Below are 55,458 nucleotides of genomic sequence, written 5' to 3' on the forward strand. Positions count from 1 at the left end.
ACTGCCGGGCGCCGGCGACGGCGTGACGGCGGGCCTCGCCCAGTACATCGAGCCGATGTCGCAGGCCGGCGTCGCCGCCGGCGTGGACGGCGTCTTCATGGAAGTGCACGAAGAGCCCAGCCGCGCGAAGAGCGACGCCGCCAACGCGCTGAGGCTGGACCTGCTCGAACCGCTCATGCGGCGCCTGGTTGCCCTTGATAAGATCGTCCGGCATGCCTGACCTGACACTCGCCCGCAAGGTCCTCCAGACTGAAGCGGCCGCGATCCTGGCGCTCGTTGATCGCCTCGACGACCGGTTCGCGCGGGCCGTGCTGATGCTGCGTGACTGCAAGGGCCGCGTCATCGTGACCGGCATGGGCAAGTCCGGCATCATCTGCCGCAAGATTGCCGCCACGCTCGCCAGCACCGGCACGCCGGCGTTCTTCCTGCATCCCGCCGAAGCGGTGCACGGCGACCTCGGCGTGATCCAGGCCGACGACGTGGTCGTGGCGATGTCGTACAGCGGGGAAACCGAGGAACTGACCCGCGTGCTCGAGACGCTCAAGCGCATCGGCGCGCCGCTGATCGCGATCACCGGCGACATCAAGTCGACGCTGGCGCAGGCGGCCGACGTGGCGCTCGATTGCCGGGTCTCGGAAGAGGCGTGCCCGATGAACCTGGTGCCGACGGCCAGCACCACCGCGGCGCTGGCCATGGGCGATGCGCTCGCCATGGCCGTGCTCGTCGAGAAGGGCTTCAAGCCGGAAGACTTCGCCAACCTGCACCCCGGCGGCAAGCTCGGCAAGAAGCTGATGCGCGTCGAGCAGCTGATGCACAGCGGTGACGCCCTGCCGGTGGTGCAGCTCCACACCGCGATGCGGGACGTGATCTACGAGATGTCGCGCAAGGGCCTGGGCATGACGTCGGTGGTCGAGAAAGACGGCACCCTCGCCGGCATCATCACCGACGGCGACCTGCGGCGGAAGATGTCGTCGGCGAACGTCCTCGAGCTCACCGCGCGCGACGTGATGAGCGTCAACCCCGTCACCATTCCGCACGACACCATGGCCGTCGAGGCCCTCGCCATGCTCGAACAGCGCAAGATCACCTCCATCGTCGTCATTGACGCCAACCGCCGCGTCGAAGGGGTCGTGCACCTGCACGACCTCTGGCGCACGGAAATGGTTTAATGGCGGCCATCTTCGTGTCCCCTCAACCCCGCTCCGCTGTCGCGGGGCCATCATCAGGACGAGAGTAGGCACTTGGGCCTCGGCGACTCACTCCCCTTACTCGTCGCGCTCGTCGCCCTGCTGGTCGGCCTGGCCGTCGGCAAGGGGTGGGAACGCTACAAGCTGCGCGACGGCCGCTGGATCGATCGCCGCCGCGCGCGCGATTCGCACCACTACGTGCTGGGCCTCAACTTCCTCGTCTCGAACCAGATCGACCTGGCCATTGAGGAACTGAGCCAGGCTACCCGCGTTGACAGCGACGCCCTCGAAATCCACCTGATTCTAGGCAACGTGCACCGCGAGCGCGGGCAGGTGGCGCGCGCCATCCAGATCCACCAGGCGCTGCTCCAGCGGCCCAAGCTGACCAAGGTGGAGCACGCCTACATCCTGTTGTGCCTGGGCCTCGACTTTAAGCGCGGCGGCTTCGTCGATCGCGCGCTCGAGGCCTTCAACGAAGTGGTCCGGATGGACCCCAACAACCAGTACGCCCTGCTCTACCTGCAGAAGCTCCACGAGGAGCAGCACCAGTGGGCGGATGCACACCGCATCCGCAAGCAACTGGTCGCCCTCAGCGGGCCCGACACGCAGCCGCGTAACCAGGCCATTCTCGCCTTCCTCGAGAACGCGCTCGGCAGCGAGGCGCTGGGCGTCGGCGATCGCGGCCGCGCCGCGCGGCACTTCGAGGAAGCCATCGAGCTGGACGCCGGCACGGTGCCAGCCTTCCTGAACCTGGGCGACGTGCGGCTGATGCAGGGCGACCTGGCGGGCGCGGAGACCGCCTGGGACGGGCTGATGACGCGCTCGCCGGAGCGGGCCTACCTCGCGTTCGGCCGCCTCGAGAAGCTCTACGAACAACTCGGCCAGCCGCGCAAGTTCGAGGAGCGGTGCCTGCGCCTGATTACCGCCAATCCGCAGGACTGGCGCGCCCGCCTCGCGCTCGGCGGCCACCTCGCCAAGCGCGGCCGCGACGCCGAGGCGTTCGAGTACCTGATTGCCGCGCTCGAGCACAATCCGCATGGCCTTACCGTGCACCAGGCGGTGTGGGGCGTGCTGCTCAAGCTGGATCTCAGCCGCACGCTCGTGCAGCGCTACATCGAGTCGGCGCGCTCGTCGGTGTTCTTCCTCGACCCGCACGTGTGCGTGAAGTGCCATTACCGCAGCACCGAGCTGTTGTGGCAATGCCCGCATTGCCACGAGTGGAATTCATTTGTCGAGGAACGCATCGCGCCGGCGCAGGAAGCCACCGTCGAGATGTGATTTGCCGGTGGCAGTTGTGTGGCAGTTGTAAATTACATTTGCCACATTCATCGCGCCGTCGTCCGCTTTCGGTTACACGATCGACCGCACCAGGAGACAGCGTCACGAGCGAACGTAACGACCTCCCACCTTGACGGTCCGTGGCAGGGCTCTTGCTACGCCGTCAGCGTGATGAAGCTGCGCGTTCTCCTTCCTGCTCTGCTCGGATCCGCGCTCTCGATTGCCGGCTGCGACAACACCAACTCGCCCACGTCGGCGACCACCACCGACACGACGACCACCACCACCATCGCGTCGCCGACGTTCACGGAGGAGTTCATCGGCACCGTCCCGGTGTCTGGCTCGGCGTTCTACTCCTTCTCCGTGACCACCTACGGCACGGTCACCGCCACGCTGACCAGCGTCAGCGGGACGTATGTCCCATCCTCCGTCACGCTGGGACTCGGACTGGGCGTCCCCAGCGGCGAGACCTGTGCGGTCACCAGCAGCATCAACACCACCAAAGGGTCGTCCGCCCAACTCTCGGCCACCTACCAGCCAGGCGTGTACTGCGTGATGGTGTCAGACGTCGGCAACCTGTTCTCGGCAGCCACAGTCGCCGTCACGATTGCATACCCATGACGCGGCCTGCTCTCGTTCTCCTGTGCGCTGCGCTCTTCTGTGCCGGATGCGGCGACGACCTTGAGACGCCGACGTCGGCGTCAAGCACGACGGCCACCACGCCCACCACCAGGCTGTTTGCTGGCGTGGTCCAGGTCAGGGGCAGCAGGTTCTACTCGTACACGGTGAGCACGCCCGGCACCGTCACTGCGATGTTCGCGAGCCTTGCCACCGGTACGGGCGCCGTCGCGCGCCACCAATTGGAGTTGGGAATTGGGATCCCGGCCGGCACCGGATGCGCGGTCCGGCAGGTCATCAACACAGCGCCCGCGCTCGTCCCCCAACTCACGCAGGAGGCAGTTGCCGGCACTTATTGCGTCAACATCGCCGACACCGAGGGACTTCCGGCATCGATGAACTTCGCAATCAGGATCGTGCACCCATGACCCGTCGTCTCGTCCCAGTAACGCTGCTGTTATGCGCCATGGCCGGTTGTAGCGACACCGTGACGTCACCGACCGCGGTGACGGCCGACGTCGAGGGCACGTTCACCAGCCAGCTGGTGCCGGGGGGCGCCGCGTCACGCGCGTTCGTCGTTGCGTCTCGCGGCGCCGTGAGCCTCACCTTGTCGTCAACGACACCCGCCGGCATCATCATCGGCCTCGGCGTTGGCATTCCGCAGGCCAATGGTGCGGGGTGCACGCTCAACACGAGTGTCGAGACGGCCGCCGGGGCGACGGCGCAGGTAACTGTCAACGCTGAGAGCGGGACCTACTGCGCCAAGGTCTACGACGTGGGGAACCTCACCACGTCGCCGGTGCCGTTTACGCTCTTGATTTCCCGGCCGTAAGCTTGACGATCAGCGCCTGAATCTGCGCGTCGGTCTCGTCGAAGGTGCCATCGGTCTTGATCACGAAGGTGGCTTTTTCCACCTTCTTCTCAATCGGCCACTGCGCCGCCAGGCGGCGGTCGGCGTCTTCCTTGCTCAGCTTGTTGCGCTCCATCACGCGCTGGAGTTGCATCGCCCGCGGGCACGCGACGACGATGACCGACTCAAACTGCTTCTCGCGGCCGGTCTCAAACAGCAACGGGATGTCGGCGACGGCGCACGGGGTCTTCTTGGGGAGCGCGGCGAAATACTTGTCGATGGCCTTCTGAACGGCCGGGTGGATGATGGCCTCGAGATCCTGGCGGGCCCGCTTGTCCTTGAAGATGATCTGCCCGACCCGGACGCGGTCCATGGTGCCGTCGCGGCGGATCACATCAGGGCCGAACCGCTGCCTGACCGCGGACAGCGCGGGCGTCCCGAGCGCCACCACCTCGCGGGCGAGCACATCGGCATCGACAATCGGTACACCGGCGGCGCGCAGCCGGTCGGACACGTAAGTCTTGCCGGTGGCAATCCCACCGGTGAGCGCAATCTTTCGGATCGCCATAATGCGTGTGGCGGCTAGCTCGGCCGCCCCCCATCCTTCCGCAGCTCCGCTGCAGTCACCGTGTTCCGCAGGACCATCGCGATGGTCAGCGGGCCTACTCCGCCGGGCACGGGTGTGAATGCGCCGGCGACCTCTTCCACCTCGGGATGCACATCGCCGACGAGCACGCTGCCCTTCTCGGCGAATTGGGCGCGCTTCCGGCTGCCTTCGGCAAAGCAGCGAAACACCTCGGCCTCGTCGGTCAGCGTGTTGATGCCCACATCAATGATAGTCGCTCCGGGCTTGACGTAGTCACGGGTCACGAAGGCCGGGCGGCCGATGGCCGCCACCAGGATGTCGGCGGTCCGGGCCACCGCCGGCAGGTCCACGGTCCGGGAATGGCACACCGTCACGGTCGCGTCCCGGTGCAGGAGCAACAACGCCATCGGCTTGCCGACGATGTCGCTGCGGCCAATGACCACGGCGTGGCGCCCCCTGAGGGGAATGCCTTCCCGCTCGATCAATTCGATGCAGCCGAGGGGGGTGCAGGCCACGAGGGTCGGCCGCTTCTGGACCAGCAGGCCCACGTTATAGGGGTGGAACCCGTCCACGTCCTTGGCGGGGTCAATGGTGTCGAACACCTGCTGCTCGCCATCCGCACCCATCCCCTCGGGGAGCGGCGACTGCACCAGGATCCCGTCAATGCTCTCGTCGTCATTCAACTTGCGGACGAGGGCGAGGGCGTCAGCGAGGGGCGCCGCGGCGTCGAGGCGGAACAGCTCGGCCCGGCAGCCCACGGCGGCCACGGTCTTCAACTTGTTGCGGACGTAGATCTCGGAGGCAGGATTCTGGCCGGCCAGCACCACGGCCAGTCCCGGGGACCGGCCATGGCGTTGGACAAACGCGGCGACACGCGGCGCAATTTCGTCACGAATACGTCCGGCGCAGGCAGCGCCGTCTAGCCGTCGTGCCGCCAGATCTAGCCCTTTTCTCCGGAGGCCTTGGTCAGGCCAAAGCCGACGGCCCATACCGCTGCCGCCACGACCAGGAACTGCAGGCCGAAGGTGTCGGCCTGTTCGGCGGTCACGCCAATCTCGGCCCATTTCGCCGTGGTCTCGTTGGTGATGCCGAATTCCGTCATGTAGCCGAGCACGGCGATGCATGCGGCATTGAAGATCAGCAACAGGCCCAGGGTGTTGACGAAGTTCGCCAGCGACTGCATGGGCGTCCGCTTGGCCGATTCCGAGGCATTCACCAGCGGACTGTGCGTGCGGCCGTAGAACCAGTAAATCACCATGCCGATGTCCAGCCACACCAGGAAGCGGACCCAGGTGAGGATCGGCAGGCTGAGCATCAGGTACGAGCACGACAGGATGCCCAGGACCGGGAAGATCGGGCCGAACGGCACCTTGAAGGAGCGCTTGGCGTCGGGCCGCTTCACGCGCAGCACCAGCACGGCGGCACAGACCACCACGAACGCGAACAACGTGCCGATGCTGGTCATCTCGCCGACGACCTGGATCTGCGTCAGGCCGGCGACAATTGCGACGATGACGCAGGTGATGATGGTCGTGATGTAGGGCGTGCCGAAGCGGGGGTGAACCTTGCTGACAGCCGGCGGCAGCAGGCGGTCGCGGCTCATCGCGAAGAAGATGCGGGGCTGGCTCATGAGCATCACCAGCATGACCGACGTGATGCCGGCGACGGCGCCGGCCGAGACGAGGCCTGCCGCCCAGTCTTGCCCGATGATGCTCAGGGCGTAGGCGACCGGCGCGTTCAGGAACCGCATGGACTCGGCCGCATCCACCATCGCCACACCAGGCAGCGCCTCGGCCAGGGCCCGGTAATGGACCACCGGGACGATGCCGGTCAGTACCGCGCCAACGGCCAGATACAGCACGGTGCAGACGACCAGCGACGCGATGATGCCAATCGGCAGGTCCCGCGTCGGGTTCTTGGCTTCTTCGGCGGTCGTCGAGACCGCGTCGAAGCCGATGTAGGCGAAGAACACCACGGCCGCCGCGGCCATGATGCCCGGCCAGCCATACGGCGCGTACGGCTGCCAGTTGGCCGGCTCGACGTAAGTCGCGCCCGCCGCCAGGAAGAACAGCACCGCGACCAGCTTGATGGCCACCATGACGGCATTGAAGCGCGCCGATTCACGAATGCCGACCACGAGCAGCACCATGATGAGCAGCACGATGATCACGGCCGGCAGGTTGATGATGCCCAGGGGGGGCGCCGCGGCAATCGCCAGGGGCAGCTCAATCCCGAAGCCCGCGAGCAGCCGCTGCATGTAGCCGCTCCAGCCGATGGCCACGGTCATCGAGCCGACGGCGTACTCGAGAATCAAGTCCCAGCCGATCATCCAGGCGACCAGCTCACCCAGCGTGGCGTAGGCGTAGGTGTAGGCGCTGCCGGCGATCGGAATCATCGAGGCGAATTCGGCGTAGCACAGGGCCGCGAACGCGCAGGCCAGGCCGGCGGCCAGGTACGACAGCGTAATGGCCGGTCCGGCCTGGTTAGCCGCCGCCGTTCCGGTCAGCACGAAGATGCCGGTGCCGATGATTGCGCCAATACCGAGCAGCGTGAGATCCCATGCTCCGAGGCTGCGCCTGAGCGCCTTGCCGCCGTGTTCGACGTCGCCGACGAGTTGCTCGATCGACTTCGTCTTGAACAGATTCGAATCCATTCCGCCTCCAAAAACGTGGTCGGACCCGTTCCCTTTACGGGGATTCGGGTGGCTGGCAAACCCCGAGATTATATGGGGAATCGCTCAGCTTTGCGCCGGTTACCTTAAAGCCTGAATGAATTCGCGGGCGCGTGCTTCCGGATCGCCCTTCAGCAGATCGCTGATCACCGCCACAGACGCGGCTCCGCTGGCAATGACCGCGGCCGCGCGGTCAAGCGTGATCCCACCGATGGCGACGACCGGGATGCCTCTGGCGGCCGCGGCGAGCGCCACCCGGCGCACGGTGTCGAGCCCCACGGCGTCGTAGCCAGTTGCCTTGGTGCCGGTGCCGAAGGCCGGCCCAATCGCAATGTACGACACTGGCTCGTCGAGCGCCGCCGTCCACTGGGATTCAGTGTGTGTGGAAAGACCAAGCCATGACGCCGGCCCCACCACCGTCCGCGCGTCCCGCGGTGTGAGGTCGTCCTGGCCGACGTGGAGGCCGTGCGCGCCGGAGATGGCGGCGATGTCGGCCCGGTCGTTGATGACCACGGTCGCGCCCGCGGCGTTCGCGTCGGCCACCACGGCATGGGCCAGGTCGAGAAAGGCGCCGCTCTCCCAGGTCTTGGCGCGCAACTGCACCAGCCTGACGCCGGCCGAGAAGAACGCGCGGGCCACGGCCACGGGCGCCTTCCCCGCCCGGGCGCACGCCTCGACGTCCACGATGGCGTAGAGGCGCGGCGGGCTAAGCGGTCTCGGCGAGCTTGGTGGCCTTGGGCTTGGCGGCAAAGCGCTCCATGAAGTGCGTGCTGAGCCGTCCGGCGATGAAGTCGGGATCGCTGAGGATCTTGAGGTGCAGCGGGATCGTGGTCCGGATGCCCTCGACCACCGACATCTCGAGCGTGCGCTTCATGCGCGCGATGGCCTCCTGCCGGTCGCGGCCATGCACGATGACCTTGGCCACCATCGAGTCGTAGTACGGCGAAATCAGGCACTCGGAGTGGGCGGCGGTGTCCACGCGCACGCCCGGGCCGCCGGGCACGCTGAAGGCGTGAATCATCCCGGGCGACGGCACGAAGGTCTCCGGGTCCTCGGCGTTGATGCGGCACTCCATGGCATGGCCGGTGAAGGTCACTTCGCTCTGCTTGAAGCCAAGCCGGGCGCCGGCGGCAATGCGAATCTGTTCCTTCACGATGTCGATGCCCGTCACCATTTCGGTGACCGGGTGCTCGACCTGCACGCGCGTGTTCACTTCCATGAAGAAGAAGTTGCCCTTCTCGTCCATCAGGAACTCGAAGGTGCCGGCGTTGGTGTACTGCACCGCACGGGCGGCGTCGACGACCACGGCGCCCATCTTGCGGCGGACCTTTTCTGACACCGCCACCGACGGCGATTCCTCGAGCAGCTTCTGGTGCCGCCGCTGGATCGAGCACTCGCGCTCGCCGAGGTGCACCACATTGCCGTGATGGTCGCCGAGAATCTGGAACTCGATGTGGCGCGGCGAATCCAGGTACTTCTCGATGTAGACATCGCCGACGCCGAACGCCGACTCGGCCTCTCGCTGGGCGGTCTTGAACGCGTGCGGCAGCTCGCCCGGGTTCTTGACGATGCGCATGCCGCGTCCGCCGCCGCCGGCCACCGCCTTGATGATCACCGGGTAGCCGATTTGCTGGGCGATCTTGATCGCCCGCTCTTCACTTTCCACCGGGCCGTCGCTGCCCGGCAGCATCGGCACGCCCGCCTTCTTCATGGCGCGGCGCGCCTTGGCCTTGTCGCCGAGCAGGCGAATGACGCTCGGGTCGGGGCCGATGAAGCGGATGTGGCAGGCCTCGCACACCTCGGCGAGGTAGGCGCTCTCGGAGAGAAAGCCGTAGCCGGGGTGCAGGGCGTCGGCGCCGGTGATTTCGGCGGCGCTGATGATCGCCGGCACGTTGAGGTAGCTGTCGCTGCTGCGGGCGGGGCCGATGCAGATGTCTTCATCCGCGAACCGCACGTGCAACGAGTTCTCATCCGCCTCGGAATAGACGGCGACGGTTTTAATGCCCAGCTCGCGGCACGCGAAAATCACGCGCAGCGCGATTTCTCCACGATTGGCGACGAGGATCTTCTTAAACATAGGTTAGGTAGTAGGACGAATCGCGAACAGGCGCTCGCCGTATTGCACGGCCTGGCCGTTCTCCACGTAGACGCTCGTGATCTCGCCGTCGTATTCGGAGTCGATCTCGTTCATCAGCTTCATGGCTTCGATGATGCAGAGCACCTGGCCCTTGCGGACCACGTCGCCCACCGAAGCGAACGCCTTGGCGCCCGGCTCGGCGGCGCGATAGAACGTGCCAACGATTGGCGACTTCACAATCGCCAACTCCCCGCCCGCTTCCTCGGCGGCGGCGGCCGTCGGCGGCGCGGGGGCCGCCACCGGCGCCATCACCGGCGCGGGGGCCGCAACATGCGGCACGGCGACCACGTGGTGGCTCGTCCCGCTCTTGATGCGGATCTTGACGCCGTCATGTTCCAGCTCGAACTCGCTCAGCTCGTTCGCCTTGATGAATTCGATGAGCTGCTTGATCTCGTCCAGTGTCATGTCAGGTCGCTCACATCAGCCGCGGCACGTCGGTCAGCCACTCGGCGCCGCCCGTCGTCACCACGACGTCATCTTCGATTCGCACGCCGCCCCAGCCCGGAATGTAGGCGCCGGGTTCCAGCGTGAAAACCATTCCTGCCTCGAGCGGCTCCACCGGGAGCCCGGCTCGCCGGCGTCCCACCCGAGGGCGTTCGTGCACCTCGAGGCCAAGGCCGTGACCGGTGCCGTGGCTGAAGGCCTCGCCCAGTCCCGCCCGCTCCAGCACCTGCCGGGCGGCGGCGTCTACTTCGCTGGCCGGGCGTCCAATGCGAACGGCCTCGAAGGCCGCCTGCTGCGCCGCTGCCACGTCGTTCAAAAGTCCTCGTGCCCTCTCCGAGGCCGGCCCGATCACGATCGTCCGTGACAGGTCCACAGCATACCCGTCGAGCATGCCGCCGAAATCCAGCACCACGAAGTCGCCCGCTTCGAGCCGACGGTCGCCGCTCCGGTAATGGGGAAAGGCTGAGTTCGGCCCGGACGCGACGATGGTATCAAACGCGGGCTTGTCGAACCCGACCCGCCGCAGTTCCACCTCGATGGCGGAGGCGACGTCGCGCTCGCGCATTCCCGCTAACGCATTTGGGATTATACACTTAGCGGCTTCCGAGAGTCTTCCGCCGGCGTCCCGGAGGCGCCCGGCCTCCCAGGAATCCTTCACCACCCGCAGGCTTTCGATCAGTCCGTCGGTCGCTTGCAGCCCCCCGGGGGCGGTCCGCGCCGCCAGGTCGGCATGTTGCCGGAACGTCATGTGGTCGCCCTCGAAGCCGACCCGGCCGGCGCCGTAGCGGCTGATCGAGGCGGCCAGGGCCTCCTCAAAACTGCCGGCCGCCGGCACCAGCGTCAGGTCCAGATTGCCGAGGTCGTCCCGTCGATCCGTGGCCGGGCCCAGGTAGCGCCCATCCACGAACAACCGCAATTCGTCCTGCCCCACGACCAGCGCGGCGGTCGAGGCGAACAGGCCGGTGAGGTAGGCGATGTTAGGGAGGGACGTGACGAGCAACGCGTCCAGGGAATGGGCGCGGAGGCTATCGCGCAGCCGGGCGTGCCGAGCCCGGTGTTGTTCGGCGGGGGCGACGTGCATCAGGCCCGGTCGTGCTGCCGGCGGTCGGCGACGATCGCCGTCAGCCAGTGGTCAAGTTCCAGGATGACGGCCGTCTGCCGTCGCGCGGCACGGTGCGCCCTGGCGGCCTTCTCCTCCGCGGCGCGCTGTTCCGTGCGTTCCGCTTCTTCCGCGGCGCGTTGTGCCGTGCGCGCTCGTTCTTCCGCGGCGCGTTGTTCCGCTCGTTCCCTGAGCTCCCGCTCGACTTCGGCGAAGGTGTCCTGCGCGTGATGGGCGAGGTCCACGGCCTCGATTTGGCTGGGGACCACGAATTCGGGTGGGGGCGGAGCCGCCGGACCCGGGAGCGGCTCGGTGTCGCCCAGTCGCTTCAGCAGGGCCTCGAAGTCGAAGAGGTCTTCGACCTTTACGGGCGACGGCGGCACCAGCACCGGCGCGGGCGCCACCTGTTGGGAGAGCCGTTCGACGGAATCTTCGAGGTCGGGGTCGAACTGGGCCAGTTGCAGAGCGCGCTGGTAATGCGCCAGCGCCTGGGCCATGTCCCCGCGCTGCTGATGGATTTCCGCGAGGCCGCGAATCGCCGGCAGGTTGGTGGGCGCCTGCTGCACGACGGTCGCGAGTTCCACCGCGGCGTCGTCCAACTGCCCCACTTCGAGCAGGGCCCGGCCCAGGGTTACGCGCGCGGAGAGGTAGCCGGGATGATGGGCGAGGCCAGCCCGGCAGATGCCAATGGCTTCATCGGCGGCACCGGCGCGACGGCACTCTTCCGCCAGCTGCGCAAAAGCAATCGACGCCGGGTCGGCTTGGACCCGGCGTCGAAGGTCGAGGATTCGTGGATTGTCGGCGGCCACGATCCGAGTTTACGGTGAAACTATGACGGACACCGATTTTGTCGCGGTTCGACCAAGGCTGTCTGTCACCGTCACGCTGGCCACAACCGTACCGCTGCCTCCGTAGGTGTGCGTCTGGCTCGAGCGCGTCACCGTTTCCTCCGTGCCGTCGCCGTAGTTGAACTTGTAGCTCACGATCGTGGCGCCGGTGCCGGGCAAGCTCGCGCTGGCGTCGAATGCGACCGTCTGGCCGGCGCGTGGTGTGGCGGGCAGGAAGGTCAGCACCGCCGTCGGCGCCGAGCCGGCCGCACCGACAACCAGCGATTGGGCCGCCTGGCCGACTGAGCCGATCTCGTCGGTGACCGTCAGTGCGATCTGATAGGTCCCGATGCCACTGAACCGATGCGCCACAGAGATTCCACTCGACGAGGTTCCATCCCCGAAATTCCATCCGTAGTTGACAATCTTCCGTCCGGTTCCGGCAGCCGGCTGAGACTCTTCAGCCGTGAAGAAGACGTCCTGGTTAACCCCGGCAGGCGTCGGTGAGATGCGCATCACCGCCGTCGGCGGGGCGGCGGCAGCCACGGCCAGCGCCTGGCTTGAGGTTCCCGTCAAGCCGCGCGCATCAGCAACCGACAGGACAACGTTGAACGTGCCGGCGGAACGATAGGTATGGGTTGTGTTGATACCGGCGCCACTGGTGCCGTCACCGAAGACCCACGAATAGGTGCACCGGGCGCCGCAGGCGACCCCTTCATCGGTGCTGGTTGAGGCATCAAAGTTCAACGCCACGTTGGTCGTGACCGGCGTGGGCGTCACGACGAAGGCCGCAACTGGGGCGCCGTTCGGGGGAAGGATGACCCCCGGAGGGATCACGTTGATGTCCACCTCATGGCTAACCTCGCCACGGAAGTCGCCGCCGACGGGACTGATCGCGATTGTGACCCTCGTGCCGGTGCCGACGGACTCCGCCGGCCGGGCCGGCGAGGTGTAGACGAATACGGCCGTGCCGTCGCTGCCGGTCCTGAGGCTCTTCGGTGCCAAAGTGCCAAAGTCGATCGCGACTCCATCGACGAACATTTGCGCGCGCAGATCCAATCCCGATATCGGCCTGCCGTCGGGACCCTTGACCGTCGCCGTGATCCTTGACGTCGAGTTGTCCTGCAGGATGCTGTCCGGCTGCGCCAGCAGGTTGATGGACGTGGCCATCGTGGACGGGCCCGCCAGGCTGGGCGGCTCCACGTCCTTGACGGTGCAGCCGGCGAGCAGCGTGAGGGCGAGGGCGCCCGTTGCGGTGACGAATGAAGTTCGCATGATGTCAGTACCTGTCGCTCTCGATTACGGCTCGTCGCCGAAGTCGCCGAACTGCACGTCAATCGTGCCGCTCACGGAGACGTCGTTGCCGGCCTGGTCGTGGCCGTAGAACGTGACCTCGGCAATCACTGAGATGAAGCGCAGGCCGCCGCCGTCAATCAGGTTCCGCAGGGGCGGCTCCGATTTCGACTGGTGGCGGACCAGGTCGAAGTTGATCGCCGCCGACGAGCCAATCGGGATGGTCGCCGTGGTGCCGCCGTCGAAGCCGAACGGCACGTCGATGCCCTCCCGGTTCTGGCCGTCGGTGCGGCGGAACCGGACGCGGTAGCGATTGATCGTGATGGAGTTGATGGCGCTGGGCGCAGTGGTGCTCAGCGCGTTCTTCATCGCAGCGCTGATGGTCGCCTGGCCGAGATCGTTGAAGATGGTTGGGCTCTTCACCGTGACACCGCCGACGATCACGTCAACGAGAGTCTGCACGTCTGAGAGTAGGCTCGAGGTGAAAGTGCTGGCAGTGGCGCTGCCGCGCGCCCCGGTGACGCTCTCCATGACGAGGAACGACGGGCCGCTGCCGGTGCGGGCCAGGTCGGCGCACGAGGCGGCCGACAGCACGCTGACGGCCACCGCCAGTGCTCCAGTCGCGTAACGAACAAGCTGAGGTGTTCTCATATGCCCTACTTCAGGATCTTGGGAGTGATGAAGATCAGGAGCTCGTCCTGAAGCTCCGACTTGTTGTCGTTCTTGAACAACCAGCCAAGTAGTGGAATTCGATGAAGGAAGGGCGTCCGGCTGTTGGTCGACGACTCGAGGCTGTTGTAGATGCCCGCGATGACAGTGGTGTCGCCGTCCGGTACCAGCACCGTGGTGACCGCGCGCTGCGTGTCGATGGCCGGGACTGGCTGGGCGGCGGAGGTTTCGGAGTAGTCAGGCTGCGCCTTCTCCACGAAGATGCGCATGATGATGGTGTTCGATGCCGTAATCTGCGGCGTCACCTTGAGGGTCAACGCGGCATCCTTGAAAGTCACAGTAACGGTGTTATTCGAGACCGTCTGGATGGGAATCTGCGAACCCTGGGTGATTTCCGCTTCGACGTTGTTCTGCGTCGACACCCGCGGGCTTGAGACAATCCGGAGCTTTCCAGAGTTCTCCAACGCCCGCAACTGCACGTTGAGGTCAAGTGCGCCGTTGATTGAACCGAGCACCAGCCCCAGTGCCGAAGGAGCCGCCGGGTTGGTCGCACCGGTTTGACCGGTCAGCACCCCGCTACTTGGGAACGCCAGGCCCGTGCTCGTCCCGACGGACGGGTCGACGCGGCCGCCGAACCCCCAGGAGATGCCAAGTTGCTGGGCAAAGTTCCGCGTGACCGTGATAATCCGCGCCTCGATCTCCACCTGCGGCTGCGGACGGTCGAGTGCCACGAGCAACTCGCTGGCGGCCTGCAGGCGGTCGGCGAGGTCACGGATGATGAGCGTGTTGGTGCGGCTGTCGATCTGGACGTCGCCACGCGACGACAGCGTGCTCTTGGTGATGATCGGCACCAGGTCGGCGGCCTTGGCGTAGCTCAGCGGCCGCGTGATGATGCGCAGTTCGCCGGCCAGCGCCGTCGCGTCCGCCAGCTTCTTGCGCTCCTCGTTTTCCTGCGCCAGCACGTTGAGCGGCACGATGCGGACGATGGTGCCGTCCACGCTGTAGCCGAGCTTGTTGGCGCGCAGGATGATGTCGAGCGCCTGGTCCCACGGCACGTCGCGCAGCGCCACGTCCACCGACCCCGTGATCGACGGGTCAATCACGATGTTCAGGCCGCTGATGTCGGCGAAGGTGCGCAGCACCGCGCGCAGGTCGGCGCCCTGGAAGTCGAGCGTCACGGGATCGCCCGTGAATGTGCGCTGGCCCTGCGAGTTAGTGGTGGGCTGCAGGGTGTTGTTCACGGCCGCGGGTGCGGCAGCCTGCGCCGGCGCCGCCGCTGACAACGCGGCCAGTGAAGGCTGTGACTGCGCCGTCGCAGGTTGAATCACGTCCGCGACCTCGCGGGTGATCACCTGCGCGGGGGGGCGTGGCACTTCATCGACGATCGCCACCGGTGCGGAAACCGGAGCCGGGGGCGCGGTGGGCGTGACCAATGCCGCGGACGCTTCGACCGCGCGATTGAAGAGCACGCGAATCTCCTCCCCCACCGTTTCGATCGTGTACGGAATCCTGCGCGCCAGGTCGATCACGACGCGCGTGATCAACGGGTCGCGGCTGTTGGTCGCCACGCGCACGCGCTCGATGCCGGCGGTGTTGACGTTGGTCACCGCCGCGGCGCGGCCGGCCGACACGCCCTGGAAGTCGAGCAGCACGCGCGGCGGCAGGTCGCGCGCCTCGTCAACCGAGGACGCCACCAGCGGTCCGTTGCCGGACAGCGTGATGGCATAGCCGTTCGGCAGTTCCCCCGCCTTGACGGCGCGCAACTCCGTGGCCGGTGCCCTGGTTGCCGCGACGCGCACCGACGCCTTGGGCTCGGTGAGAAGGGCGGCAACCGGGCGAACCAGCTGCAGCGACTTGGCACCCGCCACACCTGACGCACCCGATGCACCCGCATCCCGGTCCACCTCCACCAGGATCATGTTTCGCGAGCTGCGCACGCGATGCTTCGCCGCGCGATCGAGACTCACGCGGATGCGCGCCACCGGGGCGCCGTCGGGAGCGCTGGCGCCCTCGATGGTGACACCCGCCACCGGGGCGAGCATCGCCGCGATTGGCTTGCCGTTGAGGCCGCCGGCATTGACGTTCCGCAGGTCAACGAGGACCGTCAGCGGATCGGCTGGCTGGTGAGGTACGCCACCGGCTCGCTGGCTTCGATCAGCACCGTGCTGACCGCGCCGTCGAGCCGCGACGAGATGGAACGTAGGGCTGGGGTTTCGGCGCCGGTCCCGCTATAGGGGTTCGTGCCGCTGGCCGCCAACGTGACGGCCAGGGCTGCGGCCATTGGCGCAGCCATTACCAGTCGAGGAATGCGACCGTGCATCACTTGACCTCATCTCCACCGCGCAGGAACTTGCGCACTTCGCGCTGCTTGTCGAGCGACAGCGGATCGTTTACTTCTTGCAGAATTACCACCGCTTGCGCGGTTACCGTTCGCACCACACCGTCGAACAACTTGTCGCCGGCCCGAATCGTGTAGATCTTGCCGTCGGGTCCGGCCACCATCGCGAGCCAGGTCCCGCGGCTCTGGACGATGCCCTTGACCGAGATCGACGCGGTCTCGAGACCGGGGACGCCCTCGGGCCGCTTGGCCGAGGCATTGGGGCCGCGCAGCGCGTCGGTGCCGCGGTTGACCAGGTTCAGGAACGGGTCGCGGCGGCCCTCCGGGTTGTACTGGAAGTTCGGCGGCGGCGACGGCAGCTGCGGCTTGGGCGGCGCCTGCGCCGCGGCCGGCGGCGGGGCTGGAGCGGCGGGAGCAGCGGGAGCAGCGGGCGCTTGCGCGCGGGCCACGCCGGCGCCGGCACACACCAGCAGGGCGGCCACGATGGAGCGGCGGGCGATGCGCATCACGATTTCGCCGGCGCCTTCTTCGCCGGAGCCTTCTTGCCCTTGGCGGCGTCGGCCGCGCCCTGCTCGACCAGCACGAAGGTGGTCGCGGTGCAGGCGATGCTCATGGTCGCGCCGGGCGTCGGCGTTTCCTTCTGCGTCGCGGTGAGCCCGCCAATGTTGATGATGCGCGGGAACTTGCTGACGCGGTCGAGGAACAGCCCGAGGTTGTGGTAGTTGCCTTCGAGCTGCAGGCTGATCGGCCACTCGGCGTGCATCTCTTTCACGCTGATCGCCTGCGGGCGGAAGCCGAGGATGACGAGGTTCGACTGCACCGCCAGCGTCTGCACGCGCCGCAGCAGGTCGCCGGCATCGCGCTCGTCGGGCAGGATCGGCTTGAGGCTTTCGAGCCGCGCTTCGAGCTCGGTGACCTGGGCGCGGAACTCCGGGAGTTGGCGCGCCGTCGCCTGCCCCTTGCTGATGCGGCCGCGGATGGTGCTCAACTCGCGCGCCTGCGTGGAGATGATCGCCTGCCGCGGCATTTCATAGAAGTAGTAGAACGCGCCGGCGCCGGCGATCGAGATCGCCACGAACAGCCCGAGTTGCGCATGCCACGGCAATTTGCCGAGCGAGAAGCTAGCCACGCTTGCCTCCCCTGCCGCCCTTGGTGGCGCCGGCCGGCACCGGGTCGATGCCCGCCATCTGGAACGTGCCGCGAATAGTGAACTGGATCAGGTCGGGCGTCGTCTTGCCGTCGCCGGCGACCACCGCGCTGTCAACAATCTCCACCGGCCGCGCGAAGTAACGCGAGGCCTCGAGGTTGCCGACGAAGTCCGACAGCGAGGTCAGCGTCAGGCACCGGCCCTGGAGCGTCAGCGTGTAGCCGTCCTGTTTCAGGCTGGTGAGCCACGTCATGTCCGGCAGCGCGCGGCTGACCTGGTCGACCATGTGCACCGGGGCGTTCTGTCCCTTGCGCAGTTCGTCGATCAGGGCGACGCGCTGTTCCAGCTGCGCCTTGCGGGCCTCGAACGCCTGGACCTGCTTCAGGATCTCGGCGAGGCGGGTCTCTTCGCGCTTCGCCGCCGCCACTTCGCGGACCACCTGGGCTTCCTGCTGCCCAATCGCCCAGTAGCGCCAGCCCACGCCGACCAAGGTCAGCACGATCAGCAGGCTGCCGATGACGGTGATCTTCTGGCCCGCCTGGAAGCCCTTGCTGACGGCCTTGACGCTGCGGCGCTCGGAGAGGAGGTTGATCCGAATCATCGGTCCGTCACCTTCCGCAAGGCGAGGCCCAGGGCCACCGCCGCGACCGGCCCAAGGTCGTCGGCGCTGTCAATCCCGAGCTTCTTCGCGTCGAAACCGACCTGGCGGAACGGATCGAATCGCTCCACCTCGGTATTGAAGCGCTCGCGCAGCGACTCGGCGAAGCCTTCGACGCGCGAGGCGCCGCCGCACAGCATGATCCGGTCGATGCGATCACTCGACGCCGTCGCCTTGAAGAAGTCGAACGTCTTCTCGACTTCCAGCAGCACGTTGTCGGTCATGGCGCGGAGCACGGCGCGGGCGTCCTCGAAGGTGGCGCCCTCGACGTCCTGCCCTTTCTTCAGCTGCTCCGCTGCGTCGTAGGGCAGGTTCAGTTCCTTTTGCACCGCCTCGGTGAAGGCGTTGCCGCCCATCGAGACGTCGCGGGTGAACACCGACTGTGAGCCGGTCAGGATGTTGATATTGATGGCGCTGGCGCCGGCATTGAGGATGGCCACCACCGCAGTCGGCTCGAAGCCGTAGTTGGCCTCGAAGGCGTTCTGCAGGGCGAACACGTCGACGTCCACGATCACCGGGGTGCGGCCAGCCTGGGCGATGACGTTGGTATAGTCCGCGATCTTGTCTTTCTTCGCGGCCACCAGCAGCACTTCCATGCTGCCCTGGCTGTTCTGGCCGGTGCCCGGGTCGAGGATCTCGTAGTCGAGGTTCACGTCCTGGATGTCGAAGGGGATGTACTGCTCGGCTTCCCAGTAGATCGACTCCGACAGCTCCGACTCGGTCATCGCCGGCAGCGTGATCTTCTTGACGATCACCGAGTTGCCCGACAACGAGGCGACGACGTCCTTGGCCTTGAACCGCTTGTTGGCGAACAGGCGCCGCACCGCATCCGCGACCGCGCCGCCATCGATGATGGCGCCGTCGACAATGCTGTCGGGCGGCACCGGCTCGACGCCAATGGCCGAGACGCGATACCCCTTGCCTGCCGGCTTGAGCTCTATGGCCTTGACGGAACTCGACCCGATGTCGAGACCCACGAGGCTCTTTGGGCGACGAAACAGCACGTTACGTTGTCTCCAGACCCGACCAGAGGGGCAAACCGAATACCATCTGGCTCGAGCGTTGCCGATCCAACAAAATCGGCCCCAGAACGCCGGAAATGGCTATCCAAGGCGGCATTAGGGTATCCGGCCAACATACAGAACTGCAAGTGACTGACGATTTTTGCACTTGCGGTTCGGGGCTTAGACCCTTCCCTGCCACCCGGGCTTATCGGAACGTGGTCAGGGTGCCTACAGTGCGTACGGGCACCTAACGGTGCCGAGGGGCCCGTGCCTGTGCAATACTGTGCCGGTCATTCGCACCCACCCTCAGGCTCCTTAGGGCCCGTCCGCGCCCCTTGGCCGGCCTGATCCCTACGGATCGTTTGCGTTCGACCCGAAATAGCTGTATTATTTCGGTTTGCCGTCCTCCCCGTGGAGGCCGGAGGGAACGCGCCTCATTAGGAAAGATCGATGCTGACTTACGTACCATCCGTAAAGACCATGCCCACCAAGTGGCATGTGATTGATGCCAATGGCAAGGTCCTTGGCCGCATTGCCACCGACGCCGCGAAGTTACTGCAGGGCAAGCACAAAGCCATCTACACGCCGTTCCTCGACACGGGCGATCACGTCGTGATCCTCAATGTTGCCAAGGTCAAGCTGACCGGCCGCAAGGATGACCAGAAGGTCTACCAGCGCCACAGCGGCTACCCTGGCGGCCTCCGCACCGATCGTGCGAAGGTCGTGCGCGCGGAGAACCCCATTCGCATGGTCGAAGAAGCCGTGCGCGGCATGTTGCCGAAGTCGAAGCTCGGCGACGCCATGTATCGCAAATTGAATGTGTATGCCGGTGACAAGCACCCGCACGCCGCACAGAAACCCACCGCTTTCGAGGTCAAGTAACTTGGCAGCAACAGAGTTCTACGCAACCGGGCGTCGCAAGGAATCCACCGCCCGCGTGTTCCTTCGCCCCGGCACCGGCGCCATCAAGGTCAACAAGCGCGAGTTCGCCGAGTTCTTCCCGCGCGAGACGCTGCGCATCCTGGTGAAGTCCCCGCTCATCCTCACGGAAACCGCCGAACAGTTCGACATCCTGGCGACCGTGTCGGGCGGCGGCATGACCGGACAGGCCGGCGCCATTCGCCTGGGCATCTCCCGCGCGCTGTGCGATTTCAACATCGAACTGCGCTCGCGCCTCAAGAAAGACGGTTTGCTCACGCGCGATGCGCGCGCGAAGGAACGCAAGAAATACGGAATGGCTGGCGCCCGCAAGCGGTTCCAGTTCAGCAAGCGCTAATGGCTGCCATGGATGGAGGCAATTTGACCCCGCTCGCGATGAAGGACCTGCTCGAAGCAGGCGTGCACTTCGGACACCAGACCAAGCGTTGGAATCCCAAGATGAAGCCGTTCATCTTCGGGGAGCGCAGTGGCATCTACATTCTCGACCTCGGCAAGACCGTCAAGCACTATCGCGAGGCCGAGGACTTTGTGCGCCAGCTGGCAGCCGAAGGCAAGTCAATCCTCTTCGTGGGCACCAAGCGCCAGGCGCAGGACGTGGTCGCCGAAGAAGCGACCCGCTGCGGCATGTATTACGTCAACGAACGCTGGCTCGGCGGCCTGCTGACCAACTTCACCACGATTCAGCGCAGCCTCAACCGCCTGCGCGATCTCGAGGCGATGTCCACCGACGGCCGCTACGAGACGATGCCCAAGAAGGAAATCGCCAAGGCCGAGAAAGAGAAGCGCAAGCTCCTCAAGAACCTCGAAGGCATTCGCCACATGGGCCGCCTCCCCGACGCGCTGTTCGTCGTTGACACGCGCAAGGAACAGATCGCCGTCGACGAGGCCCGCAAGCTGAAGATTCCGGTGATCGGCATCGTCGACACCAACTGCGACCCGGACCAGATTGACTACGTCATCCCCGGCAACGACGACGCGCTGCGGTCGGTGAAGCTGTTCGTGTCACGCGTCGCCGACGCGGTGATCTCCGGTCGCGGCCAGCGTGAGTCGGCGATGGCCGAACAGGCGGCCACCGAAGCCGAAGCGGCGGCCGCGCACGAGGCCAGCCGCACCGTCCGCCCGGCGGACATTCGCAAGCCCCAGCGTCCCGCGGAGACGCCCGCGCCGACGACCTAATCGTCGTTCGCGCTTTCCCCTCGCGCCGGCTGCGATAACACGGGCCGGCGCGTTTTACGTACAGCGACCCCAAGGCTTTGAGGAGTTAGTGAAATGGCAGTGACAGCAGCACAGGTCAAGGAACTGCGCGACAAGACCGGCGCAGGCATGATGGATTGCAAGTCCGCGCTCGACGAGACGGGCGGCGACATCGACAAGGCGGTGGACGTCCTTCGCAAGAAGGGCCTCGCCCAGGCCGCCAAGCGCGCCGGCCGCCTCGCCAAGGACGGCGTCATCGGCCACTACATCCACATGGGCGGCAAGGTCGGCGTGCTGGTGGAAGTGAACTGCGAGACCGACTTCGTGGCGCGCACGCCGGACTTCCAGACCCTGGCCAAGGAAATTGCCATGCACATCGCCGCGGCCAGCCCGCTGGTGGTGCGCCGTGAGGACCTCGCCGCCGACGCCCTCGACAAGGAACGCGAGATCTACCGCGCCCAGTTCGCGGCCTCGGGCAAGCCCGCCAACGTGATCGACAAGATCGTCGAAGGCAAGCTTGACAGCTACTACTCGCAGGTCTGCCTGATGGACCAGCCGTCGGTGCGCGACCCGAACGTCACCATCAAGCAGATGGTGGCCGCCGCCACGGCCAAGACCGGCGAGAACGTCACGGTGACCCGCTTCGTGCGCTTCAAGCTCGGCGAAACGGCCGAAGGCTAAGGTGCCTAGGGTGCCTAAGGGGCCTGGGGTGCGAACCGCACTCTAGGCACATTAGGCACCTTAGGCCCCTTAGGCACCTTGTATAATCCTTCCGTGCCTTCCGACCCGTCGTCTCCCCCTCCCCACTACAAGCGCATCCTTTTGAAGTTGTCGGGCGAAGCCCTGATGGGCGACCAGCCCTACGGCATCGACCCGGCGATTGCCACGCGCATTGCCCAGGACATCGCCGAAATCCAGGGCCTGGGTGTGCAGACCGCCGTGGTCATCGGCGGCGGCAACATCTTCCGCGGGCTGGCGGCCAGCGCCCGGGGCATGGACCGTTCGACGGGCGACTACATGGGCATGCTGGCCACGGTGATCAACGCCCTGGCGCTGCAGGACGCCCTGGAACACAACGGCGTCCCGACGCGCGTGCTGACCGCCATTGAAATGCGCGCGGTCGCCGAGCCGTTCATTCGCCGCCGCGCGGTGCGCCACCTCGAGAAAGGCCGGGTCGTGGTGTTCGCCGCCGGCACCGGCAATCCGTATTTCACGACCGACACCGCGGCGGCGCTGCGCGCCATGGAAATGAAGGCCGAAGTCATTCTGAAGGGCACCAAGGTGGACGGCATTTATACCGCCGACCCCCACAAGGATCCCACCGCCACGCGCTATGACACGATTTCGTACCTGCAGGTGCTGCAGGCGCGCCTTCAGGTCATGGACGCGACCGCGATTTCTCTCTGCATGGACAACAAGCTGCCGATCCTGGTCTTCAACCTCAAGACGCCGGGCAACATCCGCCGTGTCGTGATGGGCGAGACGATCGGGACTCTCGTCACGGCATAGCCAACAAGGTATCGAAATCATGGATGTCAGCGACCTCAAGGGTTTGTTCGTGGAAGTGAAGAAGCGCATGGACACGCACATCGAATTCGCGCGCAAGGAACTGGCCGGCGTGAGAACCGGCCGCGCCTCGACCGGCATGCTCGAGGGCGTGCAGGTCGAAGCGTATGGATCGAAGGTGCCCCTTAACCAGGTGGCCACCCTGTCCATCCCCGAACCGGCGTTGATCGTGGCCCAGCCGTTCGACCCGTCGATCATGCCGGCGCTCGAGCGCGCGATTCGGCTCTCCGACCTCGGCCTGAATCCTGCCTCCGACGGCAAGGTGCTGCGCATCCCGATTCCGTCGCTCACCGATGAACGGCGCAAGGAGCTGTCGCGGCACGTGCACAAGATGGCCGAAGAGGGCCGCAATCACGTCCGCGTCGTGCGGCGCGACGCCAACGACAAGCTGAAGAAGATGCTCAAGGAGCATCAGATCTCCGAAGACGACGAGAAGCGCGCGCTCGAAGAGGTGCAGAAGCTGACCGACATCCACGTTAAGGCGATCGACGACCTGCAGGCCAAGAAGGACCAGGAGTTGCTTGGCCGATAGCTTCTTCACGCACCTCGAGTGCGGCAGCGGGTGCGGCGCGGGCCCCTTCGATCCGCGCGGCATCCATTTCCTCTGCCCGTCCTGCAAGCTGCCCTTGCTGGCCCGTTACGACCTGACGGCGGCACGGGCGTGGAAGAAAGAGTCGTTGACCGGCCGCGCGCCGACGATGTGGCGGTATCGCGAGATGATGCCGCTGCTCGCCGGCGACGAACCGGTTACGCTCGGCGAAGGTTTCACGCCGCTCATCCACGCCAAACGGCTCGGCGCCACGCTCGGCCTCGAGCGGTTGCTGATCAAGGACGAATCGCTCAACCCGACCAACACGTTCAAGGCCCGCGGCCTCTCGGCTGCAATTTCCCGGGCCCGCGCGCTCGGCGCCACGACGGTGTTCCTGCCCACGGCGGGGAACGCGGGGAATGCGGCGGCCGCCTACGCCGCCGCCGCCGGGATGAAGTGCGAAGTGTTCATCCCGAAAGACGCCAAGCAGCCATTCATTGACGAATGCCGCTTGGACGGCGCCAACGTCACGCTGGTCGCAGGCCTGATCACCGACGCCGGAAAGGTGGCGACCGAGACCGCCAAACCGCTCGGGTGGTACGAAGTCTCGACGTTCCGGGAACCCGGCCGGTGTGAAGGCAAGAAGACCATGGGCTACGAACTGGCCGAACAACTTGGCTGGACGCTGCCCGACTGGATCATTTATCCCACCGGCGGCGGCACCGGCATGGTCGGCATGTGGAAGGCCTTTGCGGAGCTCGAAGCCATCGGCTGGCTGACCTCGATGCGGCGCCCGAAGATGGTCTCGGTCCAGACCGACGGGTGCGCACCGATCATCCGCGCATTTCACAGCGGCGCCGAAACCGCCGGCACCTGGGACAACGCCCACACCGTTGCCGACGGCCTGCGCGTGCCGCGCGCCATCGCTGACTTCCTGGTGCTGCGCGCCATTCGCGAAAGCGGCGGCACCGCCGTCTCGGTGTCCGATGCCCAGATGGTCGAAGACATGATCGCGATCGGCAGCAATGAAGGCGTCTCGGCGGCCCCCGAGGGCGGAGCGGCCTTGAGCGCCATTCGCAAGCTGGCTGCCGATGGCACGATCCAGCCGCACGAAACCGTCGTGCTCTTCAACACCGGCGGCGCGCTGAAGTATCTCGACGTCCTGCGCTGAAGGTGTGGCGCCTCAAGGCGGATGCCACGGTTAATCGCCGAGGGAGACGCCCAGTGCCCTCGCGGTCCTGAGCAAGTCGTAGTCGAGAGGGACCGTCTTGGTGCGGCCCACCACGTCGGCGAGCGGAATCGGCACGATGTCGGGCGGGTTGTTGGCGACCATCTTGCCAAACACACCACGCCTCAGCAGCTCCACGGCGGCGCCGCCAAACCGCGTCGCCAGCACGCGGTCGAACGCCGTCGGGCCGCCGCCGCGCTGCAGGTGGCCGAGCACCACGCATCGCGCTTCGCGTCCGGTCATTTCCTCGAGCTGCGCCGCGACCGTGTTGCCGACACCGCCGAGCCGCTCCACGTAGCCGGCCCGCGCCGCCTCGCGCACCGTGAAGGTGCCGCCGACCGGCTTGGCGCCTTCCGCCACCACCACGATGCTGAACTTGGCGCCGAAGGATTCGCGCCGGCGAATGGTGGCCGCGACCTTCTCGAGGTCGTAGGGAATCTCCGGCATCAGGATCACGTCCGCGCCGCCGGCGATGCCGCCGTGCAGCGCGATCCAGCCGGCGTAGCGCCCCATCACTTCCACGACCATGATGCGCTTGTGCGCTTCGGCGGTGGTGTGGAGCCGATCGATGGCCAGCGCCGCGAAGTCCACGGCCGTGTCGAAGCCGAAGCAACTGGTCGTGCCGACAATGTCGTTGTCGATCGTCTTCGGCACGCCGACCACCGGAATGCCCTTCAGGTAGAACTGGTGCGCGATGCTGAGCGAGCCGTCACCGCCAATCACGACCAGGGCGTTGAGGCCCATCTTGTGGAAGGTGTCCACCACCTTGTCGGAGTAGTCCACCTTGCCCTCCGGTGTGTCCACCGGATACTCGAACGGGTTGCCATGATTGGTGGTACCGAGAATGGTTCCGCCAAGGCGCAGGATGCCGGTGACGTCCTTCGGCGTGAGCACGCGCGACCGCGAGGGATCGAGCAGGCCATCGAAACTGTCTTCGAGGCCCACGACCTCGATGCCGGTGTTATGAGCGGCCTTGACGACGGCGCGAATGACGGCGTTGAGGCCAGGGGCGTCTCCGCCCCCCGTGAGAACACCGATTTTCTTGACTAAGGGCACGTAGGAATCCTCGAATGTCAGAGCCGGGACGCGAGAATGCCTCACTTTCCGCTCTATTTTTGATATTATCGTTCAGTTGTTGACCTAACGGGCGGCTAGCTCAGCTGGGAGAGCGCAGCGTTCGCAACGCTGAGGTCGGGAGTTCGATCCTCCTGCCGTCCACCACCCTTCGCTCACAATCGCGCGAAGGGTGTCCCAACGTAGCGGCGAAGCCGCGAAGGTGGACCGCGAACGCTCGCTCCGAGCTTCGGGTGGCAAGCCCTGCGAATCTGCAGTTCGTACTGCAGGTCCAGTCCGTCCCGAACCCCAAAGCAACTTCTCCGCTCTCCATCGAGTCCTAATAGTATGGGTACCGTGAGGTTTCTTCTCGCGTCTCTTGCTCTCCTGGCCGGCTCTGCCGCACTGCTCGCGCAAGCGCCACAGGATGCCACGGCGCTCGCGACAAAGGTGCAACAGCGCTACAATGGCATCAAAGACTTCCAGGGCGACTTCGTTCAAACCTATGAGGGCGGCGTGCTCCGCACCAAGACCACCGAGCGCGGGACCGTGGCCATCAAGCGGCCGGGACGCATGCGATTCACCTACACCAAGCCTGAGCGCAAGGAGTTCGTGTCTGACGGCACGCGGCTGTACACCTACCTGGTGGCCGACAAGCAGGTGATCGTCAGTCCGGCGCCCGATTCGTCGGACGGGGATATTCCCTCCCTCTTCCTCACCGGCCAGTCGGACCTGGGTCGCGACTACGTGGCGACCTTCACGCCGTTGCCTGGCGCTGCACCGGGTTTGATCACGCTCAAGCTGGTGCCGAAGAAGCCGCACCCCGACTACGACTCGCTCGGCATCGGCATGGACCCGAAAACCCTGCAGATCCAGTTCCTGACCGCGTCCGACAAACAGGGCGGCCGCTCCTCGTTTGCCTTCAGCAACCTGAAGGAGAACCGGGGTTTGACCGATAAAGACTTTGAATTTCGCATCCCACGCGGCGTGGATGTGGTGACCAATGGTGCACGCTCCCAATAACCCGCCCGGCCGTCCGGCCCGCGCCGCCCTCCTGCTGGCCGTCGTGGTCACGCTGACCTCCTGCGCCAGCACCGGCTCCCTCAACGTCGCCCGCGGCGCGGAACGCACGCAGAACTACGACGTCGCCGTCGCCGAGTACAGCAAGCTGCTCCGCGACCATCCCGACAACCGCGAGGCCCAGCTGGGCCTCGAGCGGGCCAAGCTGCGCGCCTCGCAGGACCACTTCGCCACGGCGCGCCGCCTGGCGTCCACCGGCAGGCTCGAAGAGGCCATGGTCGAGTACCAACTCGCCTCGGAACTGAACCCCGGTAACGGCGACATCGAACGCGAACTGCAGGAGACGCGCACGCAGTTGCGCGCCAAGGTGGCGGTCCGCGAAGACGGCAAGACCCGGCTCGAATCGCTGATCGCCCAGAGCCTCGACGCCCCCCTGCCCGGCGCCACGCTGCCAACCGGCCTCAAGCTTCCAGACAGCCTGGTGTTTCGCGACGCCGGCTCGCGCGACGTCTACTCGGCCATCGGCAAGTTCACGAACCTGAGCGTCCTGTTCGATCCGGCGTTCCGCGATCAGCCGGTGTCGATCGACCTCCGCGGCGTCTCGCTCGAAGAGGCGCTGACCTCGGTGTCGACGACCACCCGCAACTTCTGGCGCTCGACGGCGGCCAACACCATCACGATCGTCCCCGACACGGCGGCGAAGCGCCGCGAGTACGAAGAGGAGATCGTGCGGACGTTCTACCTGAGCAACGCCGACCTCAAGGAGACCATCGACATCCTGCGCATTGTCGTGGACGCCCGCCGGCTGGCGGCGATGACCGCGACCAACGCGATCACGATCAAGGACACGCCCGAGCGCATCACCGCCGCCGGCAAGATCATCGCCGCCATCGACAAGGCGCGCCCGGAAGTCATCATCGACGTCGAACTGCTCGAGGTCAATCGCACCCACCTGCACGAGTACGGCCTGCAGGTGGCGTCGCCGACATCATCAGCGACCGGGCCGACCGGGCTCAGCGGCCAGGCCGACGTCAACAAGGATGGACTGTCGCTTCGCAGTCTCACCAGCCTGACCTCGGCTGACGTGCTGCTCACCAACCTGCCGTCGCTCTACTACCGCCTGCTCAAGAACGACAGTGCGACCCGGATCCTGGCCAATCCTCAGCTCCGCACGTCGGAAGGCATTCCGGCGCAGGCCCGCTTCGGCGAGCGCGTGCCGGTGCCGGTCACGACCTTCGCGCCGATCGCCGCGGGCGGCGTGCAGACGCAACCGATCACGTCCTTCAACTACGAACCGATCGGCGTCAACATCGACATCACGCCCCGCATGCACCATGACGATGCGGTGACGCTGGCGTTGAAGGTGGAGTTGAGCAGCATTTCGGGATCGGGCTTCGGCGGGCTGCCCACCTTCGGCAGCCGCTCGATCAACACCGTGATCCGGCTCAAGGACGGCGAAACCAACATGCTCGCAGGCCTGATCCGCGACGAGGAACGCACGTCGCTCGCGAGCATCCCCGGCCTTGGCGACATCCCGGTGATTGGCCGCCTGTTCGGCTACAACCGCAAGGAAACGCAGGAGACGGACATCATCCTGACGCTGACGCCGCGGATTGTCCGCGTGTTGAGCCTGACCGCGGAGGATCTGCAGCCGTTCCGGATGGGACGTGACGGCGGCGCGCCGATCACCGACGTGGCGCCGCTGCCAATTCCCCTGCCGGCGCCGGCGCGGCCTCCTGGCGGCGACGAGGCGGGCGCGACGCCCTCGCTGGCTCCTGCGTTCCCCACGACGACGGGCCCGGCCGTGCCCGTGAAGACGCCGGCGCCGATCAAGCCCAAGGGCTAGGTCAGACGCGCGCGACCGACGCGCCCAACTTCTGCAGCCGCTCCACCAGCCGGCTGTATCCCCGTTCCACCGTTTCCAACGGCTCGACCCTGCTCTGCCCATCCGCGGCCAGCGCCGCGGCAATCAACGCCATGCCTGACCGGATGTCGCGGCTGTCGAGGCTCTTGCCACGCAGCTTTCGCGGTCCGGTGACGATGATGCGGTGCGGGTCGCACAGGAACAGATCCGCGCCCATGCCGCTCATCTGCTCGAGGGCAAACAGGCGCAGTTCGTAGAGCCAATCGTGGACCAGCGTGGTCCCTTCGGCCTGGGTGGCGAGCACGGTGACGAGGCTGACGAGATCGCTGGGAAAACTGGGCCACAGCCCGGTGGTGATGCGGCCGGCACCGATCAGCCGCGAAGACTCGACCCGGAACACGTCGTTGTCCTGCACGCACTGGACGTTCATCTTGGCCAGCACCGAGGCCACCACTTCCATGTCCACGGGCCGCGTGCCGCCAATCTCGACGTGGCCGCCCGTGATCGCGCCGGTCACGGCCCAACTGCCCGCCTCGATGTAGTCGCCGTACAGCGTCTTCTCGGCGCCGGATCGCCGGCTGACGCCCTCGACGCGGATGGTGTGCGAGCCCTCGCCCGTCACGCCGACGCCCATCGCGCGAAGGAACTCGCACAGCTCCACCACGTGCGGCTCGCAGGCCGCATGGCGAATCTCGGAGACACCGGGCGCCGCCGCGGCGGCCAGCAGCGCCGTTTCGGTTCCGGTGACGGAGGCTTCGTCCAGGTAGATCGACGCGGGGTTCAAGCCCTTGGGCGCCTCGAGCCGGTGCCCGGAGCCGGGCACGACGTGCGCGCCCATGGCCGACAAGGCTTCGAGATGCGTCTTGATGGTGCGCCGGGCCGGAAAGTCGCCGCCCGGCGGCGCGACGTAGGCGCGGCCGCGCCGGGCCAGCAGCGGGCCCAACAGGAGCACGGATCCGCGCAGCCGGCCGACCAGCGCGCTGTCAGGCTCGTCCTTGCTCACCTCGACGCAGCGGATGCGCAGTGTCGTGCTGCCGATGCCTTCGACCTCCGCCCCGAGGTCGAGCAGGAGCCGCGCCATCACCTCGACGTCCGCGATGCGCGGCATGTTGCGCAACGTGCACCATTCGCTCGTCAACAGGCACGCCGCCATCAGCGGCAGGGCCGCGTTCTTGTTGCCTTCGACGTCGATACGGCCTTCGATGCGATGGCCGCCTTCAATCACTAGAGTGGACATCTATTGGAACCTGACCCAGTTTGCCCTGCGGGCCGTTCCGAAGGAACGGCCCCTCGTCCTTGGCTGAGGTACGCTCCTCAACGAAGGGATCCAGGCGACACGCACTATGAAAACTCGCCTAGACAGATGATCTCATCTCGCAAGGTGACGCCGAAGCGTTCTTTCACCGCCGCGCGGCAACGCTCGATGAGCGACTTGATGTCGGCCGCCGTGGCGGTGCCGTCGGTGATCACGAAGTTGGCGTGGATCGGCGAAACGCGGGCACCGCCCAGCACCGCGCCCTTCAGGCCGGCCCGGTCGACGAGCGCGCCGGCCGAGGGCGGGATGCCGTCCGGGATGTGATCGCGCGACGGCTTAGGATTCATGAAGATGCAGCCGGCGCTCGGCGCCGCCAGCGGCTGGGTCCGCTTGCGGAACGCCAGCGACTCCCGCGCCACCAGGCGCAGGGCCGCCGGGTCGGCGCCCGGCGTCACCCGAAACGCCGCCCACAACACGATCTCGCCGGTGTGCTTCAGACGGCTGAAGTCGTAGTCGAACTCCATGCGGTCCGCCGACACCTGCAGGAGGGTGCCGTCGGGACGCACCAGGCGGACGCTTTCCACCAGGTCGCCGATGTTGGTCTGTTTCCAGTGCGCGTTGCCGTAGATGGCGCCGCCCACCGTGCCCGGCGTGCCGGCCCAGGCCTCGAGGCCGGCGTAGCCCCGGTTGATGGTCCAGCGCACGAGACTGTTGATGGTGACGGCGGCGTCGGCGCGAACGAGGTGGTTGCCAAGCTTGCTCACCGAGCCGCCGCGCGGCCGGATCACCAGTCCGCGCACGCCGCGATCCGAGACGAGCACGTTCGAGCCGCCGCCCAGCATTGTCACCGGCTGCCCTGCCGCCTTCGCGGTCTTCAGGGCCAGGACGATTTCCTCGGCGTTGACCGGTTCGAACAGGACGTCGGCCGGACCGCCGACCCTGAAGGTCGTGAGCGGCGCGAGCGGCGCATCGATCGAGACGCGGGCGGCGCCAAACGCGGACGTCATGGCCGTCACCAGCGCACTCATGAGGCGTCCTTGAGGTCCGCGTATCGCAGTAACTGGCGTTCTCGCGCGATCAGCGCCGTGACGGCTTCCTGCCGCGAGCACAGGATGAACTCGATGAAGTCGCCGGGTGCGAGCTGCCCGGCCAACGGCAGGTCGGCGGAGATCACGTGACCAATCTTCGGGTATCCGCCGGCCGTCTGTCGATCGGCCATCAGCAGAATGGGCTCGCCGGCCCCAGGCACCTGGATCGCGCCCATCCCGACCGGCTCCGAGATCAGCTCGCCGGCGCGGACGCGAGCCAACGCCGGCCCCTCCAGGCGATAGCCCATGCGATTGGACCGTGGGGAGATCCGGAAACTCACGCCGACCACCGCCTTCAACGCATCGGCGCGGAACCACTCGTCCTGCGGTCCCGGCACGACGCGCAACTGCGCGCGGCCGCCCGTGGGGAGCGTCAAGCCTGCCGCCTTCCGCGACGGACGGGCCGAAGGCCGTGCCAGCACCGGCACGCGATCGCCCGTGATCAGCGCGCGGCCGTCGACGCCGCCCATGCGGCTCACCAGATGCGTCGCCCGGCTGCCCAGCACTGCCGCCGTCTGGATGCCGCCGGCCACGCCCACATAGGCACGCGCGCCTTGCACGATGCGCCCGAACTTCAGGCGTTGTCCGGGCCGGACTGGAAACGAAGCGGCCATCGGCACGGGCTGGCCATCGCAGGTCGCTTCGAAATGGGCGCCGGCAATGGCGAGCGTGGTCTCCGCGCCGATGATCATCTCCGGGCCGATCAGCGTGACTTCAAGCGTCGCCGCATCCACCTCGTTGCCGACCAACTGGTTGGCGAGCCGATGTGAGAACGCGTCCATCGGGCCGGCCACCGGCACGCCGAGCGCCTGGTGCCCATACCGTCCCACGTCCTGCACCGTGGTCAGCAGGCCGGGTCTGATGATGTCGAGCGAGCCGAGGCTCATGCGGCGCCGCCCGGTTGCGGCACGAATCGCACGAGGTCGCCCGCCGCCAGCAGGCTCGGCTGCGGGCGGTTCGCGTCGAACATCGCCGCCGGCGTGCGGCCGATCACTTGCCATCCCCCGGGGCTCGCGACCGGGTACACGCCCGTCTGTTCGCCGGCGATCCCGACCGAGCCGGCGGGCACACGCTCCCGGGGCACGCGGTGGCGCGGCGCGGCAATGCGCGAATCCACCCGGCCCATGTAGGCGAACCCGGGAACGAATCCGAGCATGTAGACGCGATACGTTCGCGCCGCATGCCACGCGATCACGTCAGCCGTTGAACACCCGGCAAATGCCGCGACGGCCTCCAGGTCGGGGCCGTATTCGCCGCCGTACGCCACGGGAATCTCGATCGGCGCCCGCGGCGTCACACCTTCGGTCGCGTCCAGCCCGCTGGCATCATCGGCGATGGCCCGTTCGAGGGCGCCGAGGTCGGTTTGCAGCGGGTCGAAATGCACCGCCACCGTGCAGTAGCCGGGCACCACATCGCGGATGCCACGGCCGCCCCGCTGGCGCAGGCGCGACGCCAACGCGATGGCCCGCTCATTCACCACCGGATCAATCACCGGCTCGAACTCGACGAGCAGCATCGAGTCCCCGCATTCGCGGATCTTCATTTCAGCGCGCTCACAAGCTTGCCGTGAATCCCGCCGAAGCCGCCGTTCGACATCACGACAATCACGTCACCCGGGCGGGCTTCCCGCGCGACCGCCTCGACGATGGCGTCCACCGTCGGCAGGTGGCGCGCGGCGACATTCCGGGCGCGCAGGTCCTCCACCAGCCTCGCCTCCGACAGCCGCTGCTCGGCGGGCAGGCTCGATCGGAAGATCGAGGCCAGCACGACCTCATCCGCTCCAGCGAACGCCCGCGCGAAGTCATCCTGGAACACGCGCCGGCAAGACGATGCCGACCGGGGCTCGAAGATGGCCCACAGGCGCCGGCCGGCGGCGGATCGGCGAAGCGCCTTGAGCGTTTCCTCAACCGCCGTCGGGTGGTGCGCGAAGTCGTCGTAGACGGTGATGCCGCGCACCTCGCCGACCACTTCGAGCCGGCGCTTCACGCCCGCGAACGCCGCGAGCCCTCGACGCAGAGCGTTGACGTCGAGGCCGAGGTCGGCGCCCACCGCAATCGCGGCGAGCGCGTTGCGCACGTTGTGCTCGCCCAGCATCGCCATCCGGAACCGGCCGTGAACGCGCGACCCCTGCAGCACGGTGAACGCGGTGTCGGCGCCGCTCTCGATGTCGATCGCCCGCCAATCGGCGGCTGCCGCCAACCCGAACGTCTGGACCCGGCTCCTGGCCAGCGGCGCCAGCGCCGCGGCGTCCGGGCTGTCGAGGCCGAGCAGCGTCAGCCCGCGGCGCGGGACCAGGTTCACCAGCCGCTTGAACGCCAGCCGGACCTCATCGAGATCGGCATAGATGTCGGCATGATCGAACTCGATGTTGTTGACGACGGCGACGTCGGGGAGGTACTTCAGGAACTTGGCGGTCTTGTCGAAGTAGGCGCTGTCGTATTCATCCCCTTCGATGACGAAGGCCTTGCCCTTGCCGATGCGATAGCTCGCTCCGTCCTTGCCGAAGTTCCGCGCGATGCCGCCGACCAGCACGGTGGGGTCGGCGCCGGCGGCGGTCAGCAGCCATCCGGTCAGCGATGTCGTGGTGGTCTTGCCATGGGTGCCGGCGATCACGATCGACTGGGCGTCCCATAGCCAGTGATCCCGGATGGTCTCGGGCAACGAGGCGTACCGCAGGTTCCGATCGAGCACGGCTTCGAGTTCGGCGTTGCCCCTCGAGATGGCGTTGCCGACCACGACCAGGTCCAACGCGCCGGCGACGTGCTCGGGGCGGTAACCTTCGAGCACTGTGATGCCCTCGGCCGCCAGGAAGTCGCTCATGGGCGGATAGACGTGCTCGTCGGAGCCGCTGACGTCGTTGCCGGCCTGCTTGAGCAACGCGGCCAGCGTCGCCATGGCCGTGCCGCACACACCAATCAGATGAATCCGAGCCACTAGGACACCGCCGCTTCTGTGATGACCACGGCCGGTGATCCATCACCGATCACCTGCGCGCGCACGCCGAACGGCAGCGTCCACGTGGCGCCGGCGGTGTGGCCGGATGGGAAGCCGAACAGCACCGGCCCGGCAAACCCGGCCGTGAAGTCGCGCAGCACGTCGCGAATGGCCGGGTCGCCGCCCGGCTCGTCGCATCCGGGGAACTCCCCGAACACCACCGCGCTCGCCCGCCCGAACAGGCCCGCCTGCGCGAGCTGCGTCAGCATGCGGTGAATGCGGTATGGCCGTTCGCCGATGTCTTCGAGGAACAGCGCGCACCCCTGCGGCGCGTCGAACGCCCATGGTGTGCCGAGAGACGAGACCAGCTGCGTCAGCGTGCCGCCGACCAGCCGGCCCACCGCGTGGCCGGCGTGCAGCACCTCGAGCGCCGCCGGGCGCATCTCCCCTGCCGGCTCGCTCGACATCACCACGCGCCTGAACGACGTCTCGTCGTAGGCAGACGGCCCTTTCGACAGCCGGCGATCGATCATCGGTCCGTGAATCGCCGTCAGTCCGTTCAGCAGGTAGAACGACAGGATCGCGGTGATGTCGCTGTAGCCGATCAGCGCCTTCCGGGATTTTCTCAGCAGCGCGGGATCGAGCAGCGGCAGCACCTGCGCGCTGCCATAGCCGCCGCGCATCGCGATCAGCGCGCTAATCGCGGGGTCGGCCCACGCCTGCGCGATCGCCTTGGCGCGGACCTGCGCCGAACCGGCCACGAATCGATCCTTCTCGAACAGCGACTCGTCGAAGACCGCCTCGAGGCCAAGGCGCGCGAGCTCGGCGACGCCCGCCTCGACTTCTTCGCGCGCAAACGAACTGGCCGGTGCGACGAGGGCGACGCGATCGCCCGGGGACAACTGGCGAAGCTTGATCACAGAAAGGCCGCCATTTCGGCGGCAATCAACTGGTGCTCTTCGCGGCCGAGCAACTGGCGCATCTCGCGGGCGCGGCTGGCCGGCTTTCGCCGCTCGCCCATCAGGAACCGTTCCTTCGCCCGCCGCAACCGCAGGAACGCATCGTCACACCGTGCCGGCGTGATGGCGCCGGATTCGACCGCCCTCACCAGGGCTTCGAGGGTCCGCGCCTGCAGGTCGACGTCGCCGCTGCAGACGAGGATGCCGTCACAGCCGGCGCGGATGGCTTCGACCGCAGCCTCGGGGACCGGGTAGCGCGCGCTCACCGCCTTCATCTCGAGATCGTCGCTGAGGATCACGCCTTCGAAGCCCAGTTCGTCCCGCAGCAGCGCTTGCACGACCTTGGGCGACAGCGTTGACGGCCGGTGCTCATCGAGCGACGGCACCAGCACGTGCGCGGTCATGATGAACGCGACCTTTTCAGCCACCGCCGCCCGGAACGGCTCGAACTCGATGGCCCGCAGGCGGTCGGGCGGATGCTCGACCAGCGGCAATTCGAGGTGCGAGTCGGTGTTGGTGTCGCCGTGGCCGGGGAAGTGCTTGCCGCACGCCGCGACCCCGGACTCCTGCAGCGCCTTGATGATCACGCGTCCCAGCCGCGCCACGTCTTCCGCGCGCCCGGCCAGGGCGCGGTCGCCGATGACCGGGTTCTTGGGGTTGGTGTGAATGTCCAGGACGGGCGCGTAGTCGAGCGTGATGCCGACGGCCGACAGCTCGCCGGCCAGCGCCTTCGCGAACCGTTCGGCGAGCGCCTCCCCCTCCTCCCGGCCGGCACGGCCCAAGGTCGCCATCGGCGGCCACGTCGTGAAGGGCTCCTTCAACCGGGCGACGCGGCCGCCTTCCTGGTCCACGCTCACCCACGCCGGCGCCGTCCGGCCCAGCGCTTCGCACTCGGCCGCCAGCTCCGCCACCTGCTCCGGCGCCTCGATGTTGCGGCTGAAGAAGATCAGGCCGCCGAGGTCGAACTCCTTCGCCAGCGATCGCATTTCGACCGGCATGGTGCGGCCGGGAATGCTGCCAATCAGAAATTGTCCGACGTCGCGACGCGTGGCTAGTGGCATAAGTCTGTAGGGCACCCCATAAAAGGGGTGCCCTACAAATTATAATTGCGCCGTGCGAATCTCAGCATCGGCGCCCACACGAATTGATCTGGCGGGCGGCACCATCGATATCTGGCCGTTGTACCTGTTTCACCCCGGCGCACAAACGCTCCATATCGCCATCAGCCTCAGGGCGCACGCGTGGATCGAGCCGCGACCGGACGGCCGCATCGAGCTGGTCTCGGAAGACACCGACCGCCAGGTGAACCTGTCGGCCGATCAGCTCCGGGACGATGAGACGCTGCCGCTGCTCGGCCGGCTGGTGCACCGGTTCGACGCGCACGGCCTGCGCCTGACCACGCGCGGGGAGTCGCCCGCCGGCGCCGGCATCGCCGGCTCCTCGGCGCTCAACATCGCCATTTGCGGCGCCCTGGCGCACTTCGGGCACCACGACCTCGACCCGGAAGCGCTGATGGAGATCGCCAAGGACGTGGAGGCCCAGGTCATCCACGTGCCCACCGGCCTGCAGGACTATCGGCCGGCCATGTATGGCGGCATCGCCGCCCTCGAGCTGAATGCGGGCCGTCCAACCAGGGTTCCCCTCGACGTCGATCCCCAGGCGCTGGAACAACGGTTGGTCCTCTGCTACACGGGCGAACCCCGCAACTCCGGCACCAACAACTGGGACATCACCAAGCGCCACATCGACGGCGACCGCCACGTGTTTGACTGTTTCGAGCGCATCCGCGACACCGCCGCCGAAATGCGGGCGGCCCTGGCCCGGGGCGACTGGGACGCGACCGCGCGCTGCCTGGCGACCGAGTGGGGCAACCGCAAGCGCCTGGCGCCAGGAGTGACGACGCCCGCGATCGAGAACTTGATCGCGCGCGCCACCGCGGCCGGCGCACTGGGCGCCAAGGTGTGCGGCGCCGGCGGCGGCGGATGCCTCGTGTGCATGGCGCCACCGGAGCAGGTGCCGGCCGTGCGCGAAGCCCTCGCTGACGGTGGGGCCCGGCTGCTGGACTTCCACATCGAGACCACCGGCTTGAGCGTCGTCGAAGAATGACCACTCCCCTGCCCGCGCCGCTGGATAACCACGCCATCGCGCGCGCCCTCCAGGAGATCGCCGACCTCCTGGAGCTAAAAGGCGAGAACCCGTTCAAGATTCGCGCCTACCGCAACGGCGCCGACGTCGTGGCCCATGCCGCCGAAGCCGCGGCCGGGCTCGACGAGGCCGGACTTCGCGCGTGGCCGGGCATCGGCAAGGATCTCGCCATCCGCATTCGTGAGATTGCGCTGACCGGCACTTGCGAAGTGCGGAGGGAACTGCTGAAGGAGTTCCCCGAGACTCTACTCGACGTCTTGCGCTTGCAGGGCGTGGGCCCCAAGACGGTGGCGCTCCTCTACCGCGAGCTGCACATCACGAGCCTCGAAGACCTCGGCCAGGCGGCGAGGGCCGGCCGCATCCGCGGCATCAAGGGCATGGGCGCCAAGAAAGAGGAACTGATCCTCAAGGCGCTGGACGAGCGCCAGCGGCATGCGGGCCGCCATCTCCTGGCCAGGGCCAGCGGCGTGGCGGAAGCCCTGGTGGCGTACCTGACCACGCACGCGCCGGCCGCGACCATCGTCACGGTGGGCAGCGTGCGGCGCGGCGCCGAGACCAGCGGCGACCTCGACATTCTCGCCACCGGGGCGGACACCGCCCTGGCGGATGCCTTTGTCGCCTACCCCGCCGTCGAGCGCGTACTGGGCCACGGCCCCACGAAGGCCAGCGTGCTGCTGCGTGGCGGATACCAGGCCGACCTTCGCATCGTGCTGCCGGATCAGCGCGGCGCGGCGCTGCAATACTTCACGGGATCAAAGGCGCACAACATCGCGCTCCGCGACCGCGCCCTCGAACGCGGCTGGAAGCTGAACGAGTACGGCCTCTTCGACGCGCATGAGACGGCGATTGCCGGCGCCACCGAGGAGGGCATCTACGAGGCGCTCGGCCTGGCGTGGATTCCGCCTGAGCTCCGCGAGAACCGCGGCGAGATCGAAGCCGCCGGCGACGCCACCCTGCCCAGCCTGATCACGGCCGCCGACCTGCGCGGCGATGTCCACATGCACACCACCGACTCGGACGGCCGCGAGAGCCTCGAGGCCATGGTCGCGGCCGCTCGCGCACGCGGTCTGCAGTACATCGCGATTACCGATCACACCCAGTCGCTGGCGATGACCAACGGCCTGGATGACGACCGCACCTTCGCGCAGGCTGAGCGGATCCGCGCCTACGCCAGGTCCTTGACCGGGTTCGCGGTGCTCGCCGGCATCGAGTGCGACATCCTGGCCGACGGCCGCATGGACCTGGCCGACGATTGCCTGGCCGCGCTCGACATCGTGGTGGCCTCGGTCCATTCCGCGCTCCAGCAGGACGAGGCGGAGATGACCGCGCGCGTCATCAAGGCCATCGAGCACCCGTCGGTGGACATCATCGGGCACCTCACCGGCCGCATGCTGTTGCGCCGCGAGCCGTCGCGCCTCAACATCGAGAAGGTGATCGACGCCGCGGCTGCCAACGGCGTCGCGCTCGAGATCAACTCGCAGCCGTACCGGCTGGACGTCTCCGACAGCCACGCCCGCCTGGCCCGCGATCGCGGCGTCAAGATCGCGATCAATTCCGACGCCCACGAGGTGGACGCGCTCGGCTACGTCCGCTGGGGCGTGCTGACGGCGCGCCGGGCCTGGCTCGGCAAGGATGACGTGATCAACACGCTGCCACTGGCGCAATTCCGCAAGGCCCTGCGGCGGAATCGAGGATAGAGAGCCCACGTTGGGGTCAGACCCCTCGCGGGCACGACTTGCTCGGGGTCAGACCCCGTATAATCCCTGCATGGATCCCGTCGCGGAAATCAAGAAGCTCTACTACGGCGCCACCAAGGCCACCATCCAGAGGGACGTCGAACGGGCCATCGACCTGCTCAAGACGCTGCCGACGGAAGAGGAGCGTGAGCGCGTCGCCGTGTATATGGATGGACTGTCGCAGATGCGGTCGGAGTGGTCCGCCTCCGCTCGCCCGAAGGCTGGCGAGCTTCGGCGAGAGCCCGCCGAAGCGGCCTCCGGCCGCGCAGGCGGCTCGCAGGCGGCGCGGGGCGGCGTCTCTACTTCCGAGGCGCGCTCAGGCGCTTCCGGGCCGCGAGGCGCAGCGCCTCCGCGATATTCCGGTCCGCCGAAAGCCTCTTCACGTCGCCCTCGGTAAGGCGCTGCATCAGGTTTATCGACATCGCGACCGGCGTCTTCGAGTTCTTGACCAGGCTGAGCACCACGCTGTAGTTCTTGGTCCACGCGCGGCTTGACGCGATGGTGCGGAGAATATCCTCGGAGACGTTCCCCATCTTGGCGAAGGCCTCGACCTCGGCATCGTTCACTTTCGGGCAGCTGAGCACCGCCGAGGCCACCATCCGGTTGGGGTCGCGAATCAGGACCGCCCGCATTTCCCGCGTGCCCTTCATGGCGCACTTCACCTTTTCCGGTACGCTCATCGAGGCCAGCCGCTGCGTGAAGGTCTGCGCCGTCTCGCCTTCCAACTGGTCGTAGCTCATGCCCGAGTCGTCGGTGTCGATGAGGGGCTCGTCGAAGTCGGGCGCGGGGGTGTCGGACAGCGTGATGCCCCGGTGGATGAAGAACTCGCGGAGCTCGGTCGGGACGTCCGAGCGCGCGATGAAACTGCCGATCAATTCGGCGGGCAGCGTCTTGAGGGTGGCCTCGGCGGTGTCGCGAATCTCGGTGTCGGCGTCTGACGAGAGGATCATCAGGATGCCGAGTTGCTCGAGGGGCCGCGGCGCCACCGCGCCCTGGGCGGCCAGCAACCGCACGTCGCGCGCCACTTCACCGCGCCGGAAGAAATCCAGCAGCGGCGTGCGTAGACCGGCTTCCATCAGTAGCGAACCAGAAAGTCCTCGTAGTCGTCGCGGCCGATCCGGACCGACAGCACCTCGCCAGGTGCGCCAAGGAGCCGGCCGGCCTGGCCGTTGATGCTGAACTGCACGGCCGAGGCGTTGTCGCCCAGCAGCAGCAGTTCTTCACCCAGTTCGAGCGGGACGCTCTCGCCTTGTTCGACCGTGCGCCCCAGCACTTCGCGGCCGTCGGCGACAATCCGCAACTGGCAGCGCGACGAGATGGTCAGGGTGACCACGACGGGCCGCGGCAACATCACCGAGGCTTCGGTGAAGCCGCCGGCCGGCAGCACTTCGGACTGAAACCTGGCGGGCAGCGGCGGCGCCGCTTCGACGACCGTCGCCACGTTGGTGGCACGAATCGATGGCCAGCCGAAATAAGTCACGCCCGCCAGCAGGGGCAGCACCGCGCCCACAATCGTCAGGACCTTCTGGAACGATCGCGACGGCTCCGGTGTCACCACGACGGCCGCCGAGACCGGCGACGGCAAGTCATCGGGATGCGCGGCCGTGAAGTCGCGCAGCATCTGTTCGGGATTGAGGCCGACCTCGCTGGCCACGGCGCGAACGATCGCGCGGCGGTAGATGCCTTCGGGCAAGGCCGAGACGCACCCGCCCTCCAACGCTTCGATGGTACGTACGGACAGCTTCGTCGTGTCGGCGAGCTGGCGACAAGACAGGCCTTTCGCCTCGCGGGCCTGCTTCAGTCGCTTGGCCGGATCGAGCGTGCGTTGCATGGCTGCAGCGGCGATGGACGGACGTTGGTTAATTGCCAGAACTGCCTATCTTTCAAGGGGGCAGACGGACATCTTAAGAAACCGGGTGTGCAGAGTCAAACCCCAAACGCATCACCATGACCCGTTTCTGCACAAACTCATCCATGCGAGCACCGGGGTCTGGAAGGAAGGCCCCGATCGCCGCCAAGCCGGCTGCGCCACTAGCTGCCACGAGAGGAATTGATGGCAGGTCCACTCCGCCGATGGCGAGGACCGGCCGACCGGCAGCCGCCGACACCACACCCGCCAATCCGTCCCAGCCAAGGCACACCGCCGACGGCTTCGACACCGTCGGCAACACCGTTCCGGCAATGAGGTAGTCGGCATCTGCCGCGGCCGATGCCGCGGCCTGACCGTGAATGGATCGGCCCACCAGGAAGCCGGCAGGCGACAGCCGCCGGGCGGCGGCCGTCGTGAAGGACCGCTCCTTCAGGTGAACGCCCGCGGCCCCGGTCACCAGCGCCACGTCGAGCCGATCGTTCACCAGGATCCGGCTGGACGTGTCCCGGGTATCAGCAACGACCAGCCGCACAAGGTCCGCGAGGGCCCTCGCCTCCAGGTCCGGCTCCCGCACCTGCACCAGGTCCACACCGGCGGCCGCGGCGGCACGAATCAGTGCCCTGAGCGCGTCGATCCAGTCCCCGGGTCCCACGCCGAGCGCGGCGCCCAGCCGGCGGCGGTCGGTCACCAGGCACAGGATCATGCCGGGTCGTCGTCTGCTGGCTTGGCCGGCCGCGCCCCGAACAGGTCAGAGAGCTCGACCAGGGCCGCGCCGAGGTTGACAATGCCGAGGCCGCTGATGGCGCCGCGGGCGTAGTTGCTGGTGAGCAGCGCCTTGATCGCCGGCGACCACTCGACAAAGTAGTTGCGTTCCCAGAAGGCGGACCACGGGATCAGCACCAGCAGGAGTCCTGTTTCGAGCAGGAGCGCCACGAAGAGGAGCCGCCTGAACAGAAATCAGCCCCGGGCCTGGACTTTAGAGAGCCGGTCGATGCGCCCGGACACGTCGCGGTAGCCGCCCGACTCGGATTCAAGCTCGACGAACACCGCCAGCGCGCGCGAGTGCTCCCCCACCGCTTCAAGCGTCTGGGCGAGGTCGTACAGCAGAGCGCGCCCGGCCTCGGCCGTGGGGGCCGGCGCCTCGGCGGCGCGCTCCAGCCACTCGATGGCGTTGGCGGTCTCCTTGCGATCCAGGTACAGCCGTCCGAGCATCGAGGCGGCATCGAACCGCTGTCGTGGCGAGCTCGACGCGCCCTCCAGCGCCTTAATGGCGTCTTCGATCATGCCCATCTCGTGATACGTCAGCGCCAATCGGTATTGTTCCGCGGCGGCCTCTTCCGACGACTGGCGGCTCGACTCGTCACGCAGGCCGCGGAACACCTGGTCCAGCGAGCGCGGCGGGGGCGGCGTCAACACCGGGGGCGGCAACGGCGCCGGCGCTTCCTCGAGCGCGTCGCTCAAGTCGATTTCGATCGCGCCGAAGTCGGTGAACGACGGTTCGGCCGCCTCGGCGGCCCTGGCTGCCGGCGGCTTGGCTCTGGGTGGCGCCGGCGGCGCCTCGACCCGCGGCGGCGGCGTGTCGAACGACATCCCCTCGTTCAAGTCCATCTTCTCGCTGGCGAGGAACGGGCTGTCGCCGCTCAAGCGATCGGCGATGATCGCGTCGGGATCGCTTTCCCCCAGCATCACCAGCGCGCGGCGGAAGCGATCGAGATTGGCGCGGTTCCACGGCTCACGCGCGACGAGGTCTTCGCTGATGATGCGCGCTTCCAGGCCGCGGCCGACTTCGAGGTAGGCATCGGCCAGCTGCGCCTGCGCCTCGTACATCGTGGCCTCGAGCCCGCCGTCCACGCAGATTTCGACCAGGCGCATGAGCGCCACCAGGTGGCTCGGCACGCGGATCGTGAACTCGTGCAGCGACACCGCGGCGGCGGCGTAGTCGCCGTCGGCAAGCGCGGCGTCGGCCACCGCGTCGATGCACTGATACCCGGCCTCCGGATTCGACTCGGCGAGCCGGCAGCCGACCACCACCGCGGCCTGCGCCTGGTTGCGATCGAGCGTCAGCGCCTGGATGATGGCGGCGCGGCCTTCGGCGAACCGGCCGGCGGTGAGTTCCATCTCGCCGAGCGTGATCCACAGCTTCGGGTCGCTCCCGGCCGTCTCCGCCGAGAGGTAGGTGCGGGCCTTGTCGAGGTCGCCGCGTGCCACGTAGGCCAGCGCGAGGCCGGCCCGGACGTCGAGGTCCGACGGGTCTGCCGCGGCCACCTCGCCCAGCACGTCGAGGGCGGCATCGCCCTGCCCGGTCCGCTCGAAGGCGGCGGCCACCTGCTTCAGTTCGGCGACGCCGCTTGCGACCTTGCGTGCCAGCTCGGGGGTGTTCCCCGACAGGTACGCGCCAAACAGCCTGGTGCGCGTGTCGTCATCCGAGCTGTCGAGGTCAAAGGCGGCCTGCAGGGCGGTCAGCGCCTCGGCGCCGCGGTCCTGCTTCTCGTAGCGCACCGCCACGTCGCGGAACTCGCGGAGGGCCGTGGCCGCGTCACCGGTCTCGGCCGCCAGTTGCGCCGCCTTCATGCGGGCTTCGAGGTCGTCCGGATCGAGGGTGCCAAGGCGAATGGCGATTTCGGCCGCGCCCTTGCGGTCGCCGCGCGCCTTACGGCGATCGGCCACCGCCTGGAAGTACTGCTTGGCGTCGGCGAGCGTGCCCTGGCGGGCGGCGAGGTCGCCCGACTGCAGCAAGGCATACTCGTCGTCCGGCTTGAGCTTGAGGACCTTCTTGAAGAGCGCCGCAGCCTTCGGGTAGAACCCCTCGGCGGCGAGGTGGTCGGCAATGCGGGTGAACTGCTGGAGACCCTTGTCTAGCTGGTTGGCGCGTACGTAGAGATCGCCAAGCGCATTGGCGCTGTTCCAATCACGGGGCTGGGCCTCGACGACCTTGACGTACTCCGCGATGGCCACATCGATGCGGCCCTGTCGCAGTGCTTTTTCCGCGCTCTTGAGCGCCCCTTCACGATCGAACGGCGGCACTTTGTACGGCCCTCACGCAATGGTATCAAACAGCGACGCCGGCCTGAATGTCCGCCGGTGCTGCGGCGAATAACCAAACCGGGCCACGGCCGACAAGTGCTCGGCCGTCGCGTACCCCTTATGTCGGTCGAAACCGTATCTCGGGTCAGCGGCGTGGAGCTCTTGCATCATTCGATCCCGGGTCACTTTGGCGACGATTGACGCCGCGGCAATGGCCGACGAGCGGCGATCGCCGCCAATGACGCCGCGCTGGGCCATCGGCAATGACGGAATTCGAAACGCATCTACCAAAACCGCATCTGGCAGGGGGGCCAGCGCGAGCACGGCCCTCCGCATGGCCTGCAGCGTGGCCTGATGAATGTTGATGCGGTCGATCTCGCCGGGCGTCACCGAGACCACGGCCCAGGCGACCGACTTCGCGACAATTTCTTCGTGCAACCGCTCGCGGTGCGCGGCGGTCAGCGCCTTCGAGTCGGCCAGGCCGTCGATGCGCCGATTCGGGTCGAGGATGACCGCGCCGGCCATCACCGGCCCGGCCAGGCATCCCCGCCCCACTTCGTCCACGCCCGCCACGCACACGAAACCATAGCGCCGAAGCGCGTTCTCGATGGTGCGGCGGGCGGAGACCTTGCGCACTACGACGTCTTCTTGACTTCCTTCATGCGGGCGGCCTTGCCCTTGAGGTCGCGCAGGAAGTACAGCTTGGCGCGGCGGACCTTGGCGGAGCGCAGCACTTCGATCTTGGAAATCGTCGGCGAGTGGAGCGGAAAGATGCGCTCCACGCCCTGGCTGAACGACACCTTGCGCACGGTGAACGTCGCGCGATTGCCGCCGCGGCGAATGCCGATGACCACACCCTCGAAAATCTGGATGCGTTCCTTGTCGCCTTCCTTCACGCGCACGTGCACGCGCACCGTGTCGCCGGCCTTCATGCGGGGCCGCTCGACCAGTTGCGCCTTCTCAACCATCTCCATCGCAGTCATCACTTGCTCCTTTTGCTCAACCACTCTTGTTCATCGGCATCGAGCGCCGCAGCCGCCAGCAGCTCCGGCCGCCGTTCGGCCGTCCGCGCCAGCGCCGCGTGGCGCCGCCACCGGCGAATCTCGCCGTGGTGCCCGGACAACAACACGGCGGGCACCTGCCGTCCTTCGAATTCCGCGGGTCTCGTGTAGTGCGGGTAATCGAGCAGCCCGCGCGTAAACGAATCCCCTTCCACCGACTGCTCGTCGCCGACCACGCCGGGGACCAGCCTCGCCATCGCGTCAACGACGGCGAGCGCCGGGATTTCGCCTCCCGACAGCACGTAGTCGCCGATCGACAGCTCTTCAGTCGCCAGCGCCTCGCGCACCCGCTCGTCGATGCCCTCGTAGCGCCCGCACAGCAGCACGACGTGGCCCAGCCCCACCAGCCGCCGGGCGCCGGCCTGCGTGAACGGCACGCCCGCCGGCGTCAGCACCACCACCGCATCCGGCGTTCCGCGGCGGTCGCGAATCGCGGCGAGCGCGGCGAAGAACGGCTCGGGCTTCATCACCATGCCCGGCCCGCCGCCAAACGGCACGTCATCGACGACGTGGTGCTTGTCCGTCGTGTAGTCCCGGAGATTGTGGACCTCGACGTCGATCAGTCCACTGCTGCGAGCCCGGCCCACCACGCCTTCCGCGAGGCCGGCTTCGACCATGCGCGGAAAGATCGTGATGACGTCGACCTTCACCGCCAATCCCCGTTCAGTTCCAGCAGCCCAGCGGGCGGCCGCACCGTAATTCGTCTCGCCGCGATGTCCACCGTGCAAATCGCGTCGGCCAGCGGGATCAGCAGTTCGCTCCGCTTGCCGGCCACCACCAGTCGCGGCTGCGCGGTGTTGCTGTGCACGTCCGTCACCCGGCCAACCGTTTCGCCGCCCTCGGTGACCACCTCGCACCCAATCAGGTCGCGGTGGAAGAACTCACCCTCTGGCAGCAGTTCCGCATCGACTTCGTCGGTGCGCAGCTCCTGGCCGGCCAGCAGCTCCGCATCGTTCATCGAGCCCACCCCGGCGAACAGGATCACCGGGCGGCCCTGGTGCAGCCGCATGGTGACGACTTCGAGCGTGGACGGCGTGCCGTCCTTCCGCCGGGTCCACAACCGGGCACCTTTCCGGAACCGCTCCTCCGGGAAGTCGGTCTCCGGGTTGACGATTACCTCGCCGCGATTCCCGTGCGTGCGCGCCACGACGCCCACCAGGATCGCGTCATCCCATTCCACAGGATCTAGCTGCGGCCGGTTTGATCGCGAATGTCGAGGCTGACGCGCTTGTCGTCGGCCTCGGCGGCGCTCGACAGCAACGTGCGCAGCGCCGCCGCGGTGCGGCCCTGCCGGCCGATGACGCGGCCGAGGTCGCCCGAGGCGACCTGCAGTTCATACACCGTCGCGCCGCGGCGCTCCGATTCGCGCACGCTCACGGCGTCGGGCTGGTCGGCCAGCGCCCGCGCCACGGCTTCGATGAGGCCCTTGAGGTCCGCCACGGCCGCACCTATGCCGTCGGGGCCACGGGCTGCGCCGTCACCGGCTCAACCACGGCGCCACGGTCGCGGGTCAGGTGCTTGGCCAGCAGCGTGCGGACCGAGTCCGACGGGCGGGCGCCCTGCTTGATCCAGTGGCTGACACGGTCCTTGTCGATTTCGACCACGGCCGGCTTGCTGCGGGGGTTGTAGAAGCCGAGCACCTCGATGTACTGGCCTTCCTTCTTCGAGCGGGCTTCCGAGACCACCACGCGGAAAAAGGGACGCTTCTTGGAACCGGTGCGACGCATACGAATCGACAGCATTGTGAACTCTCTAACAGCGGCACGACGAGGCCGCGCTTCTAGGTTAACGACTTACTTCATCAGACTGAACGGGCCTTTGCGCTTCTTCTTCTTCGGCGCCGCGGCGATGGGGTCGCCCGTCATCTGCCCCACCATCTTCAGCATCCGCTGCATTTCCACGAACTGCTTGAGCAGCCGGTTGACGTCTTCCACCGTCGTGCCGCTGCCCTTCGCCACGCGCTTGCGGCGGCTCCCATCGAGGATGTCCGCCTGCTTCCGCTCCGCCGGCGTCATCGAGTTGATGATCGCCTCGATGCGCGAGAGCTGCTTCTCGTCCGGCTTCTGGCCGGCCAGTTCCTTCATGCCGCCCATGCCGGGCAGCATGCCCATGATCTTCTCGAGCGGGCCCATCCGCTTCAGCATGCGCAGCTGATCGCGGAAGTCTTCCAGCGTAAATCCGCCCTTGCGGATCTTCGCTTCCAGCTTCTCGGCGTCGCCCCGGTCGATGACCTCTTCGGCCTTCTCGATCAGCGACAGCACGTCGCCCATGCCGAGCATGCGCGACACGAACCGGTCGGCGTGGAACGGCTCGAGGTCTTCGAGCTTCTCGCCGCTGCCGACAAACGCAATCGGCACACCGACCACCGACACCACCGAGAGCGCCGCGCCACCGCGCGCGTCGCCGTCGATCTTCGTCAGGACCACGCCGGTGACGCCGATCTGCGCGTTGAACTCGCCCGCGCTCTTGATCGCGTCCTGCCCGGTCATCGCATCCGCGACGTAGAGCAGGTCGGTCGGCCCCGACACGTCCTTGATCGCGACCAGCTCCTTCATGAGCTCGTCGTCGATGTGCAGCCGGCCCGCCGTGTCGACGATGACCACGTCGTTGCCGACCGCCCTGGCCTCGGCGAGCGCGCTCTTGGCGCGCGACACCGGGTCCATGTTCCCGACCGGGTCGTGCACCCGCACGCCGGCCTGCGCCGCGACGATGGCCAGCTGCTGGATGGCCGCCGGCCGCCGCACGTCGGTCGAGACGACAATCGGGTGGCGCCCCTGCTTCACCAGCCACTTGGCCAGCTTGCCCGTCGTCGTCGTCTTGCCCGAGCCCTGGAGCCCGAGCATCAAAATCACGCGCGGCCGGGCCGACGATTCCGTCAGGCCGCCCTTGGCATCCCCGAACAGGGCGAGCAGTTCATCCCGAACGATCTTGATGACCTGCTGGCTCGGTGTCAGGCTCTTGAGAACCGCCTGATCCATCGCCCGATCGCGCACGCGATCGACGAATGCCTTGACGACCTTGAAGTTGACGTCGGCCTCGAGCAACGCCATCCGGATTTCCCGGAGGACGTTCTCCACCGTCGCCTCGGTGAGACGTGTTTCTCCCTTGATGGACTGGAAGACGTCCTGGAGGCGATTGCTGAGCGCGTCGAACATGGGCCATCACGGCAGAGGCCAACCTCCGCCGCGCAAACCCTTATCCTACATGAACTTCAGAAGAACGGTCAAACCGACGTGAGGCGGTGGCCGAGCTTCTCCTTCTTGACCTTCAGGTACTTGCGGGTCGTGTCGGAGGCCGCAATCTCCAGCGGCAGCGTGGACGACACGGCGAGGCCGTACCCTTGCAGGCCCACGAACTTGCGGGGATTGTTGGTGAGCAGCCTCATGGTCCTGACCCCCAGATTCCTGAGGATCTGGGCGCCAATGCCGTAGTCGCGCTGGTCGGGTTTGAACCCCAGGCGCTCGTTGGCTTCCACCGTGTCGAGACCCTGATCCTGGAGGAAATAGGCCCGAATCTTGTTGGCGAGGCCAATGCCCCGCCCTTCCTGGTTGAGATACAGCAGCACGCCGCGGCCCTCGGCCGCAATGCGCCGCATGGCGGCATCGAGCTGGTCGCCGCAATCACACCGGGCCGAGTGGAAGACATCCCCGGTGAGGCACTTCGAGTGCACGCGGACCAGCACGTCGCGGCCGCTGGTGATGTCGCCGGCGACCAGGGCAATGTGGGTCATGCCGTCGATCAGGCTGTTGTAGGCGTGGATGCGGAAGGGCCCGTATTCGGTCGGCAGCTCCGCTTCCGCGACCTTCTCAACCAGGCCTTCGGTCTGCATCCGGTGCCGGATCAAATCGGCCACGGTGATCATGAGCAGCTTGTGCTTGCGCGCGAACTTCACCAGCTCGGGCACCCGCGCCATGGTGCCGTCGGCCTTGGCGATCTCGCAGATCACGCCGGCCGGCGTCAGCCCCGCCATGCGCGCCAGGTCCACGGCCGCTTCGGTCTGCCCCGCGCGCACCAGCACGCCGCCTTCGCGGGCGCGCAGCGGGAACACGTGGCCGGGACGCGCCAGGTCCGCCGCCTTGGTCGTGGGGTCGATGGCGGCCAGCACGGTGGTGGCGCGGTCGTGGGCCGAAATGCCGGTGGAGGTTCCGCGCTTGGCCTCGATGCCGATGCAGAAGGCGGTCTCGAACTGCGTCGAGTTCATCTGCTGCGGGACCTGCAGCGGGATGCTCAGCTCGTCGAGGCGGGCCGCGGTCATCGGCATGCAGATCAAGCCGCGGCCGTGGGTCATCATGAAGTTGATCACTTCGGGCGTGACGTGCTCGGCGGCGATCGTCAGGTCGCCTTCGTTCTCGCGGTCTTCGTCGTCGACGACAATGACCATCTCGCCGCGACGGATCGCGGCCACCGCCGACTCGACGGCCGCAAACGGCGTCTTCGACCTGGCCCCTTTGGCGATCTTGATCTGTCTCATGATTTCCTGAGTTCCATTGCCCGCACGACGTACTTCCCGATCATGTCGCACTCGAGGTTGACCTTGTCCCCGGCGCGCAGCGACTTCAGCGTGGTGTTCGCCCACGTGTAGGGCACCACCTGGACATCGAACTGGCGTTCGCCCAGTCCGGCCACCGTGAGGCTGATTCCGTCCACCGCGACCGAACCCTTGCGGATGAAGTAGGCCGCCAGCGCCGGCGGAAAGCCGATGGTCAGCCAATGCGATTCGGCCTCCGGACGCGCGTCTTCGATGGTGCCGACGCCGTCCACGTGCCCGAGCACGAAGTGGCCATCCATCCGGCCGTCGAAGCGCAGCGGCCGTTCGAGGTTCACGGCCTGACCGCGCTGCAGGGACCCGAAGGTGGTGACGCGGGCGGTTTCGGGCCCAACGTCGGCCAGCACGTGCTCGCCGTCGATCAGGATCACCGTGAGGCAGACGCCGTTCACGGCCAGGCTGTCGCCCAGTTTCATCTGCGAGGCCAGCGGGGTGTGAATCCGCACGCGATGCCCGTCGCCGGTGCCCTTCACCTCCGACAGCGTGCCGACCGCCTCAACGATGCCCGTAAACATCTGATTCCATCCAAGCGTCCGGCCCGAGTGTCTCAACACGCACTGGTATCAGCTGCGACAATGGGACCGGTATTCCGTCGAAGAACCTGGCGCCCTGCTCACCCAGTATGGTGGGCGCCACAATCACGTGCATGCGATCGACGATGCCGGCCTGCCAGGCGGCCGCGTGCATGGCCCCGCCACCCTCGAGCAGCAGGGTGGAGATGTCCCAGGCCAGCAGGGCGCGCACATCGGTGCGGAGATCCCCGGTGCCGTCCACGACCGTGGCGCCGGCCGCCTCGAGCGCGTGGACGCGATCGCGCTCACGCGCGGCTGCGATTGCCGTCGTCATTATTATGACCGGCCCGGCGTCGAGCGTCGAGAAGAGCCGGGCGGTGGGCGGGGTCCGGAGCCGGCGGTCGAACACGACGCGGGCCAGGGAACGCAACCGAAAGCAGTCCCGTGCAGTCAGGAGCGGATCGTCGGCCAGCACCGTGCCGGACCCGACGGCCACGGCATCGACCGCGCCGCGCAGGCGCTGCGTGCGCCGGTTGGCCTCGCCCGAGGTCAGCGGCGTGCGCACGCCGGGCGCAGCCGCGATCTTCGAGTCCAGGCTCGTGGCCGCCTTCACGATGACCATCGGGCGGCCCTCGGTCTGGACGATGGCGAAGGCGCGATTCAGGCGAGCCGCCTCATTCCCGAGCAGGCCGACGTCCACCTGGATGCCGTGCGCCCGCAACCGCTCAAAGCCCGTGCCGCTGACCAGCGGATTGGGATCCTGCATGGCCGCGACCACGCGGGCCACGCCGGCGTCAATGATCCGGCTCGTGCACGGTCCAGTCCGGCCATGATGGCAGCACGGCTCGAGCGTCACGTAGAGCGACGCGCCGCGCGCGCGCGCGCCGGCCTCTTCCAGCGCGAAGACCTCGGCGTGCGGGTCTCCAGCGCGGGGATGCCGGCCCTGCCCCACCACCACGCCGTCAGCGGTGACCACGACGGCGCCGACCATCGGGTTGGGCGTGGTCACGCCCTCGGCCCGGCGGGCGTGGAACAACGCACGGCGCATGTAGTCCGCGTCGCTCACCATTTCTCTTGGAAGATGGCGTCCACGTACTCGCGCGGCGAGAACGGCAGCAGGTCATCGACCGCCTCCCCGACACCGACGTAGCGAATGGGGAGCTTGAGGTCGTGGGCGATCGCGACGGCGATGCCGCCCTTGGCCGTGCCGTCGAGCTTGGTGAGCACGATGCCGGTGACGCCAGCCACGGCGGTGAACTCGCGCGCCTGCGCCAGGCCGTTCTGGCCGACGGTCGCGTCGAGGATGAGCAGGACCTCGTGCGGCGCGCCGGGGACTTCGCGGCTGGCGACGCGGCGGATCTTGTCGAGCTCGTTCATCAGGTTGGTGCGCGTATGCAGGCGTCCGGCGGTGTCCACCAGCACCACGTCGCGCTGGCGTGCCTTCGCGGCCGTGACGGCGTCGAACACCACGGCGGCCGGATCCGAGCCTTCGCGGGCGCGAACCATGTCCACGCCGGCCCGGTCGGCCCAGATCTGCAGCTGATCCACGGCCGCGGCGCGGAACGTGTCGGCCGCGCAAATCAGCGGCGACAGGCCGTCGCGCTTCATCTGGTTCGCGAGCTTGCCGATGGTGGTGGTCTTGCCGACGCCGTTGACGCCGACAATCAGCACCACGTGCGGCCTGGCGGTGGGCGGCGGCGTCGCCGGCGTCGCTTCGAACACCCGCAGCATTTCCTGCTTCACGAGGTCTCGCAGGCTCTCGCCGCGGCGCTGGCGCCGGCTGACCGCCGATACGATCTCGGTCGTGGCGGCGACGCCGACGTCGGCCATCAACAGCACCTCTTCGAGCGCCTCGGCGGTTTCCACGTCGACGTCGCGCGTGCGCGCGTCCGCGGAATCGGCCCTGCGGACGATGTCTTCGAACTTGCCCACGAGCTGCTGCGTGGTCCGCTGCAGCCCCTGCTTCAACTTGTCAAACAGTCCCATCTACACGTGTTCCAGCTTCTGCTTGCGGCCCATGAGGTTGCGAATGGCATCGCGCGGGTCGGTCCGCCCCGCGAGCACGTCCGACATTTCCTGGGCGATTGGGAGTTCGATGCCGACGCGCGCGCTCAACGCCAGCGCGGCCTCGGTGGTGCGGACGCCCTCGGCCACCATCTTGGTGCGCGCCAGGATGTCGGCGAGCGACTCGCCGCGCGCCAGGGCGATGCCGACCTGCCGATTGCGGCTGAGGTCGCCGGTGCAGGTGAGCACCAGGTCGCCCAGACCGGCGAGGCCGGACAAGGTGTCACGCTGCCCGCCGAGGCACACCGCCAGGCGCGAAATCTCGGCCAGCCCGCGCGTGATCAGCGCCGCCAGCGCGTTGTGCCCGAGGCCGAGCCCTTCCACCACGCCCGCGGCGATGGCGATGACATTCTTCAAGGCGCCGCCGATCTCCACTCCCACGACATCGCTGCTGCCGTAGAGCCGCAGCGCCTGCGAGCGGAAGTGCGCCTGGATCATCTCGACCGCGGCCGACGACTCGCCCGCCGCGACCATCGCCGTCGGCAACTCGCGCGCCAGTTCAATCGCGAAGCTCGGTCCCGACAGCACCACGATGCTGCACCCGGCCGGGAACTCCGCGCGCATCACTTCCGACAGGCGCAGCAAGGACCCTTCTTCAAGGCCCTTGGCGGCGCTCACCAGCGTGCAGCTGTCCGGCACCAGCGCGCTGGCGGCCCGCGCGACGGCGCGCAAGCCGTGCGACGGCACCGCCATCACCACGAACTCCGCGCCGGTGACGGCGTCGGCCAGCACGCTGGTGGGCTGCAACGCCGGCGGCAGCTCGATGCCGGGCAGGTACAGCGCGTTGGTTCGCGTCGCCACCATGTGGTCCGCGAGCGCGGCATCGCGCGCCCACAGGCGCACGTCGTGGCCGGTGTGGGCCAGGTGCACGCCGAGCGCGGTTCCCCAACTTCCCGATCCCAACACCCCGATGGTGTGTGTCATGTTCCTAATGCGCGTTCCGTGCGCGTCCACAAGCGGGCAAGGTTGCCGCGGTGGCGAAAGAGGATGAGGGTCGCCACCACCGTGGTGCCAATGTCAACGGACCGCAGCCCCGGCGTGGACCACTCGATCACCGGCAGGAGCACGGTGGCCACGATCGATCCGAGGGAGACCAGCCGCGTGCGCGCCACGGTGACGCCAAACGCCGCGGCCGCGATTGCGGTGGGCCACGGCGCCAGCACACCAAACACGCCGCTGGCCGTCGCCACGCCCTTGCCGCCCTTGAACCCCAGCCACACCGGATAGATGTGGCCGATCACGGCGGCGACGCCCGCCGCGACCGCCGCGGTCCCGTCACCAGCCAGCAGCACCGCCGCCGCGCCCTTCCCCATGTCGGCCAGCATCACGGCGACGGCCATGGCGAGTCCGCCGGTTCGATACACATTGGTGGCGCCGACATTGCCGCTTCCGACACGGCGCAGGTCGACTCCCCTCGCGCGGTGCGCCAGGAGGTAGCCGATCGGCAGCGACCCGACGGCGTAACCGATCAAGATGGCGGGAAGCAGTTCCACGGTGAAGGCACTTGTGTCACGCGTCGCCACTAGCCGGACCGGGCCGTCCGATGAGCGGCGCACTGACCAGTCCAGTATAATGCGGCCCCCGTTGCGACAGGTGGCTGCGGTAGAGGGTGACGCGGCCCACCGGTGAGCGCGCGCCGCGCACCTCGATCGACTGCAGGACCTTGGGCCAGTCCATGCCGGCGCCGGCCATCTTGATCCGGCCAAGTGTCAGATGCGGCAACAGCGGCTTGACCTCCGGATCGATGGTGCCGGCGAGGCGCCGCGACACTTCGGCTTCCAGCGCGCCAAGGGCCGCGCCGCCGCTCACGACCCCGAGCCAGAGCGCCCGCGGGTGGCGCGGGGACGGAAACGCGCCCAGCCCGCGCCACTCCACCTCAAACGGCGGCATCGCAATCGGACCCGAGAGCCGCTCGCACAGACCGGGCAGGGCCGCTTCGTCGATCTCGCCGATGAACCGGATGGTGACGTGCAGCGCCTGCGGCTTGACCCAGGTGACCTTCGGCGGCGTTTTCACTGCTTCGATTCTTCCGCTGATGGCCTGGATGACGCGCGCCGCCTCGGCGCGGACGGCGTCACCGACGTCCACGGCGACGAACACCCTCGCCAACATCAGGTCTCCAGCAGGTGGCGGCGCAGCAGGTCGATGGCCCAGTTGGCCGACATCGCCTTGACCATGTCGCGACCCCCCGGGAACCGGAACGTGCGCACGCGTGTGCCGGCGCCGGCCACGGCAATGCACACCGTGCCGACCGGCTTCTCCGCGCTGCCGCCGCCGGGGCCGGCGATGCCGGTGATGCCCACGCCGAGGTTGACCCGGGCGCGGTCGCGAATGCCTTCCGCCATGGCCGCGGCCACCGGCTCACTGACGGCGCCATGCTCGCGGATCAGCGCCGCGGGCACCCCGAGCAATTCCGACTTCGCCTCGTTGCTGTAGGCCACCACGCTGCGCTCGACGTAATCGGAGCTGCCCGGCACATCGGTCAGCCGCGAGGTGGCGAGTCCGCCCGTACACGATTCGGCCAGCGCGACGCGCCAGCCGCGCGCGCGCAACAGGGCGCCGACCACGGCCTCGAGCCCGGCGCCGTCAGTGCTGACCACGTCCCGTCCCAACGCGGCCGTCAGTTGGCAGACGGCGAGTTCCAGCGCCGCGGCCGCGCGTGACGCCTCGGTGGATTGCATGACCAGGTGCAGTTCGACCTGGCCGAGGCCGGCGAGGATCGTGGTTTCGATCGGCGGGTGCTGGTTCAGCCATTGTGAGTAGATTGGCTGGACGATTTCCTCCACCGCCGATTCACCCTTGCCGGACACCCGGACCAGCCGGCGGAACAGGCGGGTGTCGCCGGCGCGAGCAAGCAGGCGCGTGCGCACCTCGCCTTCCATCATCGGCTTCATCTCGCGGGGCGGGCCCGGTAACAGGGCCACGATCGCCCCGTCGTGCTCGATCCACAGTCCCGGCGCGGTGCCGTTGGGGTTGGCCAGCACGGCGGCGCCCCGCGGCACCTGCGCCTGGCGCCGGTTGACGGCCGGCATCTTCCAGCCGCGCGACGCAAAGCGCCGCTCCATGGCGTCGATGATCGCGGGGTCCTCGTCCATCACCAACCCGAGGAGGGTCGCCACCACCTCGCGCGTGAGGTCGTCGTCGGTGGGGCCGAGGCCGCCGGTCAGGATGACGAGCCGATGGCGCGCCAGCGCGTGGGCGACGTGCGAGGTCAGCTCCGCGCGGTGGTCGCCCACAATCGCCTTGCAGGCGACGGCAATGCCCAGCTCGTTGAGCACCTGGGTGATGAACAGCGAGTTGGTGTCGACCTTCTCGGGCGTGAGCAGTTCGCTGCCCACGGCGATGATCGTCGCGTCGAAGGGGCGGGACTCTACGCGATCAGCCACGACGGCATCCACCACATGCAGGCCCGGAGCACGAGGTGCGCGTACAACCCGGCGACCGCGTCATCGAGCATCACGCCGTAGCCGCCGGGCAGGTGTTCCATGCGGGCCGCTGGAAACGGCTTGACGATGTCGAACAGGCGAAACAGCAGGAACCCGACCAGCACGGCGGTCAGCGAGACCGGAATCACGGCGAGCGTGATGAGCATGCCGAGTACTTCATCGATCACGATCGGCCCCGGGTCCTTCTGGCCAAGGGCGCGCTCGGCGCCGTTGGCGGCCCACACGCCGGCCACCATCACCGCCGCGATCATGCCCAGTTCGAACGCCGGCATGCCGACCCAGCGCACGAACGCAAACAGCACCAGCGCCGCCAGCGAGCCGGCGGTGCCGGGCGCGATGGGAAAAAACCCGACGTAGCCGAAGGAGGCGATCAGGAGCGCAAGCTGGTTCATTCGCACACCACGCGGGTGCCCGCCAGGCGATCGTGCAGCGCGCGATGGTCGCTGCTGAACAACGCCGGCACGTACGACAGGCCGAGGGTGATGGGCACCAGCATGCAGCCCACGGCGCGCAACACGCCGCCTGCCGCATCCACCGGCCGGCCGTCGTCACCGATCACGCGCAGCTTGAGCACCATCTTGCCAACGGTCTGGCCGCCGGCGACGGTGAACGAGGCCAC

At 67.6% G+C, this 55,458-nt stretch carries 63 protein-coding genes and 1 tRNA gene (1 of these 64 only partly in view); 18 read left to right on the forward strand and 46 right to left on the reverse strand.

The genetic code is table 11. From position 1 onward, the window contains the following. The 6 genes from WC815_21865 to WC815_21890 all read left to right on the forward strand — a co-directional run. A partial coding sequence (locus WC815_21865) for a hypothetical protein (GenBank protein ID MFA5911433.1) occupies positions 1-220 on the forward strand: 220 nt, incomplete at its 5' end. Then, a complete protein-coding gene (locus tag WC815_21870) occupies positions 213-1,169 on the forward strand; it encodes a KpsF/GutQ family sugar-phosphate isomerase (GenBank protein ID MFA5911434.1) in 957 nt (318 codons plus the stop codon). The genes WC815_21865 and WC815_21870, both read left to right, overlap by 8 nt. 72 nt (positions 1,170-1,241) lie before the next feature. Then, complete coding sequence (locus WC815_21875) at positions 1,242-2,465, forward strand: tetratricopeptide repeat protein (protein MFA5911435.1); 1,224 nt, start codon at positions 1,242-1,244, stop codon at positions 2,463-2,465. Between the two features lie 171 nt (positions 2,466-2,636). After that, positions 2,637-3,086: a hypothetical protein gene (locus WC815_21880; protein MFA5911436.1), complete on the forward strand. Its 450-nt coding sequence runs from the start codon at positions 2,637-2,639 to the stop codon at positions 3,084-3,086. Beyond that, the gene (locus WC815_21885) at positions 3,083-3,511 is read left to right on the forward strand and encodes a hypothetical protein (protein MFA5911437.1); all 429 of its coding nucleotides are present in this window, start codon (positions 3,083-3,085) and stop codon (positions 3,509-3,511) included. The genes WC815_21880 and WC815_21885 overlap by 4 nt, the downstream gene beginning before the upstream one ends. Continuing rightward, on the forward strand, positions 3,508-3,915 hold the full coding sequence (locus WC815_21890) for a hypothetical protein (GenBank protein ID MFA5911438.1): 408 nt from the start codon (positions 3,508-3,510) through the stop codon (positions 3,913-3,915). Before WC815_21885 ends, WC815_21890 begins: the two co-directional genes overlap by 4 nt. Here WC815_21890 and coaE read toward each other — a convergent pair. The 16 genes from coaE to pilM all read right to left on the reverse strand — a co-directional run bounded on the left by coaE (position 3,890) and on the right by pilM (position 18,806). Continuing rightward, on the reverse strand, positions 3,890-4,501 hold the full coding sequence (coaE, locus tag WC815_21895) for a dephospho-CoA kinase (protein ID MFA5911439.1): 612 nt from the start codon (positions 4,499-4,501) through the stop codon (positions 3,890-3,892). The genes WC815_21890 and coaE overlap by 26 nt on opposite strands. 14 nt (positions 4,502-4,515) lie before the next feature. Next, complete coding sequence (locus tag WC815_21900) at positions 4,516-5,508, reverse strand: bifunctional 5,10-methylenetetrahydrofolate dehydrogenase/5,10-methenyltetrahydrofolate cyclohydrolase (GenBank protein ID MFA5911440.1); 993 nt, start codon at positions 5,506-5,508, stop codon at positions 4,516-4,518. After that, positions 5,460-7,172, reverse strand: a complete 1,713-nt coding sequence (locus WC815_21905; GenBank protein MFA5911441.1) for an amino acid permease — start codon at positions 7,170-7,172, stop codon at positions 5,460-5,462. Before WC815_21905 ends, WC815_21900 begins: the two co-directional genes overlap by 49 nt. 99 nt (positions 7,173-7,271) lie before the next feature. Next, positions 7,272-7,940, reverse strand: coding sequence for a thiamine phosphate synthase (gene thiE / locus WC815_21910; protein ID MFA5911442.1), 669 nt, complete (start codon positions 7,938-7,940; stop codon positions 7,272-7,274). Then, on the reverse strand, positions 7,897-9,267 hold the full coding sequence (gene accC, locus WC815_21915) for an acetyl-CoA carboxylase biotin carboxylase subunit (GenBank protein ID MFA5911443.1): 1,371 nt from the start codon (positions 9,265-9,267) through the stop codon (positions 7,897-7,899). Before accC ends, thiE begins: the two co-directional genes overlap by 44 nt. Before the next feature lie 3 nt (positions 9,268-9,270). After that, entirely contained in the window at positions 9,271-9,732 is a 462-nt protein-coding gene (gene accB, locus WC815_21920) for an acetyl-CoA carboxylase biotin carboxyl carrier protein (GenBank protein ID MFA5911444.1), read from the reverse strand. 10 nt (positions 9,733-9,742) lie between these two features. Then, on the reverse strand, positions 9,743-10,852 hold the full coding sequence (locus tag WC815_21925; GenBank protein ID MFA5911445.1) for a Xaa-Pro peptidase family protein: 1,110 nt from the start codon (positions 10,850-10,852) through the stop codon (positions 9,743-9,745). Beyond that, complete coding sequence (locus WC815_21930) at positions 10,852-11,679, reverse strand: tetratricopeptide repeat protein (protein ID MFA5911446.1); 828 nt, start codon at positions 11,677-11,679, stop codon at positions 10,852-10,854. Before WC815_21930 ends, WC815_21925 begins: the two co-directional genes overlap by 1 nt. A gap of 9 nt (positions 11,680-11,688) precedes the next feature. After that, complete coding sequence (locus WC815_21935; GenBank protein ID MFA5911447.1) at positions 11,689-12,972, reverse strand: PKD domain-containing protein; 1,284 nt, start codon at positions 12,970-12,972, stop codon at positions 11,689-11,691. Between the two features lie 24 nt (positions 12,973-12,996). After that, positions 12,997-13,641, reverse strand: a complete 645-nt coding sequence (locus WC815_21940; protein MFA5911448.1) for a hypothetical protein — start codon at positions 13,639-13,641, stop codon at positions 12,997-12,999. Positions 13,642-13,646: 5 nt separating this feature from the next. Further along, the gene (pilQ, locus tag WC815_21945) at positions 13,647-15,701 is read right to left on the reverse strand and encodes a type IV pilus secretin PilQ (GenBank protein ID MFA5911449.1); all 2,055 of its coding nucleotides are present in this window, start codon (positions 15,699-15,701) and stop codon (positions 13,647-13,649) included. A 62-nt stretch (positions 15,702-15,763) separates the two neighbouring features. Further along, positions 15,764-15,952, reverse strand: coding sequence for a hypothetical protein (locus tag WC815_21950; protein MFA5911450.1), 189 nt, complete (start codon positions 15,950-15,952; stop codon positions 15,764-15,766). A gap of 26 nt (positions 15,953-15,978) precedes the next feature. Then, positions 15,979-16,503 carry a pilus assembly protein PilP gene (locus WC815_21955; protein ID MFA5911451.1) on the reverse strand — a complete coding sequence of 175 codons (525 nt, stop codon included), beginning with the start codon at positions 16,501-16,503 and terminating at the stop codon, positions 15,979-15,981. After that, entirely contained in the window at positions 16,503-17,126 is a 624-nt protein-coding gene (gene pilO / locus WC815_21960; protein MFA5911452.1) for a type 4a pilus biogenesis protein PilO, read from the reverse strand. The genes WC815_21955 and pilO overlap by 1 nt, the downstream gene beginning before the upstream one ends. After that, entirely contained in the window at positions 17,119-17,745 is a 627-nt protein-coding gene (locus WC815_21965) for a PilN domain-containing protein (protein ID MFA5911453.1), read from the reverse strand. The genes pilO and WC815_21965 overlap by 8 nt, the downstream gene beginning before the upstream one ends. Beyond that, a complete protein-coding gene (gene pilM, locus WC815_21970) occupies positions 17,742-18,806 on the reverse strand; it encodes a type IV pilus assembly protein PilM (GenBank protein ID MFA5911454.1) in 1,065 nt (354 codons plus the stop codon). The genes WC815_21965 and pilM overlap by 4 nt, the downstream gene beginning before the upstream one ends. A 450-nt stretch (positions 18,807-19,256) precedes the next feature. Here pilM and rplM point away from each other — a divergent pair, with 450 nt between their 5' ends. The 7 genes from rplM (at position 19,257) to WC815_22005 (ending at position 24,205) form a co-directional block, all read left to right on the forward strand. Further along, positions 19,257-19,688, forward strand: a complete 432-nt coding sequence (gene rplM, locus WC815_21975) for a 50S ribosomal protein L13 (protein MFA5911455.1) — start codon at positions 19,257-19,259, stop codon at positions 19,686-19,688. A 1-nt stretch (position 19,689) separates the two neighbouring features. After that, positions 19,690-20,082 (forward strand): 30S ribosomal protein S9, encoded by a 393-nt coding sequence (rpsI, locus tag WC815_21980; protein ID MFA5911456.1) that lies wholly within the window; start codon positions 19,690-19,692, stop codon positions 20,080-20,082. An 8-nt stretch (positions 20,083-20,090) separates the two neighbouring features. Then, positions 20,091-20,921: a 30S ribosomal protein S2 gene (gene rpsB / locus WC815_21985; GenBank protein MFA5911457.1), complete on the forward strand. Its 831-nt coding sequence runs from the start codon at positions 20,091-20,093 to the stop codon at positions 20,919-20,921. Positions 20,922-21,014: 93 nt separating this feature from the next. Beyond that, a complete protein-coding gene (gene tsf, locus WC815_21990) occupies positions 21,015-21,620 on the forward strand; it encodes a translation elongation factor Ts (protein MFA5911458.1) in 606 nt (201 codons plus the stop codon). A gap of 93 nt (positions 21,621-21,713) precedes the next feature. Continuing rightward, positions 21,714-22,448, forward strand: a complete 735-nt coding sequence (gene pyrH / locus WC815_21995) for a UMP kinase (protein ID MFA5911459.1) — start codon at positions 21,714-21,716, stop codon at positions 22,446-22,448. 19 nt (positions 22,449-22,467) lie between these two features. Beyond that, a complete protein-coding gene (gene frr, locus WC815_22000; protein ID MFA5911460.1) occupies positions 22,468-23,037 on the forward strand; it encodes a ribosome recycling factor in 570 nt (189 codons plus the stop codon). Then, on the forward strand, positions 23,027-24,205 hold the full coding sequence (locus tag WC815_22005; GenBank protein ID MFA5911461.1) for a threonine synthase: 1,179 nt from the start codon (positions 23,027-23,029) through the stop codon (positions 24,203-24,205). The genes frr and WC815_22005 overlap by 11 nt, the downstream gene beginning before the upstream one ends. A gap of 30 nt (positions 24,206-24,235) precedes the next feature. On the opposite strand, the gene WC815_22010 is transcribed toward WC815_22005, so the two are convergent. Continuing rightward, the gene (locus WC815_22010) at positions 24,236-25,318 is read right to left on the reverse strand and encodes an ATP-dependent 6-phosphofructokinase (GenBank protein MFA5911462.1); all 1,083 of its coding nucleotides are present in this window, start codon (positions 25,316-25,318) and stop codon (positions 24,236-24,238) included. Positions 25,319-25,407: 89 nt separating this feature from the next. On the opposite strand from WC815_22010, the gene WC815_22015 reads away from it, so the two are divergent. From WC815_22015 to WC815_22025, 3 genes are all read left to right on the forward strand, one after another. Beyond that, a tRNA-Ala gene (locus tag WC815_22015) sits at positions 25,408-25,483 on the forward strand. A 189-nt stretch (positions 25,484-25,672) separates the two neighbouring features. Beyond that, on the forward strand, positions 25,673-26,338 hold the full coding sequence (locus WC815_22020) for an outer membrane lipoprotein carrier protein LolA (GenBank protein MFA5911463.1): 666 nt from the start codon (positions 25,673-25,675) through the stop codon (positions 26,336-26,338). Further along, positions 26,319-28,181 carry a secretin N-terminal domain-containing protein gene (locus WC815_22025; GenBank protein ID MFA5911464.1) on the forward strand — a complete coding sequence of 621 codons (1,863 nt, stop codon included), beginning with the start codon at positions 26,319-26,321 and terminating at the stop codon, positions 28,179-28,181. Before WC815_22020 ends, WC815_22025 begins: the two co-directional genes overlap by 20 nt. Position 28,182: 1 nt before the next feature. On the opposite strand, the gene murA is transcribed toward WC815_22025, so the two are convergent. From murA to nagZ, 7 genes are all read right to left on the reverse strand, one after another. Further along, positions 28,183-29,436 (reverse strand): UDP-N-acetylglucosamine 1-carboxyvinyltransferase, encoded by a 1,254-nt coding sequence (gene murA / locus WC815_22030; protein ID MFA5911465.1) that lies wholly within the window; start codon positions 29,434-29,436, stop codon positions 28,183-28,185. Positions 29,437-29,540: 104 nt separating this feature from the next. After that, on the reverse strand, positions 29,541-30,482 hold the full coding sequence (gene murB, locus WC815_22035; GenBank protein ID MFA5911466.1) for a UDP-N-acetylmuramate dehydrogenase: 942 nt from the start codon (positions 30,480-30,482) through the stop codon (positions 29,541-29,543). Continuing rightward, positions 30,479-31,429 (reverse strand): biotin-dependent carboxyltransferase family protein, encoded by a 951-nt coding sequence (locus tag WC815_22040; protein ID MFA5911467.1) that lies wholly within the window; start codon positions 31,427-31,429, stop codon positions 30,479-30,481. Before WC815_22040 ends, murB begins: the two co-directional genes overlap by 4 nt. Next, positions 31,426-32,085 (reverse strand): 5-oxoprolinase subunit PxpB, encoded by a 660-nt coding sequence (pxpB, locus tag WC815_22045; GenBank protein ID MFA5911468.1) that lies wholly within the window; start codon positions 32,083-32,085, stop codon positions 31,426-31,428. The genes WC815_22040 and pxpB overlap by 4 nt, the downstream gene beginning before the upstream one ends. Beyond that, on the reverse strand, positions 32,082-33,476 hold the full coding sequence (mpl, locus tag WC815_22050) for a UDP-N-acetylmuramate:L-alanyl-gamma-D-glutamyl-meso-diaminopimelate ligase (GenBank protein MFA5911469.1): 1,395 nt from the start codon (positions 33,474-33,476) through the stop codon (positions 32,082-32,084). The genes pxpB and mpl overlap by 4 nt, the downstream gene beginning before the upstream one ends. Then, complete coding sequence (locus WC815_22055) at positions 33,476-34,396, reverse strand: LD-carboxypeptidase (GenBank protein MFA5911470.1); 921 nt, start codon at positions 34,394-34,396, stop codon at positions 33,476-33,478. The genes mpl and WC815_22055 overlap by 1 nt, the downstream gene beginning before the upstream one ends. Beyond that, complete coding sequence (gene nagZ, locus WC815_22060) at positions 34,393-35,496, reverse strand: beta-N-acetylhexosaminidase (GenBank protein MFA5911471.1); 1,104 nt, start codon at positions 35,494-35,496, stop codon at positions 34,393-34,395. The genes WC815_22055 and nagZ overlap by 4 nt, the downstream gene beginning before the upstream one ends. Positions 35,497-35,548: 52 nt before the next feature. Here nagZ and WC815_22065 point away from each other — a divergent pair, with 52 nt between their 5' ends. After that, positions 35,549-36,541, forward strand: coding sequence for a hypothetical protein (locus tag WC815_22065; protein ID MFA5911472.1), 993 nt, complete (start codon positions 35,549-35,551; stop codon positions 36,539-36,541). Beyond that, on the forward strand, positions 36,538-38,277 hold the full coding sequence (gene polX, locus WC815_22070) for a DNA polymerase/3'-5' exonuclease PolX (GenBank protein MFA5911473.1): 1,740 nt from the start codon (positions 36,538-36,540) through the stop codon (positions 38,275-38,277). The genes WC815_22065 and polX overlap by 4 nt, the downstream gene beginning before the upstream one ends. A 338-nt stretch (positions 38,278-38,615) precedes the next feature. Here polX and WC815_22075 read toward each other — a convergent pair whose 3' ends face one another. The 22 genes from WC815_22075 to WC815_22180 form a co-directional block, all read right to left on the reverse strand. Next, a complete protein-coding gene (locus WC815_22075; GenBank protein MFA5911474.1) occupies positions 38,616-39,392 on the reverse strand; it encodes a hypothetical protein in 777 nt (258 codons plus the stop codon). Continuing rightward, the gene (locus tag WC815_22080; protein ID MFA5911475.1) at positions 39,392-40,147 is read right to left on the reverse strand and encodes a RodZ domain-containing protein; all 756 of its coding nucleotides are present in this window, start codon (positions 40,145-40,147) and stop codon (positions 39,392-39,394) included. The genes WC815_22075 and WC815_22080 overlap by 1 nt, the downstream gene beginning before the upstream one ends. A gap of 73 nt (positions 40,148-40,220) precedes the next feature. Next, a complete protein-coding gene (locus WC815_22085; GenBank protein MFA5911476.1) occupies positions 40,221-40,889 on the reverse strand; it encodes a thiamine phosphate synthase in 669 nt (222 codons plus the stop codon). Beyond that, on the reverse strand, positions 40,886-41,119 hold the full coding sequence (locus WC815_22090; GenBank protein ID MFA5911477.1) for a hypothetical protein: 234 nt from the start codon (positions 41,117-41,119) through the stop codon (positions 40,886-40,888). Before WC815_22090 ends, WC815_22085 begins: the two co-directional genes overlap by 4 nt. 24 nt (positions 41,120-41,143) lie before the next feature. Beyond that, positions 41,144-43,210, reverse strand: coding sequence for a tetratricopeptide repeat protein (locus tag WC815_22095; protein ID MFA5911478.1), 2,067 nt, complete (start codon positions 43,208-43,210; stop codon positions 41,144-41,146). 12 nt (positions 43,211-43,222) lie between these two features. Next, positions 43,223-43,846 (reverse strand): ribonuclease HII, encoded by a 624-nt coding sequence (locus WC815_22100; GenBank protein MFA5911479.1) that lies wholly within the window; start codon positions 43,844-43,846, stop codon positions 43,223-43,225. After that, the gene (gene rplS / locus WC815_22105) at positions 43,846-44,196 is read right to left on the reverse strand and encodes a 50S ribosomal protein L19 (GenBank protein MFA5911480.1); all 351 of its coding nucleotides are present in this window, start codon (positions 44,194-44,196) and stop codon (positions 43,846-43,848) included. Before rplS ends, WC815_22100 begins: the two co-directional genes overlap by 1 nt. Beyond that, positions 44,193-44,921 carry a tRNA (guanosine(37)-N1)-methyltransferase TrmD gene (gene trmD / locus WC815_22110; protein MFA5911481.1) on the reverse strand — a complete coding sequence of 243 codons (729 nt, stop codon included), beginning with the start codon at positions 44,919-44,921 and terminating at the stop codon, positions 44,193-44,195. The genes rplS and trmD overlap by 4 nt, the downstream gene beginning before the upstream one ends. Further along, the gene (gene rimM, locus WC815_22115) at positions 44,918-45,451 is read right to left on the reverse strand and encodes a ribosome maturation factor RimM (protein ID MFA5911482.1); all 534 of its coding nucleotides are present in this window, start codon (positions 45,449-45,451) and stop codon (positions 44,918-44,920) included. The genes trmD and rimM overlap by 4 nt, the downstream gene beginning before the upstream one ends. 5 nt (positions 45,452-45,456) lie before the next feature. Then, complete coding sequence (locus WC815_22120; protein ID MFA5911483.1) at positions 45,457-45,711, reverse strand: KH domain-containing protein; 255 nt, start codon at positions 45,709-45,711, stop codon at positions 45,457-45,459. 8 nt (positions 45,712-45,719) lie between these two features. After that, positions 45,720-45,998 carry a 30S ribosomal protein S16 gene (gene rpsP, locus WC815_22125; protein MFA5911484.1) on the reverse strand — a complete coding sequence of 93 codons (279 nt, stop codon included), beginning with the start codon at positions 45,996-45,998 and terminating at the stop codon, positions 45,720-45,722. A 66-nt stretch (positions 45,999-46,064) separates the two neighbouring features. Next, positions 46,065-47,426: a signal recognition particle protein gene (gene ffh / locus WC815_22130; protein ID MFA5911485.1), complete on the reverse strand. Its 1,362-nt coding sequence runs from the start codon at positions 47,424-47,426 to the stop codon at positions 46,065-46,067. 68 nt (positions 47,427-47,494) lie between these two features. Further along, positions 47,495-48,742: a bifunctional 3,4-dihydroxy-2-butanone-4-phosphate synthase/GTP cyclohydrolase II gene (locus tag WC815_22135; GenBank protein MFA5911486.1), complete on the reverse strand. Its 1,248-nt coding sequence runs from the start codon at positions 48,740-48,742 to the stop codon at positions 47,495-47,497. Next, entirely contained in the window at positions 48,739-49,332 is a 594-nt protein-coding gene (locus tag WC815_22140; GenBank protein ID MFA5911487.1) for a riboflavin synthase, read from the reverse strand. The genes WC815_22135 and WC815_22140 overlap by 4 nt, the downstream gene beginning before the upstream one ends. Beyond that, on the reverse strand, positions 49,313-50,398 hold the full coding sequence (gene ribD, locus WC815_22145) for a bifunctional diaminohydroxyphosphoribosylaminopyrimidine deaminase/5-amino-6-(5-phosphoribosylamino)uracil reductase RibD (protein MFA5911488.1): 1,086 nt from the start codon (positions 50,396-50,398) through the stop codon (positions 49,313-49,315). The genes WC815_22140 and ribD overlap by 20 nt, the downstream gene beginning before the upstream one ends. Then, positions 50,392-51,315 (reverse strand): signal recognition particle-docking protein FtsY, encoded by a 924-nt coding sequence (ftsY, locus tag WC815_22150; GenBank protein ID MFA5911489.1) that lies wholly within the window; start codon positions 51,313-51,315, stop codon positions 50,392-50,394. The genes ribD and ftsY overlap by 7 nt, the downstream gene beginning before the upstream one ends. Beyond that, entirely contained in the window at positions 51,316-52,317 is a 1,002-nt protein-coding gene (locus tag WC815_22155) for an NAD(P)H-dependent glycerol-3-phosphate dehydrogenase (protein MFA5911490.1), read from the reverse strand. It abuts the gene before it with no gap. Further along, positions 52,314-52,886, reverse strand: a complete 573-nt coding sequence (gene plsY / locus WC815_22160; GenBank protein ID MFA5911491.1) for a glycerol-3-phosphate 1-O-acyltransferase PlsY — start codon at positions 52,884-52,886, stop codon at positions 52,314-52,316. Before plsY ends, WC815_22155 begins: the two co-directional genes overlap by 4 nt. A 16-nt stretch (positions 52,887-52,902) precedes the next feature. Then, the gene (gene thpR, locus WC815_22165) at positions 52,903-53,505 is read right to left on the reverse strand and encodes an RNA 2',3'-cyclic phosphodiesterase (protein ID MFA5911492.1); all 603 of its coding nucleotides are present in this window, start codon (positions 53,503-53,505) and stop codon (positions 52,903-52,905) included. Further along, a complete protein-coding gene (locus WC815_22170) occupies positions 53,505-54,779 on the reverse strand; it encodes a competence/damage-inducible protein A (protein ID MFA5911493.1) in 1,275 nt (424 codons plus the stop codon). Before WC815_22170 ends, thpR begins: the two co-directional genes overlap by 1 nt. Next, positions 54,764-55,231, reverse strand: coding sequence for a phosphatidylglycerophosphatase A (locus WC815_22175; GenBank protein ID MFA5911494.1), 468 nt, complete (start codon positions 55,229-55,231; stop codon positions 54,764-54,766). Before WC815_22175 ends, WC815_22170 begins: the two co-directional genes overlap by 16 nt. Beyond that, positions 55,228-55,458, reverse strand: the end of a protein-coding gene (locus tag WC815_22180) for an RDD family protein (protein ID MFA5911495.1). Its footprint extends 768 nt past the window's final position; only the last 231 of its 999 coding nucleotides appear in the window; the start codon falls outside the window, past its right edge — the gene reads right to left on this strand; its stop codon occupies positions 55,228-55,230. Before WC815_22180 ends, WC815_22175 begins: the two co-directional genes overlap by 4 nt.

It is taken from the genome of Vicinamibacterales bacterium (genome assembly GCA_041659285.1).
In the GTDB taxonomy this organism is placed as follows: Bacteria; Acidobacteriota; Vicinamibacteria; order Vicinamibacterales; family UBA2999; genus 12-FULL-67-14b.

What these genes read in the sequence shown, in the direction of transcription:
- WC815_22040 (MFA5911467.1), bottom strand. Translation starts at nt 31,429, where the DNA reads ATGAGCCTCGGCTCGCTCGACATCATCAGACCCGGCCTGCTGACCACG.
- coaE (MFA5911439.1), bottom strand. Translation starts at nt 4,501, where the DNA reads ATGGCGATCCGAAAGATTGCGCTCACCGGTGGGATTGCCACCGGCAAG.
- WC815_22135 (MFA5911486.1), bottom strand. Translation starts at nt 48,742, where the DNA reads ATGAGACAGATCAAGATCGCCAAAGGGGCCAGGTCGAAGACGCCGTTT.
- rpsB (MFA5911457.1), top strand. Translation starts at nt 20,091, where the DNA reads ATGGATGGAGGCAATTTGACCCCGCTCGCGATGAAGGACCTGCTCGAA.
- WC815_21890 (MFA5911438.1), top strand. Translation starts at nt 3,508, where the DNA reads ATGACCCGTCGTCTCGTCCCAGTAACGCTGCTGTTATGCGCCATGGCC.
- WC815_21885 (MFA5911437.1), top strand. Translation starts at nt 3,083, where the DNA reads ATGACGCGGCCTGCTCTCGTTCTCCTGTGCGCTGCGCTCTTCTGTGCC.
- thpR (MFA5911492.1), bottom strand. Translation starts at nt 53,505, where the DNA reads ATGTTGGCGAGGGTGTTCGTCGCCGTGGACGTCGGTGACGCCGTCCGC.
- ribD (MFA5911488.1), bottom strand. Translation starts at nt 50,398, where the DNA reads ATGGTGAGCGACGCGGACTACATGCGCCGTGCGTTGTTCCACGCCCGC.
- WC815_21870 (MFA5911434.1), top strand. Translation starts at nt 213, where the DNA reads ATGCCTGACCTGACACTCGCCCGCAAGGTCCTCCAGACTGAAGCGGCC.
- WC815_21950 (MFA5911450.1), bottom strand. Translation starts at nt 15,952, where the DNA reads ATGGCTGCGCCAATGGCCGCAGCCCTGGCCGTCACGTTGGCGGCCAGC.
- frr (MFA5911460.1), top strand. Translation starts at nt 22,468, where the DNA reads ATGGATGTCAGCGACCTCAAGGGTTTGTTCGTGGAAGTGAAGAAGCGC.
- accB (MFA5911444.1), bottom strand. Translation starts at nt 9,732, where the DNA reads ATGACACTGGACGAGATCAAGCAGCTCATCGAATTCATCAAGGCGAAC.
- ftsY (MFA5911489.1), bottom strand. Translation starts at nt 51,315, where the DNA reads ATGGGACTGTTTGACAAGTTGAAGCAGGGGCTGCAGCGGACCACGCAG.
- WC815_21880 (MFA5911436.1), top strand. Translation starts at nt 2,637, where the DNA reads ATGAAGCTGCGCGTTCTCCTTCCTGCTCTGCTCGGATCCGCGCTCTCG.
- WC815_22175 (MFA5911494.1), bottom strand. Translation starts at nt 55,231, where the DNA reads ATGAACCAGCTTGCGCTCCTGATCGCCTCCTTCGGCTACGTCGGGTTT.
- pilQ (MFA5911449.1), bottom strand. Translation starts at nt 15,701, where the DNA reads ATGCTCGCCCCGGTGGCGGGTGTCACCATCGAGGGCGCCAGCGCTCCC.
- rpsP (MFA5911484.1), bottom strand. Translation starts at nt 45,998, where the DNA reads ATGCGTCGCACCGGTTCCAAGAAGCGTCCCTTTTTCCGCGTGGTGGTC.
- pxpB (MFA5911468.1), bottom strand. Translation starts at nt 32,085, where the DNA reads ATGAAGATCCGCGAATGCGGGGACTCGATGCTGCTCGTCGAGTTCGAG.
- polX (MFA5911473.1), top strand. Translation starts at nt 36,538, where the DNA reads ATGACCACTCCCCTGCCCGCGCCGCTGGATAACCACGCCATCGCGCGC.
- murB (MFA5911466.1), bottom strand. Translation starts at nt 30,482, where the DNA reads ATGAGTGCGCTGGTGACGGCCATGACGTCCGCGTTTGGCGCCGCCCGC.
- WC815_22080 (MFA5911475.1), bottom strand. Translation starts at nt 40,147, where the DNA reads ATGCAACGCACGCTCGATCCGGCCAAGCGACTGAAGCAGGCCCGCGAG.
- tsf (MFA5911458.1), top strand. Translation starts at nt 21,015, where the DNA reads ATGGCAGTGACAGCAGCACAGGTCAAGGAACTGCGCGACAAGACCGGC.
- WC815_21925 (MFA5911445.1), bottom strand. Translation starts at nt 10,852, where the DNA reads ATGCACGTCGCCCCCGCCGAACAACACCGGGCTCGGCACGCCCGGCTG.
- WC815_21955 (MFA5911451.1), bottom strand. Translation starts at nt 16,503, where the DNA reads ATGCGCATCGCCCGCCGCTCCATCGTGGCCGCCCTGCTGGTGTGTGCC.
- murA (MFA5911465.1), bottom strand. Translation starts at nt 29,436, where the DNA reads ATGTCCACTCTAGTGATTGAAGGCGGCCATCGCATCGAAGGCCGTATC.
- nagZ (MFA5911471.1), bottom strand. Translation starts at nt 35,496, where the DNA reads ATGCCACTAGCCACGCGTCGCGACGTCGGACAATTTCTGATTGGCAGC.
- WC815_21900 (MFA5911440.1), bottom strand. Translation starts at nt 5,508, where the DNA reads ATGGGCCGTCGGCTTTGGCCTGACCAAGGCCTCCGGAGAAAAGGGCTA.
- WC815_22025 (MFA5911464.1), top strand. Translation starts at nt 26,319, where the DNA reads ATGGTGCACGCTCCCAATAACCCGCCCGGCCGTCCGGCCCGCGCCGCC.
- WC815_22155 (MFA5911490.1), bottom strand. Translation starts at nt 52,317, where the DNA reads ATGACACACACCATCGGGGTGTTGGGATCGGGAAGTTGGGGAACCGCG.
- WC815_21905 (MFA5911441.1), bottom strand. Translation starts at nt 7,172, where the DNA reads ATGGATTCGAATCTGTTCAAGACGAAGTCGATCGAGCAACTCGTCGGC.
- ffh (MFA5911485.1), bottom strand. Translation starts at nt 47,426, where the DNA reads ATGTTCGACGCGCTCAGCAATCGCCTCCAGGACGTCTTCCAGTCCATC.
- rplM (MFA5911455.1), top strand. Translation starts at nt 19,257, where the DNA reads ATGCTGACTTACGTACCATCCGTAAAGACCATGCCCACCAAGTGGCAT.
- WC815_21940 (MFA5911448.1), bottom strand. Translation starts at nt 13,641, where the DNA reads ATGAGAACACCTCAGCTTGTTCGTTACGCGACTGGAGCACTGGCGGTG.
- WC815_22075 (MFA5911474.1), bottom strand. Translation starts at nt 39,392, where the DNA reads ATGGAAGCCGGTCTACGCACGCCGCTGCTGGATTTCTTCCGGCGCGGT.
- WC815_22140 (MFA5911487.1), bottom strand. Translation starts at nt 49,332, where the DNA reads ATGTTTACGGGCATCGTTGAGGCGGTCGGCACGCTGTCGGAGGTGAAG.
- WC815_21965 (MFA5911453.1), bottom strand. Translation starts at nt 17,745, where the DNA reads ATGATTCGGATCAACCTCCTCTCCGAGCGCCGCAGCGTCAAGGCCGTC.
- accC (MFA5911443.1), bottom strand. Translation starts at nt 9,267, where the DNA reads ATGTTTAAGAAGATCCTCGTCGCCAATCGTGGAGAAATCGCGCTGCGC.
- WC815_21935 (MFA5911447.1), bottom strand. Translation starts at nt 12,972, where the DNA reads ATGCGAACTTCATTCGTCACCGCAACGGGCGCCCTCGCCCTCACGCTG.
- WC815_22085 (MFA5911476.1), bottom strand. Translation starts at nt 40,889, where the DNA reads ATGATCCTGTGCCTGGTGACCGACCGCCGCCGGCTGGGCGCCGCGCTC.